At 68.5% G+C, this 57249-nt stretch carries 52 protein-coding genes, 1 tRNA gene and 1 pseudogene (2 of these 54 running past the window's edge); 12 read left to right on the top strand and 42 right to left on the bottom strand.

Annotated features, from left to right (window positions below; all coding sequences use genetic code 11):
* The 3 genes from PQI23_RS07155 to hflX all read right to left on the bottom strand — a co-directional run.
* Window positions 1-400: the 5' end (the start) of a hypothetical protein gene (locus PQI23_RS07155; RefSeq protein WP_339972964.1), read on the bottom strand. The gene continues 809 nt to the left of window position 1, outside the view; only the first 400 of its 1209 coding nucleotides appear in the window; its start codon is at window positions 398-400; its stop codon lies beyond the left edge, outside the window.
* Entirely contained in the window at window positions 397-2718 is a 2322-nt protein-coding gene (gene metE, locus PQI23_RS07150) for a 5-methyltetrahydropteroyltriglutamate--homocysteine S-methyltransferase (RefSeq protein ID WP_339972962.1), read from the bottom strand. Before metE ends, PQI23_RS07155 begins: the two co-directional genes overlap by 4 nt.
* Window positions 2719-2848: 130 nt before the next feature.
* Entirely contained in the window at window positions 2849-4387 is a 1539-nt protein-coding gene (gene hflX / locus PQI23_RS07145) for a GTPase HflX (RefSeq protein ID WP_445238414.1), read from the bottom strand.
* A gap of 134 nt (window positions 4388-4521) precedes the next feature.
* Between hflX and PQI23_RS07140 the strand changes: the two genes are divergently transcribed.
* The gene (locus PQI23_RS07140) at window positions 4522-5139 is read left to right on the top strand and encodes a class I SAM-dependent methyltransferase (RefSeq protein ID WP_339972958.1); all 618 of its coding nucleotides are present in this window, start codon (window positions 4522-4524) and stop codon (window positions 5137-5139) included.
* Window positions 5140-5157: 18 nt separating this feature from the next.
* On the opposite strand, the gene dapF is transcribed toward PQI23_RS07140, so the two are convergent.
* The 26 genes from dapF to PQI23_RS07010 all read right to left on the bottom strand — a co-directional run bounded on the left by dapF (window position 5158) and on the right by PQI23_RS07010 (window position 35077).
* Window positions 5158-6039 (bottom strand): diaminopimelate epimerase, encoded by an 882-nt coding sequence (dapF, locus tag PQI23_RS07135; RefSeq protein ID WP_339972956.1) that lies wholly within the window; start codon window positions 6037-6039, stop codon window positions 5158-5160.
* A 9-nt stretch (window positions 6040-6048) separates the two neighbouring features.
* Window positions 6049-6993: a tRNA (adenosine(37)-N6)-dimethylallyltransferase MiaA gene (miaA, locus tag PQI23_RS07130; protein WP_339972954.1), complete on the bottom strand. Its 945-nt coding sequence runs from the start codon at window positions 6991-6993 to the stop codon at window positions 6049-6051.
* Complete coding sequence (miaB, locus tag PQI23_RS07125; protein ID WP_339972953.1) at window positions 6990-8555, bottom strand: tRNA (N6-isopentenyl adenosine(37)-C2)-methylthiotransferase MiaB; 1566 nt, start codon at window positions 8553-8555, stop codon at window positions 6990-6992. Before miaB ends, miaA begins: the two co-directional genes overlap by 4 nt.
* Window positions 8556-8613: 58 nt before the next feature.
* The gene (locus tag PQI23_RS07120) at window positions 8614-9627 is read right to left on the bottom strand and encodes a regulatory protein RecX (RefSeq protein ID WP_339972951.1); all 1014 of its coding nucleotides are present in this window, start codon (window positions 9625-9627) and stop codon (window positions 8614-8616) included.
* Window position 9628: 1 nt separating this feature from the next.
* A complete protein-coding gene (gene recA, locus PQI23_RS07115) occupies window positions 9629-10747 on the bottom strand; it encodes a recombinase RecA (RefSeq protein ID WP_339972949.1) in 1119 nt (372 codons plus the stop codon).
* A 269-nt stretch (window positions 10748-11016) separates the two neighbouring features.
* Complete coding sequence (locus tag PQI23_RS07110) at window positions 11017-11238, bottom strand: DUF3046 domain-containing protein (protein ID WP_339972947.1); 222 nt, start codon at window positions 11236-11238, stop codon at window positions 11017-11019.
* A gap of 104 nt (window positions 11239-11342) precedes the next feature.
* Window positions 11343-11663 carry a helix-turn-helix domain-containing protein gene (locus tag PQI23_RS07105; protein WP_010156636.1) on the bottom strand — a complete coding sequence of 107 codons (321 nt, stop codon included), beginning with the start codon at window positions 11661-11663 and terminating at the stop codon, window positions 11343-11345.
* 207 nt (window positions 11664-11870) lie between these two features.
* Window positions 11871-12611: an amino acid ABC transporter ATP-binding protein gene (locus PQI23_RS07100; protein ID WP_339973140.1), complete on the bottom strand. Its 741-nt coding sequence runs from the start codon at window positions 12609-12611 to the stop codon at window positions 11871-11873.
* Between the two features lie 14 nt (window positions 12612-12625).
* Window positions 12626-14026, bottom strand: a complete 1401-nt coding sequence (locus PQI23_RS07095) for an amino acid ABC transporter substrate-binding protein/permease (protein ID WP_339973138.1) — start codon at window positions 14024-14026, stop codon at window positions 12626-12628.
* 130 nt (window positions 14027-14156) lie between these two features.
* The gene (locus PQI23_RS07090) at window positions 14157-14696 is read right to left on the bottom strand and encodes a CinA family protein (protein ID WP_339972944.1); all 540 of its coding nucleotides are present in this window, start codon (window positions 14694-14696) and stop codon (window positions 14157-14159) included.
* A complete protein-coding gene (gene pgsA / locus PQI23_RS07085; protein ID WP_339972942.1) occupies window positions 14693-15292 on the bottom strand; it encodes a CDP-diacylglycerol--glycerol-3-phosphate 3-phosphatidyltransferase in 600 nt (199 codons plus the stop codon). The genes PQI23_RS07090 and pgsA overlap by 4 nt, the downstream gene beginning before the upstream one ends.
* 34 nt (window positions 15293-15326) lie before the next feature.
* Window positions 15327-16367, bottom strand: a complete 1041-nt coding sequence (locus PQI23_RS07080) for a hypothetical protein (protein WP_339972941.1) — start codon at window positions 16365-16367, stop codon at window positions 15327-15329.
* Window positions 16368-16430: 63 nt separating this feature from the next.
* Window positions 16431-19364: an FtsK/SpoIIIE family DNA translocase gene (locus PQI23_RS07075; protein WP_339972939.1), complete on the bottom strand. Its 2934-nt coding sequence runs from the start codon at window positions 19362-19364 to the stop codon at window positions 16431-16433.
* Between the two features lie 114 nt (window positions 19365-19478).
* On the bottom strand, window positions 19479-20513 hold the full coding sequence (locus PQI23_RS07070; RefSeq protein WP_339972937.1) for a lipid II:glycine glycyltransferase FemX: 1035 nt from the start codon (window positions 20511-20513) through the stop codon (window positions 19479-19481).
* Window positions 20510-22129, bottom strand: coding sequence for a murein biosynthesis integral membrane protein MurJ (murJ, locus tag PQI23_RS07065; RefSeq protein ID WP_339972935.1), 1620 nt, complete (start codon window positions 22127-22129; stop codon window positions 20510-20512). Before murJ ends, PQI23_RS07070 begins: the two co-directional genes overlap by 4 nt.
* Entirely contained in the window at window positions 22129-23202 is a 1074-nt protein-coding gene (locus PQI23_RS07060; RefSeq protein ID WP_339972933.1) for a lipid II:glycine glycyltransferase FemX, read from the bottom strand. The genes murJ and PQI23_RS07060 overlap by 1 nt, the downstream gene beginning before the upstream one ends.
* 3 nt (window positions 23203-23205) lie before the next feature.
* Window positions 23206-24882: a ribonuclease J gene (locus PQI23_RS07055; RefSeq protein ID WP_339972931.1), complete on the bottom strand. Its 1677-nt coding sequence runs from the start codon at window positions 24880-24882 to the stop codon at window positions 23206-23208.
* A gap of 14 nt (window positions 24883-24896) precedes the next feature.
* Complete coding sequence (gene dapA, locus PQI23_RS07050) at window positions 24897-25874, bottom strand: 4-hydroxy-tetrahydrodipicolinate synthase (protein ID WP_339972929.1); 978 nt, start codon at window positions 25872-25874, stop codon at window positions 24897-24899.
* Window positions 25875-25883: 9 nt separating this feature from the next.
* A complete protein-coding gene (locus tag PQI23_RS07045; protein ID WP_339972927.1) occupies window positions 25884-26396 on the bottom strand; it encodes a dihydrofolate reductase in 513 nt (170 codons plus the stop codon).
* 13 nt (window positions 26397-26409) lie between these two features.
* The gene (locus tag PQI23_RS07040) at window positions 26410-27219 is read right to left on the bottom strand and encodes a thymidylate synthase (RefSeq protein WP_339972925.1); all 810 of its coding nucleotides are present in this window, start codon (window positions 27217-27219) and stop codon (window positions 26410-26412) included.
* Between the two features lie 10 nt (window positions 27220-27229).
* Entirely contained in the window at window positions 27230-28219 is a 990-nt protein-coding gene (locus PQI23_RS07035; protein ID WP_339972923.1) for a GGDEF domain-containing protein, read from the bottom strand.
* 86 nt (window positions 28220-28305) lie between these two features.
* Window positions 28306-29904, bottom strand: coding sequence for an APC family permease (locus tag PQI23_RS07030; protein WP_339972921.1), 1599 nt, complete (start codon window positions 29902-29904; stop codon window positions 28306-28308).
* A 108-nt stretch (window positions 29905-30012) separates the two neighbouring features.
* Window positions 30013-30474, bottom strand: a complete 462-nt coding sequence (locus PQI23_RS07025; RefSeq protein ID WP_339972919.1) for a tetratricopeptide repeat protein — start codon at window positions 30472-30474, stop codon at window positions 30013-30015.
* Entirely contained in the window at window positions 30471-31226 is a 756-nt protein-coding gene (gene dapB / locus PQI23_RS07020) for a 4-hydroxy-tetrahydrodipicolinate reductase (protein WP_339972917.1), read from the bottom strand. The genes PQI23_RS07025 and dapB overlap by 4 nt, the downstream gene beginning before the upstream one ends.
* Before the next feature lie 29 nt (window positions 31227-31255).
* The gene (locus tag PQI23_RS07015) at window positions 31256-32662 is read right to left on the bottom strand and encodes a M16 family metallopeptidase (protein WP_339972915.1); all 1407 of its coding nucleotides are present in this window, start codon (window positions 32660-32662) and stop codon (window positions 31256-31258) included.
* A 150-nt stretch (window positions 32663-32812) separates the two neighbouring features.
* The gene (locus tag PQI23_RS07010) at window positions 32813-35077 is read right to left on the bottom strand and encodes a polyribonucleotide nucleotidyltransferase (RefSeq protein ID WP_339972913.1); all 2265 of its coding nucleotides are present in this window, start codon (window positions 35075-35077) and stop codon (window positions 32813-32815) included.
* Between the two features lie 330 nt (window positions 35078-35407).
* Between PQI23_RS07010 and PQI23_RS07005 the strand changes: the two genes are divergently transcribed.
* Window positions 35408-36073, top strand: a complete 666-nt coding sequence (locus tag PQI23_RS07005) for a FadR/GntR family transcriptional regulator (protein WP_339972911.1) — start codon at window positions 35408-35410, stop codon at window positions 36071-36073.
* 105 nt (window positions 36074-36178) lie between these two features.
* Here the strand turns inward: PQI23_RS07005 and serA are convergent, their stop codons facing one another.
* The 3 genes from serA to PQI23_RS06990 all read right to left on the bottom strand — a co-directional run bounded on the left by serA (window position 36179) and on the right by PQI23_RS06990 (window position 38742).
* The gene (serA, locus tag PQI23_RS07000; protein ID WP_339972910.1) at window positions 36179-37771 is read right to left on the bottom strand and encodes a phosphoglycerate dehydrogenase; all 1593 of its coding nucleotides are present in this window, start codon (window positions 37769-37771) and stop codon (window positions 36179-36181) included.
* A gap of 89 nt (window positions 37772-37860) precedes the next feature.
* Window positions 37861-38181, bottom strand: a complete 321-nt coding sequence (locus PQI23_RS06995; protein WP_339972908.1) for a hypothetical protein — start codon at window positions 38179-38181, stop codon at window positions 37861-37863.
* A gap of 3 nt (window positions 38182-38184) precedes the next feature.
* Window positions 38185-38742 carry a hypothetical protein gene (locus tag PQI23_RS06990; protein ID WP_339972906.1) on the bottom strand — a complete coding sequence of 186 codons (558 nt, stop codon included), beginning with the start codon at window positions 38740-38742 and terminating at the stop codon, window positions 38185-38187.
* 111 nt (window positions 38743-38853) lie between these two features.
* Here PQI23_RS06990 and hrpB point away from each other — a divergent pair, with 111 nt between their 5' ends.
* Window positions 38854-41442 (top strand): ATP-dependent helicase HrpB, encoded by a 2589-nt coding sequence (hrpB, locus tag PQI23_RS06985; RefSeq protein ID WP_339972904.1) that lies wholly within the window; start codon window positions 38854-38856, stop codon window positions 41440-41442.
* 106 nt (window positions 41443-41548) lie between these two features.
* Here hrpB and ilvC read toward each other — a convergent pair.
* The 5 genes and pseudogenes from ilvC to PQI23_RS06960 all read right to left on the bottom strand — a co-directional run.
* Window positions 41549-42598 (bottom strand): annotated as a pseudogene (ilvC, locus tag PQI23_RS06980) (ketol-acid reductoisomerase); the annotation flags it as partial.
* A gap of 36 nt (window positions 42599-42634) precedes the next feature.
* Entirely contained in the window at window positions 42635-43144 is a 510-nt protein-coding gene (gene ilvN, locus PQI23_RS06975) for an acetolactate synthase small subunit (protein WP_339972902.1), read from the bottom strand.
* 2 nt (window positions 43145-43146) lie between these two features.
* Window positions 43147-44943, bottom strand: a complete 1797-nt coding sequence (locus PQI23_RS06970) for an acetolactate synthase large subunit (RefSeq protein WP_339972900.1) — start codon at window positions 44941-44943, stop codon at window positions 43147-43149.
* Between the two features lie 81 nt (window positions 44944-45024).
* The gene (gene ilvD / locus PQI23_RS06965; protein WP_339972898.1) at window positions 45025-46719 is read right to left on the bottom strand and encodes a dihydroxy-acid dehydratase; all 1695 of its coding nucleotides are present in this window, start codon (window positions 46717-46719) and stop codon (window positions 45025-45027) included.
* 135 nt (window positions 46720-46854) lie between these two features.
* A complete protein-coding gene (locus PQI23_RS06960; RefSeq protein WP_339972896.1) occupies window positions 46855-47094 on the bottom strand; it encodes a hypothetical protein in 240 nt (79 codons plus the stop codon).
* A 138-nt stretch (window positions 47095-47232) separates the two neighbouring features.
* On the opposite strand from PQI23_RS06960, the gene PQI23_RS06955 reads away from it, so the two are divergent.
* From PQI23_RS06955 to PQI23_RS06940, 4 genes are all read left to right on the top strand, one after another.
* A complete protein-coding gene (locus PQI23_RS06955) occupies window positions 47233-47448 on the top strand; it encodes a hypothetical protein (RefSeq protein ID WP_339972894.1) in 216 nt (71 codons plus the stop codon).
* 123 nt (window positions 47449-47571) lie between these two features.
* A tRNA-Lys gene (locus PQI23_RS06950) sits at window positions 47572-47644 on the top strand.
* Between the two features lie 78 nt (window positions 47645-47722).
* Entirely contained in the window at window positions 47723-48532 is an 810-nt protein-coding gene (locus PQI23_RS06945; RefSeq protein ID WP_339972892.1) for an inositol monophosphatase family protein, read from the top strand.
* Window positions 48529-48966, top strand: coding sequence for a DUF3054 domain-containing protein (locus PQI23_RS06940; RefSeq protein WP_339972890.1), 438 nt, complete (start codon window positions 48529-48531; stop codon window positions 48964-48966). Before PQI23_RS06945 ends, PQI23_RS06940 begins: the two co-directional genes overlap by 4 nt.
* A 61-nt stretch (window positions 48967-49027) precedes the next feature.
* Here PQI23_RS06940 and gap read toward each other — a convergent pair whose 3' ends face one another.
* From gap to PQI23_RS06925, 3 genes are all read right to left on the bottom strand, one after another.
* Complete coding sequence (gene gap, locus PQI23_RS06935) at window positions 49028-50026, bottom strand: type I glyceraldehyde-3-phosphate dehydrogenase (protein WP_339972888.1); 999 nt, start codon at window positions 50024-50026, stop codon at window positions 49028-49030.
* A 147-nt stretch (window positions 50027-50173) separates the two neighbouring features.
* On the bottom strand, window positions 50174-51115 hold the full coding sequence (locus tag PQI23_RS06930; RefSeq protein WP_339972886.1) for a GlxA family transcriptional regulator: 942 nt from the start codon (window positions 51113-51115) through the stop codon (window positions 50174-50176).
* A 13-nt stretch (window positions 51116-51128) separates the two neighbouring features.
* Window positions 51129-51617, bottom strand: coding sequence for a YbjN domain-containing protein (locus tag PQI23_RS06925; protein ID WP_339972884.1), 489 nt, complete (start codon window positions 51615-51617; stop codon window positions 51129-51131).
* Window positions 51618-51799: 182 nt separating this feature from the next.
* Between PQI23_RS06925 and PQI23_RS06920 the strand changes: the two genes are divergently transcribed.
* The 4 genes from PQI23_RS06920 (at window position 51800) to PQI23_RS06905 (ending at window position 55595) form a co-directional block, all read left to right on the top strand.
* A complete protein-coding gene (locus PQI23_RS06920) occupies window positions 51800-52204 on the top strand; it encodes a Fur family transcriptional regulator (RefSeq protein ID WP_339972882.1) in 405 nt (134 codons plus the stop codon).
* Window positions 52205-52371: 167 nt separating this feature from the next.
* Window positions 52372-53364, top strand: coding sequence for a permease (locus PQI23_RS06915; protein WP_339973136.1), 993 nt, complete (start codon window positions 52372-52374; stop codon window positions 53362-53364).
* On the top strand, window positions 53354-54139 hold the full coding sequence (locus PQI23_RS06910; RefSeq protein ID WP_339972880.1) for a TIGR03943 family putative permease subunit: 786 nt from the start codon (window positions 53354-53356) through the stop codon (window positions 54137-54139). The genes PQI23_RS06915 and PQI23_RS06910 overlap by 11 nt, the downstream gene beginning before the upstream one ends.
* Window positions 54129-55595, top strand: coding sequence for a hypothetical protein (locus tag PQI23_RS06905; RefSeq protein ID WP_339972878.1), 1467 nt, complete (start codon window positions 54129-54131; stop codon window positions 55593-55595). The genes PQI23_RS06910 and PQI23_RS06905 overlap by 11 nt, the downstream gene beginning before the upstream one ends.
* 11 nt (window positions 55596-55606) lie before the next feature.
* On the opposite strand, the gene ykgO is transcribed toward PQI23_RS06905, so the two are convergent.
* Complete coding sequence (gene ykgO, locus PQI23_RS06900) at window positions 55607-55729, bottom strand: type B 50S ribosomal protein L36 (RefSeq protein ID WP_339972876.1); 123 nt, start codon at window positions 55727-55729, stop codon at window positions 55607-55609.
* A gap of 80 nt (window positions 55730-55809) precedes the next feature.
* Between ykgO and PQI23_RS06895 the strand changes: the two genes are divergently transcribed.
* Window positions 55810-56820 (top strand): GTP-binding protein, encoded by a 1011-nt coding sequence (locus PQI23_RS06895; protein WP_339972874.1) that lies wholly within the window; start codon window positions 55810-55812, stop codon window positions 56818-56820.
* A gap of 2 nt (window positions 56821-56822) precedes the next feature.
* On the opposite strand, the gene PQI23_RS06890 is transcribed toward PQI23_RS06895, so the two are convergent.
* A protein-coding gene (locus tag PQI23_RS06890; RefSeq protein ID WP_339972872.1) for a copper resistance CopC family protein crosses the window boundary here: on the bottom strand, window positions 56823-57249 show its 3' portion. The gene runs 221 nt beyond the window's last position; the window shows 427 of its 648 coding nt (coding positions 222-648); its start codon lies beyond the right edge, outside the window; the stop codon is at window positions 56823-56825.

Here is a 57249-nt window from a genome sequence, read left to right as displayed (position 1 = left end):
GGAACCGGAAGGGGCCCCGCGCGAGGCTCGGGATCACGCGATGGTGCCCGTCGGCGAACACCGCGAACACCGGCCCCTCGCGCACGTCACCCGCGAAGGAGGTGCCGAGCGGGTAGCTGGAGAAGCTCTGCCGCCGCTGCTCGCCGTCGCTCACCAGGGGCGAACCGGTCTCCGCGAATCTTGCGAGGGTGTCGCGCACGGCGCGATCCTGCTCGCCGCGCAGCGTCTCCGCGTCGACCAGGCCGGCCTCTGCGTCGAGCACCGATCGCTGCAGACGGGCGGGGCGCGGCAGGCTGCCCACGGCCTCGGTCGGCAGCTCGCCGCCGCGCCACGCCCCGGCGTGCTCGGCGGGGAGGGCCGCTTCCTCCGCCCCCGCCTCACGACCGTCCGGCGCGCTCACGCGCCCGCGCGCACCGCACGGGCCGCGTGCACCAGGTTCGTGAGGCTCGCCACGGTCTCCTCGTACCCGCGCGTCTTCAGGCCGCAGTCGGGATTCACCCAGAGCTGCTCGCCGGGAATGCGCGCTGCCGCGATCCGGATGAGCTCCTGCTGCTCCTCGACGCTCGGCACGCGGGGCGAGTGGATGTCGTACACGCCCGGGCCGATGCCGCGCGCATACCCGTGCTCGCCCAGCGGCTCGACGACGTCCATCCGACTCCGGGCCGCCTCGATGCTCGTGACATCGGCGTCGAGCCCGTCGACGGCGTCGATGATCTCGCCGAACTCCGAGTAGCAGAGGTGCGTGTGGATCTGCACGCCGGGAGCCGCGCCGCTCGTCGCGAGGCGGAACGCGCCCACCGACCAACCGAGGTACGCCGCCTGCCGGTCGGCGTCGAGGGGCAGCAGCTCGCGGAGCGCCGGCTCGTCCACCTGCACGATGCGGATGCCGGCCTCGACGAGGTCGTCGATCTCGTCGCGCAGGGCGAGGGCGACCTGCGTCGCCGTATCGGCCAGCGGCTGGTCGTCGCGCACGAAGGACCAGGCGAGGATCGTCACGGGGCCCGTGAGCATCCCCTTCACCGGCCGGTCGGTGAGCGACTGCGCGTACGCGGACCAGGCGACCGTCATCGGGGCGGGGCGGGACACGTCGCCCCAGAGGATCGACGGTCGGGTCGCCCGTGTGCCGTACGACTGCACCCAGCCGTGCTCGGTGACCGCGAACCCGTCGAGCAGCTCCGCGAAGTACTGCACCATGTCGTTGCGCTCGGCTTCGCCGTGCACGAGCACGTCCAGGCCGATCTCCTCCTGCAGGCGGATCACCCGCTCGATCTCGGCGCGCAGGAACCCGTCGTACTCCTCCTGAGCGATATCACCCCTGCCGAACGCGGCTCGCGCTCGGCGGATCTCCGGAGTCTGCGGGAACGAGCCGATGGTCGTCGTCGCGAGCTCCGGGATGTCGAGCGCCTGCTGCGCGGCGCGGCGCTCCCCCTCGTCGGCGCGCTCGCGATCCTCACCCGAAACAGCATCGGCCCGCTCGCGCACCTCGTCCACTCGCACTCCAGAGGCCCCGGCACGAGCCGCGAGGATCGCGTCGACGGCTGCGAGTTCGGCCTCGATCGCTGCGGCGCCATTCGCAAGCCCGCGAGCGAGGATCACGACCTGCTCGATCTTCTGGTCGGCGAAGGCGAGCCATGATGCGAGTTCCGCGTCGAGCCGCGTCTCGTCCCGGACGTCGTGGGGGACGTGCTGCAGACTGTTCGACGTGGCGGCCACAGCCGAGATACCGGCGCGCTGCAAGCGCTCGATGTTCCCGAAAGCGGCACGCAGGTCCGTCTTCCAGATGTTGCGCCCGTCGACGACGCCCGCGAGGAGCTGGGTGCCTGCGAACGCGGCCGTGAGTTCACCCGACGCGAGCTCGGCCTCGGGCAGGCCGCCGCGCACCAGGTCGACCTGCACCGCCTCGACCGGCAGCGCGCCGAGCCGCGCCAGCGCCGCAGAGGCGTCGCCGTACGGCGCGGTCAAAAGGATGCGGGGCCGCTCGGAAGCCGCACCGATCGCCGCGTACGCACGCTCGACGAGAGCGAGCGTCTGCTCGCGGGGCACGGGGAGCGAATCCGACACGAGCGCGGGCTCGTCCAGCTGCACCCACTGCGCGCCCGCTCCCGCCAGCGCGGCGAGCAGTTCGCCGTACACGGCCACGACCTCGTCGAGTCGATCGATGGGTGCGAAGCCCTCGCCGGCATCGTCCGAGGCTTTCGCGAGGAGCAGGTAGGTGACCGGCCCGACGAGCACCGGGCGCGAGTCGATGCCCTGCTCCGCCGCCTCCGCGAGTTGCGCGACCAGCTGCGCGGGATTCGCCGCAAGCGGGGTGCGCTCGTCGATCTCGGGAACGCTGTAGTGGTAGTTCGTGTCGAACCACTTGGTCATCTCGAGCGGCTGGTGGTCGCGATCGCCGCGGGCGAGCGCGAAGTAGGTCACGAGGTCGCTGCCGGAGATATCGGCGAAGCGATGCGGGATCGCGCCGAGCGCGAGCGTGGCGTCGAGCACCTGATCGTAGAAGCTGAAGGTCTCGGGAACGGCTCCGCCCGCGGCGGGCAGACCGAGCTCGACGAGGCGCGCGCGAGTGGATGCGCGAAGGTCGCGGGCGGTCTGCTGCAGGGTGACCTCGTCGATCTGCCCCTTCCAGTAGGACTCGATCGCCCGCTTCAGCTCGCGGCGGCGCCCGAGTCGCGGGTAGCCGAGAATGGTCGCGGTGGGCAGATGCGTCGTTGCGGTCATGGCCGTCCTTTTCGTGGGAACTCAAGGATCGCAGCAGGCGCTGCTCCCCGTGGAACTCCCCCAAGGTATCCAGCCGACGCTCGTTCGCCGAGCGATGTTGCTCACTGTTACCCGGGTACCGAAGCCTGGGTTATAGGACGTATTGTTCGAGTTTCGACGCGGTCTCCGCGGTGACGTACGCACGGACCCGTGTGCCCGCCTCCACGTACTCCGTCTCGAGCACGCGGTTGCGCTCGTGCAGCTCGGCCACGAGCTCGCCGCGGTCGTACGGCACCACGACGGTGATCTCGCGATCCGGCACCGGGAGCGCGGCGTCGATGCGTCGCTTCAGCTCGTCGATGCCCTCGCCGGTGCGCGCCGAGACGAACACGGCGTCGGGCACGAGGCCGTGCAGCACCAGCCGCTGCGAATCGTCCAGCAGGTCGGCCTTGTTGAACGCCACCAGCTCCGTGATGTCCTGCGCCTCGACCTCGGCGATCACGTCGCGCACTGTGCGCAACTGCGCCTCGGGGTCGGGGTGCGAGCCGTCGACGACGTGCAGGATCACCGAGGCGTCGCCCACCTCCTCGAACGTGGAGCGGAACGCCTCGACCAGCTGATGCGGCAGGTTGCGCACGAACCCGACCGTGTCGGCGTAGGTGAAGCGGCGCCCGTCTTCGGTCTCGCCGTGCCTGATCGCCGTATCGAGCGTCGCGAACAGCTGGTTCTGCACGAGCTCCTGCGTGCCCGTGAGCCGGTTGAGCAGGCTCGACTTGCCGGCGTTCGTGTACCCGGCGATCGCCACCGAGGGCACCTCGCCGCGCTTGCGATTCGCGCGCTTCGCCTCGCGCGCTGGAGCGAACCCCGCGATCTGCTTGCGCAGCTTCGACATGCGGATGTGGATCTTGCGGCGGTCGAGCTCCATCTTCGTCTCACCGGGGCCGCGCGAGCCCATACCCGCGCCGGCCGATCCGACCTGACCGCCAGCCTGACGCGACATCGACTCGCCCCAGCCGCGCAGTCGAGGCAGGAGATACTGCAGCTGCGCGAGCTCGACCTGCGCCTTGCCCTCGCGGCTCTTGGCGTGCTGGCTGAAGATGTCGAGGATCACCGCCGTGCGGTCGATCACCTTCACCTTCACGACATCCTCGAGCGCACGGCGCTGGCTCGGTGCGAGCTCGGTGTCGGCGATCACGGTGTCGGCGCCCACTGCCGCGACCAACTCGGCGAGCTCCTGCGCTTTGCCCTTGCCCAGGTAGGTCGCCGGATCGGGATGCGCGCGCCGCTGCAGCAGGCCGTCGAGCACGCGGGCTCCCGCGGTCTCCGCGAGCGCGGAGAGTTCGCGCAGCGAGTTCTCGGCATCCTCGGCGCTGCGCTGGGAGTAGACGCCGATGAGCACGACGTTCTCCAGTCGCAGCTGCCGATACTCGACCTCGGTGACGTCTTCGAGCTCGGTGGAGAGCCCGACGACGCGCTTCAGCGAGGCGCGGTCCTCGCGCTCCATACGGATGGCATCGAGGTCGCCCTCGAGCCGATCATGATCTTCGTCTCCGAGAGCCTGTGCGCCGCTGGTGAGGTCGCGGATGACCGTGGCGGATCCCGTGCCCGCGGCGCGCGCGAGCACCCGGTCGAGTGCGTCTCCAGAAGCCGCGTGCGGGGTTGCCGGTGCCGGATCGAGGGCGTCTTCCATGACAGCGTCCTCGACTGCGATCATTGCATCGTCTGCGTTTCGTTTCTTCATCTGGCCCCAAGTGTACGCGGCCGCCGCCCGGGCGCGTCGGCCGTTCGCCCTGGGCGCAGCCGAGGGGCTGGGATACTGGATCGGTGACTCAGCACTACTTCTCCGAATCGCCCGGCGGCGAGCTCAGGCTCCGCGAGATCGAGGTGGAGCTCGCGGGCGAGCCGCGCACGGTCGTCACGGCCGGCGGCGTCTTCAGCCCAGACCAGCTCGATCGGGGCACCGCGATCCTGCTGCGCGAGCTGCCCAGCGCTCGAGAGCTCGGGGCCGCGGGCGAGGCCCCTCTTCTCGACGTGGGGTGCGGGTGGGGTGCGATCGCGCTCGACGCTGCGCTCGCGCAGCCCGAACGCGAGATCTGGGCGATCGACGTCAACGAGCGATCGCGAGAGCTGACCCGGCAGAACGCGGAGCGGCTCGGGCTCGCTCATCTGCGGGTCGCGGCTCCCGACGATGTTCCCGCCGCGCTGAGATTCGGGGAGATCCGCTCCAACCCGCCGATCAGGGTGGGCAAGGATGCACTGCACGCGATCCTGCACCAGTGGCTTCCCCGTTTGAACGACGATGGCATCGCGCACTTCGTGGTCGCGAAGCACCTGGGAGCCGACTCGCTGCAGCGCTGGATCGCGTCGGAGTTCGCCGAACTCGACGTCGACCGCGCAGGGCGCGACAAGGGCTTCCACATCATCCGCGCCCGCCGCGCGTAGTTCGCCCTCGGGGCCGATTCAGGCCGCGGGGAGCTCGATCTCACCCGAGTAGACGAGCTCGGCGGGTCCGTTGAGCGACACGTGCTCGCCTTCTTCCGTCGGGAACATGCGCACCGCGAGACGCCCGCCGGGCACGTCCACCCGCCAGTGATTCGGCATGCCCTCGCCGCCCCAGTGACGGAAGGCGAGCGCAGCGGCCACAGTACCCGTGCCGCACGACAGCGTTTCGCCGACGCCGCGCTCGTGCACGCGCATTCGGATGCGGGCCACGCCGTCCTTGATGAGCGGATCCTCCGGGACGACGAACTCGACATTCGCGCCGTGCTCGGCGACGGGTTCGAGGGCGGGCTCCCGGTGCAGGTCGAGGCCGTCGAGCTCTGCGGGATCCGCCAGCGCTGCGACGACGTGCGGATTGCCGAGATCGATGCCGAGACCGGGACGAGCGACATCGAGGCCCTGCGCGGCCACCAGGCGGTCCTCGGCGAGGCGCCAGCGTCCGAGATCGACGGTGTACCCGGAGACGCCCGCGAGAACATCCTTGACCCCGGCTCGCGTGCCGATCGGCAGTGTGTCGCGACGCTCCGGCGAGACGAGGCCCTCGGTGATCAGGTAGTGGGCGTACACCCGCACGCCGTTGCCGCACATCTCGGCCGGCGTGCCGTCCGAGTTCCAGTAGTCCATGAACCACTCGGCGTCGGGCTCCTCCGCGAGGCACGCGGCGCCCTCGGGGATGGAGCGCGATCGCACCGCACGGATCACGCCGTCCGCGCCGATGCCGAACCTGCGGTCGCACAGGAAGCGGATCTGCTCGGGGGTCAGCTCGCGCTCGCCATCGGGATCGGAGAAGAGCACGAAGTCGTTGCCCGTGCCGTGGCCCTTGGTGAACGCGAGGGTCGTCATGGCCCCAGTTTACGCGGGCAGTTCGCCGGCGCGCAGCCACTCGGCGTTCGGGTAGCGCTTGAACCAGCTGACCTGCCGGCGAGCGTACCGGCGCGTGAGCAGCTGCGTCTCAGCGATCGCGTCGGCCTGCGTCAGACGCCCATCGAGCTGCGCGAGCGCTTGGGCGTAGCCGATGGCTTGCGAGGCCGTGCGCCCCTCAGCGATCCCGCGCGGAATCAGCGCGCGCACTTCGTCGAGCAGTCCGGAGCTCCACATCTGCTCCACGCGCCGATCCAGCCGTTCGACGAGCTCCGCCCGTTCGACCTGCACCCCCAGGATGCGCGTGCCGCCGGCTGCAGCATCGTGCCACAATCTCGGTTCGGCGGGCAGGGTGACCTGCGCATCTCCCCCGAGCAGCGCGACCTCGAGCGCGCGCACGACGCGACGCGGGTTGCGCGCATCGACTGCTGCGGCAGTCGCCGGGTCTATAGCGCGCAACCGCTCGAGCAGGGCACCCGCACCATCGCGAACGGCCGCCTCCTCGAGCTCCGCGCGCAGCGCCGCATCGCGTGGCGGGAACTGGAAGTCGAAGAGCACGCTCGACACGTACAGACCCGACCCCCCGACGAGGATCGCGTCGGCGCCTCGTGCATGGATCTCGGCGACCGCGGCGCGCGCTTCCGCTTGGTACCACGCGACCGTCGCCTCCTCACCGGGTTCGAGCACGTCGAGAAGGTGATGCGCGATCCCCCTCCGCTCCGACTGCGACACCTTCGCCGTACCGATGTCCATTCCCCGATACACCTGCATCGCGTCGGCGTTCACAATCTCCGCGGCGCGACCGTTCTCGGCGAGCCGCTCGGCGAGGGTGAGCGAGAGCTCCGACTTCCCCGTCCCGGTGGCACCGACGACAGCCCAGAGCGCGGGGGACGTGCGGCGTGCTCGATCCGCGTCGAGCCTGCCACCCGTGATCATCGGGTGCGGATGGTCGGCAGTCCGAGATTGACGACGCGAGGGCCCGCCTCATCCGCGTTCGCCGGTGCCGGCACGCCGCAGCTCTCAGCCTGACGCCGGTCCCATGCATCTCCCGCGCGCGTGCGGCGCACTGCGAACCGACGAGAGCTCTCGAGCGGGTCGACCGCGGAGTCTGCGATGAGGAAGTGCGGGGCGGCGGCGGTGACCACTGCGGTCACCACATCTCCGGGGCGGGGTTCGTCGCTTCCCTCCGGTACCGCGAAGTGCACGAGCCGGTTGTCTTCGCTGCGGCCCGAGAAGCGACGCGTGGCCGCGTCCTTCTTCCCCTCGCCGGCGGAGACCAGCACGTCGACCGTGCGGCCGATCTGCGCCTGGTTCTCCTCCAGGGAGATGCGCTCCTGCAGGGCTTGGAGCCGCTCGTAGCGTTCCTGAACCACCGCCTTCGGCAGCTGGCCGTCCATGTCCGCGGCGGGAGTGCCCGGTCGGATCGAGTACTGGAACGTGAAGGCGCTCGCGAACCGCGAGGCTTCGACCACGCGCAGCGTGTCCTCGAAGTCGGCGTCGGTCTCGCCCGGGAACCCGACGATGATGTCGGTCGTGATCGCCGCGTGCGGGATGCGCTCGCGCACGGCGTCGAGGATTCCGAGGAACTTCTTCGAACGGTATGAGCGCCGCATCGCCTTGAGCACCGTGTCGGAGCCGGATTGCAACGGCATGTGCAGCACGGGCATCACGTTCGGCGTCTCGGCCATCGCCGCGATGACGTCTTCGGTGAACGCCGCCGGGTGCGGGCTGGTGAATCGGACGCGTTCGAGGCCGCCGATGTCGCCCATGGCGCGGAGCAGTTTGCCGAACGCCTGACGGTCGCCGAACTCGACGCCGTAGGTGTTGACGTTCTGACCGAGGAGTGTCACCTCGATGGCGCCGTCGTCGACGAGGGCCTGCACCTCGGCGAGGATGTCGCCCGGGCGGCGGTCCTTCTCCTTGCCCCGCAACGCCGGGACGATGCAGAACGTGCAGGTGTTGTTGCATCCCACAGAAATGGAGACCCAGCCGCTGGATGCCGAGTCGCGCTTCGTGGGCAACGTCGACGGGAACACCTCGAGTGACTCGAGGATCTCGACCTGGGCCTCGGCGTTGTGCCGCGCTCGTTCGAGCAGTGCGGGGAGCGACCCCATGTTGTGGGTTCCGAAGACGACGTCGACCCAAGGCGCCTTCTCGACGATGGCGCCCTGGTCCTTCTGCGCGAGACAGCCGCCGACTGCGATCTGCATCCCCTCGCGTTCCCGCTTCACGCCGGCGAGGTGGCCCAGATTGCCGTACAGCTTGTTCGCCGCATTCTCGCGCACCGCACACGTGTTGATCACGATGACGTCGGCCGACTCCGCGATTTCCGCGGGTACGTATCCCGCGGCTTCCAGCGAACCCGAAAGCCGCTCGGAGTCGTGCACGTTCATCTGGCACCCGAGCGTGCGCACGGAGTAGCTGCGGGGGGTGCCGTCGCGACGCACTGCCGCGGGCGACAGCTGGATCTCAGTGGGTTGGACAGCGGTGAGACTCATGGTCCCCAGTCTACCGGCGACGGCAGGCGCGACGACCGGGCCGCGGCCGGGGGCACCGCTACTCGAAGCGGACGCCCGAACCGCCGCGGCCTCCCCGCGAGCCTCGGCCCGACCCGTCGAGCGCGTCCCGCGCCGCCCGCATCGCGGGCTCGCCGGACCAGCCCCGCCGGGCGAGGAAGCCGAGCAACCGGCGCTCGGCGACCTGACGCTCGAGCCCGCCGAGCTTCGCCGCGCGATCGCGCGCGGTCTGCCGCAGCAGCTCGAACTCCTCATCGGAGTCGAGCTCGCCGATCGCGGTCTCGATGACATCGCCCGGAAGCTTGCGGGCCTGCAGCTTCACACGGATCTGCGATCGGCTCGCTCGCTTCGTATGGCGCAACTTCTCCGTGAGCGTGCGTGCGAGCCCGAGATCGTCGAGGTAGAGGCTGCGTGTGAACTCGTCGATCACCGTCTCGATCTCGTCGATCCCGTGGTCGAGGCGGGCGAGCTCCTCGCGGAGCTCGCCGCTCGACCGGGCGCGGCGCCCCAGAATGCGCACTCCGTCGTCATGGGCGGTGCGCTCGGGCCCAGCAGGCTCGTGGGCCGACGCCTCGCTCTCGGGGTCGAGCTCAGTCGCGAGCTCAGTCGCGAGCTCCAGCTCCTCCTCGACACTGTCGTGGCGGTCGTCACGGACCTCCGCCGACGCGGGCGAAAGCCCGCGTGAGAAATCGCCCTGCACCACCGGTCGCGCTCCCGCATCGATGATCGAAGCGACTCCCGAGTCGACGAGCTTGGCCAGCTCTTCGCGCGTCGCTCGACGCGGACTCTGCTCGTTCTGCACGCTTCCGGTGGCGCGCGGCTCGAACTCCGCGTCGGCATCCGCACCGGCACCGGCCTCAGCACCGGCACCGGCCTCCGCACCGGCACCGGCCTGAGCACCGGCCAATGCACCCGCAGGGTGCGCCGCACTCTCGTCACCCGTCGCCGAACCCCGACGATTCAACTGCGAGCGCAGCTCGATGACCTCGGCCAGGTCGCCCCGGTCCTCCGACCGCGATCCTTCGTCGGGTGGAGGGAGAAACCGGACGGCCATCTCAGGCGCTCGCGCGCTTCTCGGGAGCGGGGGGCGCCGTCTTTGCGGGAGCGGCCTTCGTCACCGGCGCATTCTTACCGCCCGGTGCAGCCTCGCTCGCCTCGTCGGCCCCTGCTTCCTTACGTCCGTTGACACCCAGCTTCGTGAGGATCTTCTCCTCGATCTCAAGCGCGACGTCGGGGTGATTGATCAAGAACCGGCGCGCGTTCTCCATACCCTGACCCAACTGATCTCCGTCGTAGGTGAACCAGGCTCCGCTCTTCTTGATCAGCCCCTGCTCCACGCCGTAGTCGATGAGCGATCCCTCGCGGGAGATGCCGATGCCGTAGAGGATGTCGAACTCCGCCTGCTTGAAGGGCGGCGCCATCTTGTTCTTGACCACCTTCACCCGAGTGCGGTTGCCCACCGCGTCAGCGCCGTCCTTCAGCGTCTGAATGCGACGAATATCGAGACGCACCGATGCGTAGAACTTCAGCGCCTTACCGCCGGCGGTCGTCTCCGGGCTTCCGAAGAAGACGCCGATCTTCTCACGCAACTGGTTGATGAAGATGGCCGTGGTCTTCGTGGAGTTCAGGCTGCCGGTGATCTTTCGCAGCGCCTGCGACATGAGTCGCGCCTGCAGACCGACATGGCTGTCGCCCATCTCGCCCTCGATCTCGGCCTTGGGCACGAGCGCTGCGACCGAGTCGATGACGACGAGGTCGACGGAGCCGGAGCGGATCAGCATGTCCGCGATCTCCAGCGCCTGCTCGCCCGTGTCGGGCTGAGCGACGAGCAGCGCGTCGATGTCGACGCCCAGTTTCTGGGCGTACTCGGGGTCGAGGGCGTGCTCGGCGTCGATGAACGCTGCGATGCCGCCTGCGCGCTGTGCGTTCGCAATCGCATGCAGGGTGAGCGTCGTCTTACCCGATGACTCCGGGCCGTAGATCTCGATGATGCGCCCGCGCGGGAGGCCTCCGATACCCAGCGCCACGTCCAGCGCGACAGAACCGGTCGGAATCACCTCGACGGGGGCGCGATCCTGACTCCCCATGCGCATGACCGCGCCTTTGCCGAAGTTTCGGTCGATCTGCGCGAGGGCCGCCTCGAGTGCCTTTTCGCGGTCTTTCGGTGCTGCCATGGTGTGCTCCTCTTCACGTGCGCGGCGTGCCGCTGGGTGTGCTGCCTGCATACTGTCTCGACCCCGGGCGGGGCAGACAAGGCATCGGTGGTCGTGCGCTTCTCACCCTAGAATCAGCCTCCGACATTCACGGCCGATCGTGCTGATCTGTGACTGGAAAGCGCTCTGCGCCACCTGTAGACGAAGATAACACCACTCGAACACAGTTTCGAATACCGAAGCGGCGTGTTGGTCGCCCGCCTCCCTCATCTCGACGACGGATCAGCCTCTCAGTCGCGGGGATCCGGCAGGCCTCGACCGTGGCGTCGCGGCACCGGCACCCCGAGATCGACGCAGAGCGCGTCCCACACCCGACGGGGCGAGACCCCTCTCTCGATGGCTTCGTTCGCGGTGCCATTCAGCGCAGCGAGCCAGTGATCGCGCAGCAGCACGGGCGCGTAATCCTCGCCGAACTCGGAGATGCACGCCCGCCGGAATTCACTCAACCGCATCTGTCACACTCACTTCGCATCATTCGCCGGAGAACGGCGAAGCGCCCGTGCCTGAATCGGACGGGCGCTTCGGCGCCGCTCATACGGCGCACATCGCAAGGCTCTTACGAGACCAGTTCGGGGGTGAACCCCGACACCAGCTCCGCGGGAACGGTGTCGGGCACCCGGTGGGCCATCGGGAGCGACAGGCCCTCCACCACGGAGAGTCGCTCACTCACCTCGCCCATGATCACGGAGAGCGGGGTATCCAGCGCATCGGCGACCGCCGCGAGGATCTCGCTCGACGCCTCCTTCTGCCCGCGCTCGACCTCGCTCAGGTATCCGAGCGCAACGCTCGCCTCGCCGGCCACCTGCCGCAGCGTACGACCCTTCTGCAGCCGGAAGTCACGCAGCACATCGCCGATCTCTTGACGCATGAGCACCATGTGAACCCTCCTTCACGTGCACAACCCGAGTCGTGCCTCCACCATACCCGCTCCACGACAGGCTGTCGCTGCGGGAACGCCGACCGTTGTCGAGTCGTCGTACTGGGAACAACTCAGAGCATAACCGTTCTATTCCTGAAATCTCACTGAAGTTGAGTCACAGCGACTCAGGTTCAGGAGAATTCCAGGATCGCGCGCCGGAATCGTTCACAGCACCTTCGAGAGGAACTCCTGCGTGCGCGGCTGCTGCGGAGCCTCGAAGACCTGCTCCGGCGCCCCCTGCTCGACCACCACTCCCTCGTCCATGAAGACGACGCGATCGCACACCTCGCGCGCGAAGCCCATCTCGTGCGTGACGAGCACCATCGTCATTCCCGATGCGGCGAGGTCGCGGATGACCTGAAGCACCTCTCCCACCATTTCGGGATCGAGTGCCGAGGTCGCCTCGTCGAACAGCATGATCTTCGGCTCCATGGCGAGCGCACGCGCGATCGCCACGCGCTGCTTCTGCCCCCCGGAGAGCGACGCGGGTCGCGCATCGGCCTTCTCCGAGAGACCGACCCGCTCCAGCAGCGCGAGAGCCGAGGTTCGGGCTTCGCTCTTCGACTTCTTCTTCAGATCGACGGGCGCGAGCATGATGTTCTCGAGCACGGTCATGTTCGGGAACAGATTGAAGTGCTGGAACACCATGCCGATGTTCTGCCGCACGACATTGATGTCCGCCTGCGTCGAGGTGAGTTCCATGCCGCCGACGACCACCGACCCTCCGGTCGGCTCCTCGAGGCGGTTCAAGCAGCGGAGCAGCGTCGATTTGCCCGATCCGGATGGCCCGATGACGGAGACGACTTCCCCCTCGCCCACCACGAGATCGATGCCGGTGAGCACCTCGTTGCTGCCGAACGATTTCCGCAGACCCACGACCTCGATCGCGGGAGTGCCCGTGCGCATTGCCGTGTTCTCGGTCACTTGTTCACCTTCTTATCAACGATGTTCGCGAGCCAGGTCAGCAGCGTGATGACGACGAAGTACATCACGCCGACGATGATCAGCATCTCCGTCGTGCGGAAGTTCGCGGCGTAGATCTGCTGCGCTTGGTAGAGGAGTTCGGCGAAGCCGATGGTCAGGAGCAGCGAGGAGTCTTTCAGCGTGATCACGAGCTGATTGATGATGGAGGGCATCGAGATCTTCGCGGCCTGGGGCACCACGACGCGCTGCATCGAACGCCCCCAGCCGAGACCGAGCGAGCGTGCGGCCTCCATCTGCCCCGGATCGACCGCCTGCAGTCCTCCTCGGACGATCTCGGTGAGGTACGCGCCCGCGTTCAGGGCGAGCGTCGCGACGCCCGCGAGGAACACATTGCCGGGAGCTCCCGTGAGCTGCGGGAGCCCGAAGTAGAACAGGAACGCCCAGACCAGGATCGGAGTGCCGCGGAATATCGACACGTACACCGTCGCGATCCCGCGCACGATGCGCGAGGACGAGATCTTCATGAAGCCGAAGACGAGGCCGAGCGCCAGCGCGATCACGAACGAGACGACGGTGATCGAGACGGTGTTCCACAGCCCCTTCGAGAGCGCGGGCCAGCTCTGGCCCACGAGCTCGAAGATGTTGCCCCCACCGCTCGAGGCCTCTGAGTCTCCGAGATAGGTGTCGAGGATCTCATCGTAGGTGCCGTCGGCCTGCAGCTTCGCGAGACCGTCGTTGAAGGCGGCGAGCAGCTCGGAGTTCTGCCCCTTCGCCACCGCGAATCCATACTCCCCGCCGGGAATCTTCTCGGTCACGACCTTTAGGCCGTTCCCCTGCTCGATGCCGTAGGCGAGCACCGGGTAATCGTCGAACACCGCGACCGCCGACTGGTTCTTCACGGATTCGTACATCGTCGCCGACTGGTCGAGCGCCTTGACCGTGAAGTCGTACTCCTCGGCAAGCTTCTCCGCCTCCGCGAGCCCTTCCGAGCCCGACTTCGCGACGACGGTCTCACCCGCGAGGTCCTCATAACTCTCGATGGAGTCGTCGTTCGCCGCGACCGCCATCTGCACGCCGGACTCGAAGTACGGCTCGGAGAAGTCGAAGATCTCCTTGCGCTCGTCGGTGATCGACATGCCCGCGATGACGCCGTCCGCCTGCCCCGATTGCACGGCGGAGAGCGCTGCCTGGAATCCGAGCGACCGGATGTCTACGCTGAACCCCTCCCGCTCCGCGATCGTATTCATCAGGTCCATGTCGATGCCGACCAGGTCGCCCGTGGAAGGATCGCGGAACTCGAACGGGGCGAACGTCGTGTCCGTCGCGATGACGTACGTCTCCCCTTCGGCCTGCGACGGCACGACCGCTGTCGCCGCTCCGGTCCCCAGCAGCAGCATCGGCGCGAACCCTGCCGCGAGACCAGCGCGCACGCGGGTCCAACGTCTGTTCTTCTGCACTCTCAATCCCCTTTTCGGAGTAGGATCGCCGCGATCTGCGATGATCGATTCGCCCCCCAGCGTACCGAGATCAGGGTGTCGTCGATGCACACTCGTCTTCGAGGCATGTCCGCAACAGCTCGATGGCGGCGTCGACGGCCGCGGCGCGAATGCTCGAACGGTCGCCCGGCAGGGAGAGCAGCTGCTGGCGCTCAAGACCTGCACAGCTCACCGCGATCCACACTGTTCCAGCGGGCTGACCGGTCTGCGGGTCGGGATCGGGCCCGGCCACGCCCGTCGTGGCGATTCCGATCGCCGTCGGCGCCGTGACATCGCCGTTCGGCACGGCGCAGGCCGTGCGCACGCCATCCGCCATCTGACGAGCGACTTCTCCGTCGACCGGACCTCGCTCGCGGAGCAGCTCGGCGTCCACACCCAGGAGCGAGTGCTTGAGCGCCGTGTGGTAGGCGACGACTCCCCCGGTGAGCGTCTTCGAAGCGCCGGGTATCGAGACGAGTGCGTCGGCGAGCAGCCCGCCGGTGAGGGATTCCGCCACCGCGATCGTGAATCCTCGCGAGGAAGCCGTCGCGATGACGCGTTCGGCGAGGTCTCGTCGATCCGGCGAGTTCACTGCGTCGTCCTCTTGGCACGCAGATACCCCACCACGTAGTCGAGTCCGCTGTACATCGTGAGTACGAACGCGATCGCCATCGTGACGATGTTCACCCACTCGATGACCGGCGCAGCGGGCCCCACGACGCTCGCGAGCGGGAGCAGCGCGAGTGTGATGGCCACCGACTGAGCCACGGTCTTCAGTTTGCCCGCCCACGCGGCGGCGAGGACCACGTCGTGGGCGACGAGCAGCCGATGCACCGTGATGCCCACTTCCCGAACCAGTATGAGCACGGTGACCCACCAGGGCAGCTCGGCCAGAATCGAAAGTCCCACCAGTGCCGCGCCGGTCAGGAACTTGTCGGCGATGGGGTCGAGCAGCTTGCCGAGATCGGTGATGAGCCCACGGGAGCGCGCGATGTGCCCGTCCCAGGCGTCGGTCGCGATCGCGAGCACGAAGAAGGCGGCGGACGCCCAGCGCCACGGCCCGTCGACTCCCCCATCGGCGAGAAGCATCCACAGGAAGAACGGGGTGGCGACGATGCGAGCGCCCGTGATGATGTTGGGGGCATTCCAATTGCTGGGTGCCACGGGGGCGGAGGCGTTGCCGGTCATGTCAGCAGCCTACTTGAGGGCCTGCATCGAGGTTCTAGTAGGGGTAGATCTCGACGTCGAGCCCATCGACCGTCGGCATCACCTCGACGTCCGCCGCCGATGCCCGAACCTCGACTTCTTCCGTCAGCGCGCGCCCATCCGCGTCGCGCCCCGAGTAGGTCGCTGCGAACGAGCCGCGCTCCTCGATCTGCATCCACATCGACGCCGCGTCGCTGCCGCTCACCATCGGTGGATCGGTCATCTCGATCGTGACCGTGACCGGTGCGATGCTGTCGAACTCCGCGCTCGGCTCGGGAGCATCGATGCCGCAGGATTGCAGCTCCCACACCTCTGCGAGGTCGGCGCACTCCTCATACGCCGATGCAACCGCGCGCTGCACTTCCTCCGCGTAACCGGTTCCCGGGACGAGCCAGTCGGAGGTGTAGAGCGCATCACCATCCGACGTGACTGTGAAGCGGGCCTCGTCCGCCGCCTCGAAGAAGGGGTTGTGCGAGACGAGGGAGTATTCGCTCGAGTACAGCGTGATGGACTGCGCATCCTCGGGAAGCGGGGCGTCCGCCCCCTGCAGTCCGAGCGCGCCGCCTCCGGTCGTGTCGAGCGGGACGTCGTGCCGGAGGCCCGCCGTCACGCGCCAGGCGTCGTCTTCCGTGCGCCGAAGCTCGATGCGTTCCGTGTACGGGTAGCCGTCGAGCGCATACGAGACGTCCCCCGACGCTCGGCCGGCGTCGAAGTCGACGCGGAAGCGCCCGAGCTCGGCGTCGACGATGTGCGACGCCTCGGCGAACGCGTCGGCATCGGGTACCGACTCCGTGCCCGGCGAGGTGCGACCGTCGAACAGACGTTCGGCTGCCTCCGCATCACCCGCGGCGACGGCGCCGATGTACTCCTCGGCAACGGCGCGAACATCCGCGCGATTGTTCGACTGGGCGTCGATGGCGACCACGGCGCCTGCGGCGCCGAGCACCACCACCGCGAGGGCCCCGGTCATGCCCCAGACCCACTTCTGGCGCTCCGGTCGCCCGGCCTCACGCTGGTCACTCGCCGGCTCGGCCGTGCTCGGTTCGGGATGCGACACCGTCATCTCCTCTGTCTGGCTGTTGCGTCTTCGAGTACTGCGCTGCCGCACGGCGGCACGAGGTCAGTCGCGACCGGTGAGCTGCCACGCGTCTTCATCATCATCGCCCTCGACCTCTTCGAGGTTCGCGTGATGCCGCGCAATCGGATCGTCGTATCGGGGATCGCCGTGACCGGCCGAGGCTTCGAGCGGATCGATGACGTCCGTCACCGCGTCTCCGCTCTCGCTCTCCGCTGGAGCCGAACCTGCGACGGCGGGTGGCGCAGCCGCTGCGGCCGCGGCGGCTCCGCTCGAAGTCTGCGACCGCGACGCTTCGATCGCGGGCGACGACGACGCCGGCGCGCCTGAGATGCGTGCGAGCACCTCCGGAAGCTGCTCCGGGCTCACCAGCACGTCGCGGGCCTTCGACCCCTCAGAAGGACCGACGATGTCGCGCGACTCCATCAAGTCCATCAAGCGGCCCGCTTTGGCGAATCCGACGCGCAGCTTGCGCTGTAGCATCGAAGTCGACCCGAACTGCGACGAGACGACCAGCTCGATCGCGGCGACGAGCACTTCGAGATCGTCGCCGATGTCTTCGTCGATCTCCTTCTTCTCGACCGCCTGCGCGACGTCGGCGCGGTACTCGGGCTGCGCCTGAGCCTTCACATGGGCGACGACCTGAGCGATCTCGGATTCCCCGACCCACGCGCCCTGCACGCGCACGGGCGACGACTCGCCGTTCAGGAGCAGCAGCCCGTCGCCCTGCCCGATGAGCCGCTCGGCGCCCACCTCGTCGAGGATGACGCGCGAGTCCGTGCCCGAGGCGACGGCGAACGCGTATCGACTCGGAACATTCGACTTGATGACGCCGGTGACGACATTGACCGAGGGGCGCTGCGTCGCGAGCACCAGGTGGATGCCCGCAGCGCGCGCCAACTGCGTGATGCGCTGAATCGAATCCTCGACGTCACGCGGGGCGACGAGCATGAGATCGGCGAGCTCGTCGACCACGACGAGCAGGTACGGGTACGGCTTGAGCACGCGCTGACTGCCTTCGGGAAGCACGATGCCACCGGATCGCACAGCCTCGTTGAAGTCGTCGATATGGCGGAAGCCGAAACTCGCCAGGTCGTCGTAGCGCATGTCCATCTCTTTCACAACCCACTGCAGCGCCTCCGCTGCCTTCTTCGGGTTCGTGATGATGGGCGTGATGAGGTGGGGCACACCCTGGTAGACCGTGAGCTCGACGCGCTTCGGGTCGACGAGCACCATGCGGACATCGGAGGGCGTCGCCCGCATCAGAATGCTGGTGATCATCGAATTGATGAAGCTCGATTTACCCGAGCCGGTCGCACCTGCGACGAGGAGATGGGGCATCTTCGCGAGGTTCGCGACGACGAAGCCGCCCTTGACGTCTTTACCGACGCCGATGGTCATCGGATGCACGCTGCGCTGCGCCTTGCTCGAGCGCAGCACATCGCCGAGCGCGACATTCTCGCGGTCCTGGTTGGGAATCTCGATGCCGATCGCGCTGCGCCCGGGAATCGGCGACAGGATGCGCACCTCGTTCGAGGCGACGGCGTACGAGAGGTTCTTCGACAGCGCCGTGACCTTCTCGACCTTCACACCTGGGCCGAGCTCGACCTCGTACTGCGTGACGGTCGGGCCTCGCGAGAATCCGGACACCCGGGCATCGACCTTGAACTCCTCGAAGACTCGAGCGATCGCAGCCGTGATCAGATCGTTCGCCTCGGTGTGCGTCTTCGGGGCGTCGCCCGCGGACAGGGCGTGCTGATCGGGAAGCTGGTACGCCGCCTGGCCTGCAGGGCTGTGCGGAGGTGCGACGACGAACGGTTCGGCCGATGCGGAAGAGGAAACGGCCGGCTCCTCGGCCGCGGTCTGCGGAGCGGGAGCCGCGAAGTCATCCCAGGAGTCGTCGCCGAGGCCGGATGCAGGAGTGGTGGCGGCGGCCTGCACGGCGGCCTCGGCCTGATCGAGTTCGTCGAACAGATCGGAGGGGAACACCCCGGTCGTCGGTTCGGGAGCGAGCGCCGACTCGAAGGCCCCGCCGCGCTCCGGTTCGGGGGCTGTCCCGGCCCCCGAACCGGAGTTGAGGGCGGAGTCGAGCGCCGAGTGATCCGCGGCGTACTCCGGATCCTCCTCGCGTCCGGAGGCGTTCCGACGCCACCACGGTACTGCGTCCCCTTCGCCCTCCTGCGCCTCGAGGTCGAACAGCGCCTGCTGCTCGGCGCGCTCTTGCTTGCGCGTGCGCTTCGGCGTCGGCGTCGGCTCCGCATCGGCTTCGGAGTCGGTGCTGACACCGAAGAGAAACGCATAGGCCTCTCGCACGCGTCTCGCAATACGCGACGGAGGCGTCTTCAGCACGATCAGCAGTGACATCAGGATCAGGAGCGAGAGCAGCGGAACCGCGACCCAGATCGTCAGGTACCCGAGTGCGCCGCCGACGAGCCACCCGAAGACACCGCCAGCTGCACTGAGCCGCTCCGGATTCTCCCAGGGATTGGGCATGCCCCCGTACAGATGGCAGAGCCCGGCGGCGGAGAGCACTGCGAGCGTCAGCCCCGTGGCGATGCGCCGGTTGTCGTGGACGCTCGAGGGATGATTGAACAGCCAGAGCGCGAACCCGGCCATGATGATCGGCAGGCCGAACGCCACGCGGCCGAACAGTCCGCCGAACGACCAGGCGTCGAGGGTGACGGCGAACGTCTGCCCGATGAAGAACCACTCGATCACCGCGCCGACGATCGCGAGCAGCACGAGCAGGAGCGGCACCCCGTCCCGACGGTCCTCCGGCGCGAGCGGTTCGACGCGGAACGCACGAGCAGCAGCTCCGACGGCGTGGGCCAGGCCGTTCCATGCGCGTACGACGACGCCATCCGTTGCTTCGGGCTCGGCGAGCACCTTCGTTTTCGCGGTCGCTCGGGTCTCCGCGGAACGGGAACCCCGACTCGCGGCCTTACCCGTGTGCTGGCGCGACGAAGCTTTACTGGCCATGGTACGAGGGTACGTTCGACCGCCGACATTGGCGAGTTGACGCTCCGCTCGGGAGCGAATCACTAGCACGACCACCCCGAAATGGCGGTCAGGCGTTACCTCTCCGCCGGCGTGTCACCGGCGGGTGAGTGCGCGCACCGCGCGTTTGGCGAGCGGAAGACCCTTCGTCCACAGCGCGTACCCCCGGCCCGGGCGATCCCAGCTCCCGACGAGCAGATTCTCATGGGAGGCGAAGCCCGTCTTGAACGTGGTCACGCCGTCGTTGATGAGGCCGCCGAAATCGTAGCGCTCGATCCCGATCGACTTCATGTGCCTGATGACGTGCCACTTGAGCGCGTAGTTGGCGCGCAAGCGCTGCCCGGTCTCGTCCATTCCGCCGTAGAGCTCGAACGCGGTGCGGCTCGACTTCGCCATGAACAGGAAGGCGACCGGGCGCCCGTCGACATACGCCGCCCACACGGGCGAGTCCTCGCCGAGCATGGTGAAGACATCGTGGTAGTACGAATCCTCGTGCAGGCCGAAATCGGCGCGCTCGCTCGTCTCGCGATAGACCTCGAGGCATGCGTCGAGTTCCGCGAGCGACTCGACGGGGCGGATCTGCAGCGCCTCCTCCCTTCCCGACTTCCGGATGTACTGCCGGTGCTTCTTCGCCATATCGGCCAGCAGTTCGTCCTCCGACCTCCGCAGGTCGAGAATCAACGTGCGCGCCGGGAGCACGGGTGTCTCGGCCGCACGCCAGCGAGGAGTGAGCGCGAACTCGCCCGCGTCCTCGTCGGGTTCGATGGAGAGCGCGACGGCCCGACGCGAGCCGTGCACGTAGTCGGCCACCGCATCCGCGATCGCCGCCGGGGCGGGCTCGGAGGACGGCCGCTCCGGCGCCGTCGAGTCGCGAGCGAGCACCGGGCCGCGGGGCGCGTAGACGAAATCGCCGAGCGGCCCCGGCAGGGTGCGCGTGAGGAGCTGACATGCCCCCACGACTGGAGCGTCGGCATCGGATCCGGCGCGCACGAGCACGCGCTCCGCCTTCCAGCGATGCGCGGATTTCACGTCGCCCCAGCCCCACAACTGCAGCGGATGCCCGCCGAGCTGTGCGACGGTGGCATCCCACTCTGCACGGTCGGTGCAGGGGGTCACGGTGAGGGAGGTCACGAACGACTCCTTCCAAGAGTTCGAGAGACGGTGCCGACGATGTCCGAGACCTCTGAGGATCTGAGGAGCCTGAGCACGAGGAGGTACACCACGCCCACGAGCACCGCCTCGCCCGCCGCGAATGGGAGCGCCTGCCAGACGCCGAAGTCGGGGGCGAGGAGTCGCCCGAAGTGCGTGGCGAGCATACCGACCGCGATCGCAGGCACCGCCGCGATGAGGTACTTGGTGAGGCTCTGAGCAATCCGGCGCCCGTCGATGGACCCGATCTTCCGACGCAGCAGCCAGGTCGCGATGACGGCTTCGACGACGGTCGCGAACGACCAGACCGCCGCGAACGAGACTCCGATGTGACGCGGGGCGACGAGCACGGGAAGCAGCAGCGAGAGCGCGATGACGAGCGCCATCTGGATCGTCGTGAACACGAAAGGCGTCCGCGTGTCGGAGAGCGCGTAGAACGCGCGCTGCACCACGAACAGGAAGCTGTAGGCCGCGAGGCTCGCCGCATAGGCGACGAGCGCCTCGGCGAACATGTCGACCTGCTCGGGCAGCGCACCGAAGTTGATGATGCGACCGATGAACGGTGCGGCGGTCACGAGGAGCACGGCTGCATAGACCATGACCAGGGCGATCTGCCGCAGCGACGCGGAGAGGTCGCTCCTGAACTCGGTCATGCGGCCCGACTGGCCCCACTCCGCGAGTCGGGTGAAGTACGCCGTCGCGAGCGAGACGGCGATCACGGAGTGCGGCATCATGAAGATGAGCCAGACGTTCTGCATGGCGCTCGTCGACGGGCCCTCGCCCGAGCCGATCGCGACGATGCGATTCGTCACGATCCCGCCGACCTGCATGACGACGACCATCGCGAGCGTCCACGTCGCCAGTCGCGCGGTGTGCCCGAGCCCGACCCCCCGCCACGCGAAATCGGGGCGGAAGCGGATGCCGGCGTTGCGCCACGAGACGAAGAGGATCAGAGCCTGTGCGACGATGCCGAGCGTCGCACTGCCGCCGAGCACCGCGATCATGTCGGGGCTCCACCCGGTCACCGCCAGGCGGCCCTCGGGGTCGGCGCCGAACATCGCGATGAAGACGAGGATTCCCGCGATCGCGATCAGGTTGTTGAGCACCGGCGCCCAGGTGAACGGACCGAACCGGCTTCGCGCGTTCAGCACCTCCCCCATCACGGTGTAGATGCCGTAGAAGACGACCTGCGGCATGCACCAGTAGGCGAACGCGGTGGCGAGCGCGAGCTGATCCTCCCCCCACCCCTCGACCGTCAGCCGCACGATCCACGGAGCCGCCGCCATCGCCAGGCCGGTGATCAGCACGAGCGCCGTGGTGACGAGGGTCAGGATCTTGTTGATGTACCCGGCGCCGCCGTCGCTGTTCTGCGCCGCCCTGACGATCTGCGGGACGAGCACGGCGTTCAGCACGCCGCCGATCAGGATCATGTAGACCGTGTTCGGCAGCAGATTTCCGTTTGCGAAGGCGTCCGCCGAGCGCGCCCCGACCGACCCGATCGCGTAGGCGAGCAGCATCGCCTTCGCGAGACCGAGTACGCGCGAGACGATGGTGCCCGAAGCCATCACGGCGCTCGCGCGGATGAGTCCGGCAGCCATCAGTAGTAGGGATCCTTCCGCACGGCGAGCGACACGCGACGCGCGATCCGGTCGCCGATCGCATTCCAGACGCGATACGCGAGCGGCTTCAGCGGAAGATCGAACGCCCCGGCGTAGTCGGTGATCTGCGGTGCGAACGATCGTTTGAACTGCCCGACGCCGAACAGCGGGTGCTCGCGGTCGTCTGCGCGGTCGGAGGGAGGGGCGCCGCACAGATCGTGCACCGTGGCTCCCCGTTCGTTCGCCCAGCGGATGACCTCCCACTGGAGGGCGTGCGATGCCCCGTATGCGGTCTTCGCCCGCACGGAGGCCCCATCCTTGTACGTCGTCTTATCGCCGAGCGCCATCGCGTACGCTCCGGCGACGAGCGCGCCGTCGCGGTGCGCGAGGAACATCTGGCCGACGCCGCCGCGCGAGAAGCGCTCCCAGAACTCGCGATAGTACTGCTCGGATCGCAGCACGAAGCGGCCCTCCGCGGTCTCCCGCAGCAGCTGGAAGAGCGCGGCCGAGTGCTCGGCCGTCGGTTCGACACGCGAGACGACGATGCCGTCGCGAGCCGCTCGGTTCACGGCGTTGCGCGCCTTCTTGCCGAGTCGCGCAAAGACCTCGTCCTCCGTTCCCGAGACGTCGACGAGAATGGTCGACGGATTCGGGATGATGCGCACCGCCTCGCGGTACCCGGCTGCGCGAATGTCGCGGATCGCGTCACGACCGATGCGCGGCTCGATCTTCAGCAGGAACGCGCCTGCCGATTTCGCGAGCTTCGCGACGGCCTCGGACGCCTCGAGCACCTCGGCTGCGCTCGCGCCCGCCGGGCCGGCCGGGGTGTGCCACCACCATCCGAGCAGCGGTACGCGCTTCGCGAGCACGCCGACCGCTATCGGCGCGCGAGCACCGCGATCCACGATCACCCGGAGGTCGCGGTATCCGTTCTGGTCGCGCTTGACGTCGAGGTACGCCTCGCCCGCCCACACTTCGCCCCCATCCGGGTTGGCGACGACGAGCGCATCCCACTCCGCGCGCTCCGCGTCCGAGGCGAACCGGGCGACGGACGAGGCCGAACCGGTCGTCACGAGTTACACCACGACCACGACGGGAACGATCATCGACTTGCGGCGCAGCTTCGTGCCGACCCACCGGCCGACGGTGCGGCGCGTGATCTGCTGCAGCGCATGCGGATCGGTCACGCCGTCCTTCATCGCTTGTTCGAGGGCGTCTGCGATCTGCGGCTTGATCTTGTCGAACACCCGGTCGTCCTCGGCCACGCCCTTCGCGTGCACCTCGGGGCCCGAGACGATCTGGCCGAGGCTCGTCTCGACGACCGTGATGACGGAGATGAACCCCTCCTCGGCGAGGGTGCGACGGTCGCGCAGATCCTCGTCGGTCACGCGGCCGACGCTCTTGCCGTCGACGTAGATGAAATCGATCTCGAGCTGCCCCACCTTGCGCGCCACGCCGTCGACCAGGTCGACGACCGTGCCGTTCTCCCCGATGATCGTGCGGTTCTGCGGCACGCCGGTCTGAATGGCCACGCCTGCGTTCGCGATGAGGTGGCGGTATTCGCCGTGGATCGGCATCACGTTCTTCGGGCGCACGATGTTGTAGCAGTACATCAGCTCGCCTGCCGAGGCGTGGCCCGAGACGTGCACCTTGGCATTGCCCTTGTGCACGACGTTCGCGCCGAGCTTCATGAGCCCGTTGATGATGCGGTAGACCGAGTTCTCGTTGCCGGGGATCAGGCTCGAGGCGAGGATCACCGTGTCGTTCGCGCCGATCTCGACCTGGTGCTCCTGGTTCACCATGCGGGCGAGCACCGCCATCGGCTCGCCCTGCGACCCGGTCGACATGTACACGATGCGATCGTCGGGGATGTCACCGCTCTTCTTGAGGTCGACGAGCACGCCCTCGGGCACGGTCAGGTACCCGAGGTCGGAGGCGATCTTCATGTTGCGCACCATCGAGCGGCCGAGCAGCACGACGCGGCGGCCGTTCTTCTCGGCGGCATCGAGCACCTGCTGCACGCGGTGCACGTGGCTCGAGAAGCTCGCGACCACCACCTTGCCCGGGGCCTTCTCGATGACGCGCTCGAGCACCGGCCCGATGTCCTTCTCGAGTGCGGTGAAGCCCGGCACCTCGGCGTTCGTCGAGTCGGTCATGAACAGGTCGACGCCCTCCTCACCCAGGCGGGCGAAGGCGCGCAGATCGGTGATGCGCCCGTCGAGCGGCAGCTGATCCATCTTGAAATCGCCTGTGCCGATGACGAGACCCGCGTCCGTTCGGATCGCCACGGCGAGCGCATCGGGGATCGAGTGGTTCACCGCGATGAACTCGAGGTCGAACGGCCCGGTCGTGATGCGATCGCCCTCGGCGACGACGCGCGTCTCCGGGCGGATGCGATGCTCCTTGAGCTTCGCCTCGACGAACGCCAGGGTCAGCTTCGAGCCGATGAGCGGAATGTTCTCCCGTCGCTTCAGCAGGTACGGCACCGCGCCGATGTGGTCTTCGTGGCCGTGCGTCAGCACCACCGCGACGATATCGCCGAGGCGGTGCTCGATCTTCGAGATGTCGGGCAGGATCAGATCGACGCCGGGCTGGTGCTCCTCGGGGAAGAGCACTCCGCAGTCGACGACGAGCAGCTTGCCGTCGATCTCGTAGACCGTCATGTTGCGGCCCACCTCGCCTAGGCCGCCGAGCGGCGTGATGCGGAGCGTGCCCGCTTCGAGAGCGGGCGGGGTGATTACGGGGTTGGGCACTGAGCCTCCTGTTATTAGCGGGTGGTGCCTGCGATCCGGGGCAGGGCACCGCCGGCAGCCGCATTGCGGTCCGGCCTGAAGTTCGAGAGATCGATGCCGGGGGCATCGGTGATGAGGGCGAGCTCGTCCTCGATGAGGGCGGCCTCCCACTCCTCCGGCCCCACGAGGGGCAGACGCACCCGCGGGCTGCCGATGCGGCCGAGGCCGTGCAGAATGTACTTGGCCGCGACCGTGCCGGGAACGTGCGTCATGACCGCGCGCACGAGCGGTTCGAGCTGCTGGTGCACATCGCGAGCGGTGTGGAGATCGCCTGCGTTCACCGCATCGATGATCGCGCGGTACGGCGCGGCGGCGATGTTGGCGGTGACCCCGATGAGCCCGGAGGCCCCGATCGACAGGTGAGGCAGCACGTTGGCGTCGTCGCCCGAGAAGTACAGCAGATCCGTCTGGTTCAGCACGCGGCTGACCTCGCTGAAGTCGCCCTTCGCATCCTTCACGGCGAGGATGTTCGGGTGCTTCGCGAGCCGCAGCAGGGTCTCGTACCTGATCGGCACGCCGGTGCGGCCGGGGATGTCGTAGAGGATGACGGGAAGGTCCGTCGCGTCGGCGACCATGCGGAAGTGCGTGAGCAGGCCCGCCTGGGTCGGCTTGTTGTAGTACGGCGTGACGATCATCACGCCGTCGGCGCCCGCCTTCTCGCTGGCGCGGTAGAGCTCGATCGCGTGCGCGGTCTCGTTCGACCCCCCGCCCGTGATGATCTTGGCACGGCCCCCGGAGACCGACTTCGCGACCTCGACGAGCTTCAGCTTCTCGGGGTCGGTCAGCGTGCTCGTCTCACCGGTCGTACCGGTGACCACGATGCCGTCCGCGCCGCTCGAGATGCAGTCGTCGATGTGCTTCTCGGTCGCAGCCCAATCGACTTCACCATCGGCGTGGAACGGCGTGATGAGAGCGACGAGGACCTGACCGAAAGGATTCTCTGGGTGTGCCACGAGACTAGGCTACCGGACGTTCTCCCTCGGAGCCCCCGTGCGCCACCGCTCGAAGCGGTACTCCAGGCCCGTGCGCGACGTCTCGAGCGTGCCCGGATCAACGAGCGTCCACTCCGGCCCGATCTCCGGAGCGAACGTGTCAGCGTCGGGAACATCGAGTCCGATCCTCGTCACGACGAGCTCCTCGGCGTACCGCATCGCCGCACGATAGAGCTGACCGCCGCCCATGATCCAGACGCGGTCCTCTGCTCCGGTCGCACCCTCGAGCGTCTCGAGGGCCGTTTCGAGGGACGGCATCACCGTGGCTCCGGGCGCGTCGTACTCCGGCGTGCGGGTCACGACGAAGTTCTCGCGACCGGGCAGTGGCCTGAACCGCGCGGGCAGCGACTCCCAGGTGCCTCGACCCATGATCACGGGCGCGCCGAGGGTCTGCTCCTTGAAGAATGCGGCATCCTCGGGCAGCCGCCACGGCATCTCGCCGTTCCGGCCGATGGCTCCTCCGCGGGCTTGGGCCCAGATCATGCCGAGGATCATGTCAGACCGCCACCGGGGCCTTGATGCCCGGGTGATGCCGATAGTCGACGATCGAGAAGTCCTCGAGCGAGTAATCGAAGATGGAGTCCGCCTTGCGGATCTCGATGCTCGGATACGGATACGGATCGCGGGCGAGCTGCCGTTCGACCTGTTCGACGTGATTGTCGTAGATGTGGCAGTCGCCGCCCGTCCAGATGAACTCTCCGGGTTCGAGGCCGGTCTGCTGCGCGACCATGAGGGTGAGCAGCGCATACGAGGCGATGTTGAACGGCACGCCGAGGAACATGTCGGCCGAGCGCTGGTACAGCTGGCACGAGAGCTTCCCGTCGGCGACGTAGAACTGGAAGAACGCATGGCAGGGCGCGAGTGCCATGTCTTCGAGGTCGGCGACGTTCCAGGCCGACACGATGATGCGCCGCGAATCCGGGTTCGCGCGCAGCTGATCGACGACGTTCGAGATCTGGTCGATGTGCTCGCCCGACGGCGTCGGCCACGAGCGCCACTGCACCCCGTACACGGGCCCGAGATCGCCGTTCTCGTCCGCCCACTCATCCCAGATCGTGACGTCGTGCTCCTTCAGGAACCCGGTGTTCCCCTCGCCGCGCAGGAACCACAGGAGCTCGACGGCGACGGATTTGAAGTGCACGCGCTTCGTGGTGATCAGCGGGAACGACTCGGAGAGATCGAAGCGGATCTGCCGCCCGAAGAGGCTCCGCGTTCCGGTTCCCGTGCGATCCGATTTCGCGGTGCCGTGCTCGTACACCTCTCGGAGCAGGTCTTCGTACGGGGTCGGGATCGCGTTCGCACTCACGAGCCCGAGTCTACCGCGGCTCGTACCCGGAACCGCCTGGCTCTCGGGTGCCGCCCTTCCGATTCCGCTTCGCCCCGAGCATCTCCAGATCAGCTCGGGAGATGAAGGTGTCCGCCGTCTCGCCGGGCCCCCACTCGGCGATGCCGTACGACCACCGAACCATGTCGACCTCGCCCATCAACCGCTCGGCGATCGAGCGCGCGAGCGACGCGTCGGCGTCGATGAGGAGCAGCGCGAACTCGTCACCGCCGAAGCGGGCGAAGACGTCCTGCGGCCGGCTGTGCTCGAGCATGCGTCGAGCGAACTCCTGCAGCACGCGGTCCCCCTCGAAGTGGCCGAGGCGATCATTCACCTGCTTGAAGTCGTCGAGATCCAGGTACAGCATCGTCAACGGCTTACCGCCTCGAAGCGACGCGGCGATCGCCCGATCGAGCAGCGTGCGGAATCCGCACGCGTTCCAGACCGCGCAGAGCGGATCCATCAGGGTGTTGCGCTCGAGGCGGCGCTTGAAGAGGCCGATCAGTTCACCGAGCACGAGCCCCGTCACGGTCAGGGTCACGAGGACCGAGAGCACCGACGGCCCGAACCTCAGCAGCACGAAGGCGTCGACGAGCACGATCCACGGATACCCGAGCAATCGGGCGAACCACATCGGCATGAACCAGACGAGGTAGAGGAAGAAGGGGAGGAACAGCAGCCCGGTGTTGATCGAGCGGATCGCATCCGGGGCGAGGAACACCGACGGCACCACCACGACGAATGCGAGCGTCATCAGCACGCCGGCGGCCCGGGTCGAGAACCGGTAGCCGGCGGCGAGGACGCAGATCGCAGCCAGCGCGCACGCGATCGCGACCGCACCGAGGTCGGGGCGCTCGTCGCCCGCCGGGAGGAAGATCGTCGCATTGCCGATCGCGAAGAGCATGCCCGCGATGCAGAACGCTGCAGTGGCGAGCGAGCGGTCGTTCTGCCGCTTCAGCACCGCCCCGAATATCGCACGCATCTCCACCCGATCTCAGCAGCATCGAGCCTACGTGATCATCCGCGGAACCGCACCAGTCGTTCGCGGTGCTCGCGCCTCCGCGCCGCTTACGAGCCGAGTCCGTCGTCGAACACCGGCATGGCCGAGGTGTCCTCCGACGCATCGACGCGCGCCAGCACGCGCCCCCGGAAGAACTCCGGCGAAGCCTTCGCCTGCAGCAGCATCAGGACGACGCCGATGCCGAGCACGCCCACGCCGATGAGGCCGACGAGGCCGACGCCCGCGATGTTGCTGCCCGATCCGGCGTCCGGGCTCATCGAGTCGATCGTCGTCTTCACGAACACGATCAGCAGCAGCACGCCGCCGAGCCCCGGGAGCACGATCTTGGAGAGGATCGAGCCGACGCCCTCACGAACCGCGGTTCTGCGGAAGTACCACGGGCTCGCGAGCGCGGTGATGCCGTAGTAGAAGCACACCATCATGCCGAGCGCGGTGATCGTGTCCCACAGCACGTCCTCGCTGATGAAGCGCATGACCGCGTAGAAGACCGAGGCGACGATCGAGGAGAGCATGAGCGCGACGTGCGGCGACTTGAACCTCGGGTGCACGCGCTTGATCGCCGCCGGCAGTGCGCGATAGTGCGCCATGGCGAGCAGAGTACGGGCGGGCGAGATGGCGGTCGAATTGATCGACGCCATGGCGCTCACGAGGATCGCGAGCGAGAGCAGGATCGCTGCGGGCCCCATCACCGGATGCGCGAGGGCCGCGAACACGTTCTCGACGATCGCCGAGTTGCCGAGGCCCGTCGGGCCGTCGCCGATCCCCGCGAACGCGACGGTCGCCGTAGCGGTGCCGACGTAGAGCACCACGAGAATCGCGACCAGGATCATGGCGGCCTTGCTCTCCGTCGAGAGCCGGCCCTTCGACGGCTTCGTCTCCTCGCCCATCGTGAGCACCGTGTCCCAGCCCCAGTAGACGAAGATCGATACCGCGATGCCGGCGGCGAACGCGCTGAAGCTGCTGACCTCGAAGGGGTTGAACCAGGACAGCTGAGGCGCCGTTCCCTCGGCGTTCGCCGGGTCTCCCGCCCCGACGAACATGGCGACGATGAACCAGACCATGACCCCCATCTGGAAGACCACGGTGATGTACTGGAAGACCTTCGTCGACGTCATGCCTCGGTAGGAGATCAGCGTCGCGAGGGCCATGAAGCCGAGGCAGACGGCGATGTTGATGAACTTGTTGTCCGCGATGTCGGCGATCGACGGGTCGTTCACCATGATGCTGATCGACTGGAACAGGAACTCGACGGCGATCCCGGCGAGATTCGACAGCACGAGCACCGTCGCGGCGATGAGGCCCCAGCCCGCCATCCACCCGATCCACGGGCCGAATGCGCGCGTCGCCCAGGTGAAGGAGGTGCCGGAATCGGGCATGGCCGAGTTGAGCGCACGGTATCCGAGGGCGACGAGCAGCATCGGGATGAAGCCCATGAGGAAGATCGCGGGGGTCTGGTAGCCGACCTCGCTCGCAGCCGGGCCCACCGCCGCGGTGAGGGTGTACGCCGGCGCGCAGACCGAGAGACCGATCACCAGGGCGCCGAGCACTCCGACCGTGCCGGACGGCAGTCCCTTCTTGCTGATGCCGCTGACCGAATCGAGCGTCCGCGTCGCGGGCTCGGGCGCGTTGAGGTCGTACTTCGCCATGTCACCTTTCCAGACTGGGTCGTCGATTGCATGATCCAGAAAGCTCCGGACGTGGCGGCCCGGGCATCGATTCTATGCACGTGGTGCGCAATTCACGAATCGCCCGGGCTACGACCGAAGATCCTGCCGTTCGAACGCGATCGCCCGTCGAATCGCGCTGCGCGCCCGCTTCCGATCTCCGCAGGCGTCGTAGACGATTCCGAGCCGCATCCAGGCGCGCCACGACTCCGGCTGCGCCTCGACGGCATCCCGGTACCTCGGGAAGGCGGCGTCGGCGTCAGCGCGATCCGGGCGCCCGGAGGGCAGCGCGGAGACCGGCTCCTCGGGCAGCGCATCCTCCGCCTCGAGCCGGTCCGCGAGTCGCGTCGCCTGGCTGCCGAAGATGATCTCCCGCACGAGCGCCCACGCCCCGATGAGCGGCAGCACGAGCATGGCGGCGCCCATGAGGATCGCGACCGCGTCGCCCGAGCCGAGCAACGCGATCGCGCGAATTCCCACGAACACGAAGTAGAGCACCAGCACGGCGCTCATGATCGCGACGCCGAGCACGGCGCGCCGGCGAGCGCTCACCTCGCTCCCCCGTCCCCGGCGATTCCGCCGAGGCCGAGCAGCGCATCGAGCCCGACGGTGAGGCCGCGCGCACTCACGACCGCCTCGAGCGCAGCGCGAACACCGGCGCGATACGCCTCGTTGGAGTGCGTGTCGTGCGTCACCGTGAGCACTTCGCCCGGGCCGCCGAAGCGCACCTCCTGCTTGGCGACCACTCCCGCGAGTCGCAGACTGTGCACCGGAATGCCCTCGATGAGCTCGCCGCGGGCGGGCTGCTCCGCGAACGGTGCGTCGACGGGCCGGCCGCCGCGGGCCTCGGCCATCAGCTCCGCAGTACGCACCGCCGTTCCGCTCGGCGAATCGACCTTGCCCGGGTGATGCGCTTCGATCACCTCGACGGCGTCGAAGTACGGCGCCGCGATACGCGCAAGGGCGGTGCCGAGCACGGATCCCAGCGAGAAGTTCGGGACGACGATGATGCCCCGCTCGGGCGTGCTCTCGAGCTTCGTCGCGAGCGCATCGAGCAGATGCGCCGACCACCCGCTGGTGCCGATGATCACCTGCTGGCCCCGCGAGAGCGCACGATCGACGATGCCCGGAGACGCGTCCGGGCGGCTGACATCGATCAGAATATCGGCGTCGGCGCCCTCGTCCGGATCCGACGTGCTGCGCAGGCGCGCGACCAGCTCGAAGTCGGGATGCTGCTCGACGACCTCGCACACGAGACGCCCGAGGCGCCCGGTCGACCCCGACACCGCTACACGATTCATCATGGTTCCAGGCTACCGTTCGGCCGAATCGGTCAACCGCGCGAATCGAGTGAGGATCGCGAGGCGTCGCCCACCGCGACCACGGTGAGCGGGCGCGCGGCGAGCGTTGCCGCCACCTCGTGGATGTGCTCCGGAGTTACGGCTGCGAAGCGCTCGAGGGAGGCGTCGAGATCGTAGAGCTCTCCGCTGCCGAGCTCCGCGCGGGCGAGACGGCCCATGCGCGTGTCCGAATCCTCGAGTGCGAGCGCGGTGGACCCCGCGATCTGGCCGAGCGCCCGGTCGAGCTCGTCGCCCGAGATCTCGGTGTCGGCGAGCCGCCGCAGCTCCACCCGGCTGAGTTCGATGACATCGGCGGCCTTCTCGGGTGCGGTGCCTGCGTACATCGCGAACACGCCGGAATCCGAGTAACTCGCGCCGAAGGAGTACGCCGTGTAGGCGAGGCCGCGCTTCTCGCGGATCTCCTGGAAGAGACGGCTCGACATGCCCCCGCCGAGGACCGAGTTCATGATGCCGTAGGCGAAGCGGCGCGGATCGTTCGCGCTGAACCCGATCGTGCCGATGAGCAGATTCAACTGCTCCGAGGGTCGCTCCGTGATGTGCACGCGCGGCTCCCGCGCGAGTGCGGAATCGAGGGTCGCGGACCCGAGAGCCGCCGCGCCCTCCGGTTCTGCGTCGACCACCTGCGCCCGCCGCACCGGCGCAGCACTTCCGTCGGTGTGCCAGCGCTGCTCCGGCGAGGCGTTCAAGGCGGCGAGGATCTGCGCGACGAGCCCGTCGTGGTCGACGGCGCCCGCGGCCGTCACCACGAGCGTCGAAGGGTCGTAGCGGTTGCGGTAGTGCCGGTCGACGTCGGCGCGACGCGCCTCCGTGATGGTCTCCGGCCACCCGCCGATCGGGCGCCCGAGCGGGTGCTCGCCCAGCACGGCCTCGAAGAAGCGCTCGTTCGCGACATCGGCGAGATCGTCCGCCGCCATCGCCAGCTCTTCGAGGATGACGCCGCGCTCCGTCTCGAACTCCTCCTCATCGAGCACCGAGTTCGCCACCATGTCGCTGAGCATCGTGACCGCGACCTCGAGGTCGACATCGCGCACCTTGGCGTGATAGCAGGTGTACTCCTTCGCCGTGAGCGCATTGTGCTCGGCGCCGATCCGGTCGAACTCCGTCGCGATGGAGAACGCGTCGCGCGTCGGCGTGCCCTTGAACAGGAGATGCTCGAGGAAGTGCGTCGATCCCAGGCTCCCGGGCGCATCGGGGCGCTCGGCCTGCTCGTCGCGGGAGCCCACGCCGACCCAGAACCCGATCGACGCGCTGCGCGCACCCGGCATGCGCTCGGTCAGGACGCGGAGCCCGCTCGGGTGCACCGTGCGCCGCACGAGACCGCCGCCGAGATCAGCGGTCAGTTCGGCTTGGTCGAGGGGCAGCTGAATCGGTTCGCGCATGCACTCAGCCTAGGGCCTGCGGCTCGGAGCCCGCGCTCGGCACGGCGCCCCGCCTGCCGGCGCCCGGCCTCACCGCGCAACGCACGACGCCCGCCGCCCCGCGCTGTGCGGGACGACGGGCGTCGGGTGCGGCGCACCCCTGCGCGCGGATTACTCCGTCGCGGAGGCCTCCGAAGCGCCCTCGGCCGGGGCTTCAGCCGCCTGCTCCTCGAGCACGGGCTCGAGGGAGAGCTTTCCGCGGTCGTCGGTCTTCGTGATCTTCACGAGGATCTTCTGTCCCACGGAGAGCACGTCGTCCACGCTCTCGATCCGCTTGCCGCCGGCGAGCTTGCGCACCTCGGAGATGTGCAGCAGGCCGTCCTTGCCGGGGAGCAGCGAGATGAACGCACCGAAGGCGGCGTTCTTCACGACGGTGCCCAGGTACTGCTCGCCGACCTCGGGGTTCTGCGGGTTCGCGATGGCGTTGACCTGCGCACGCGCGGCTTCCGCGGCCGGGCCGTCGGTCGCACCGATGTAGACGGTTCCGTCGTCATCGATCGAGATGTCGGCGCCGGTCTGATCCTGGATGCCGTTGATCGTCTTGCCCTTCGGGCCGATCAGCTCGCCGATCTTGTCGACCGGGATGCTGACGGTGAGCACGCGAGGAGCAGTGGGAGCCATCTCGTCGGGCACGTCGATCGCCTGGTTCAGCACGCCCAGGATCGTGAGGCGAGCTTCGTGAGCCTGCGTCAGCGCACCCTTCAGCACGGAGGCGGGGAGGCCGTCGAGCTTGGTGTCGAGCTGGATAGCGGTGATGAAGTCGGCGGTTCCGGCGACCTTGAAGTCCATATCGCCGAGCGCGTCCTCAGCACCCAGGATGTCGGTGAGGGCCGCGTACCGCGTCTCCCCGTCGACCTCATCGGAGACGAGCCCCATGGCGATGCCGGCGACGGGCGCGCGCAGCGGCACGCCGGCGTTCAGCAGCGACAGGGTCGACGCGCAGACCGACCCCATCGACGTGGAGCCGTTGGACCCGAGCGCCTCTGAGACCTGACGGATCGCGTACGGGAACTCCTCGCGGCTCGGCAGCACCGGCACGAGGGCGCGCTCCGCGAGGAAGCCGTGCCCGATCTCGCGTCGCTTCGGGGAGCCGACGCGGCCGGTCTCACCGGTCGAGTACGGCGGGAAGTTGTAGTGGTGCATGTACCGCTTGCTCGTCACCGGGGAGAGCGAGTCGATCTGCTGCTCCATCTTGAGCATGTTCAGCGTGGTGACGCCCATGATCTGCGTCTCGCCGCGCTGGAAGATCGCGGATCCGTGCACGCGCGGGATGACCTGCACCTCGGCATCGAGCGCGCGGATGTCGCTCGTTCCACGGCCGTCCATGCGGACGCCCTCGGTGAGCACGCGGGTGCGCACGATATCCTTCGTGACGGTCTTGTACGCTGCGGACACCTGCGCATTGGCGGACTCGGGAAGGGTTCCGGCTTCGACCTGCGCGGCGATGCCCTCCTTCACGCGTGCCTTGAGCGCGTCATCGGCGTTCTGGCGCTCCTGCTTGTCGGCGATCTGGTAGATCGGCGCGAGCTCGGTGCGTGCGAGCGCATCGACCGCTGCGAGCACCTCGTCGGTGTAGGGCAGGAAGACCGGGTAATCGGCGATCTCCTTGGCCGACTGGGCGGCGAGCTCGGACTGCGCCTTGCAGAGCTGCGCGATGAACGGCTTCGCAGCGTCGAGCCCCTCGGCGACGACGGCCTCGTTCGGCTTCTTCGCACCGCCGCGGATGAGATCCCAGCTGTGCTCGGTAGCCTCAGCCTCGACCATCATGATCGCGACGTCTTCGCCGCCGTTCGCGTCGGTCACCACGCGCCCCGCGACGACGAGGTCGAAGACCGCGTCCTTCAACTGCTCGGCGTTGGGGAACGCGACCCACTGGTCGCCGATGAGCGCGAGACGCACGCCCGCGATGGGGCCGGAGAACGGCAGACCCGAGATCTGCGTCGAGGCGGAGGCCGCGTTGATCGCGAGCGCGTCGTAGAACTCGCCCGGCGCGATCGAGAGAACGGTGATGACCACCTGCACTTCGTTCCGCAGGCCGCTCACGAAGGAGGGGCGGAGCGGACGGTCGATGAGACGGCAGACGAGGATCGCCTCCGTCGACGGGCGTCCTTCACGACGGAAGAAGGAGCCGGGGATCTTGCCCGCGGCGTACGAACGCTCTTCGACGTCGATGGTCAGCGGGAAGAAGTCGAAGTGATCCTTCGGCTGCTTCGACGCGCTGGTCGCCGAGAGGAGCATCGTCTCCTCGTCGAGGTACGCGGCGACGGCGCCCTGCGCCTGCTGCGCGAGACGACCGGTCTCGAATCGGATGGTGCGCTTGCCGAACGTGCCGTTATCGAGCACGGCCTCGGCGAACTTGATCTCAGGACCCTCCACAGGATCTCCTCACTCACGAGAGCACGCGATGGACAGTCCGGATCGCACCGGCATATGCTGCGGTCGACCGCGGATGCTGATGTTCAGTAGACGACCACCCTGCGCACCGCTCCGCGCGGAACCAGAGGGATCCACCACCGAAGACCAGCCCGCCGATCGGCGTGCTCGGTTCTTCGTTTGACACGGGCAGTCGCCCGCTCTCACAGAATAGCACCGGGGTGCGACAGATTACCCTTGCGCGGCGAAACTCAATATTCTGGTGCGAGTAGATCCGCGCCGACGCCGACACTCGACCTGCGAGCCCGCGTTGCGCTCCCGAAAGGTCCGTCAATGCACTCCCCCGTCACGCGCGTCAGCGCGACCGAGGCCGCTTTTCGTGCGATCCGAGATCTCATCGGCACGGAGTCCGTCGTTCCCGGCGACCGGCTGCCCGGAGAACTCACGCTCGCCAAGCAGTTCGGGGTGAGTCGATCCGTCGTCCGCGAGGCCCTGCACGCCTGCTCGACCCTCGGACTGACCGAGACGCGCAGCGGAAGCGGCACGTACGTCCTCTCGAAGACGCCGTCGGGAGTGTCGGAGTTCGGCGGATTCGACCCCGACCATCTCATGGAGGCGCGCATCCACGTCGAGGTGCCGACGGCGGGTCACGCCGCGGAGCGACGCACGGAGAACGAGCTCGATGCGATGCGGCGTCTGCTGAGCCGCATGCTCGACACGACCGAGCTGCACGACTGGGTGCGGCTCGACCGCGACTTCCACACCCTCATCGCGGAGGCGAGCCACAACTCCGTACTGCTCAGCATCACCGCATCGATGCGGCGATCGCTCGACCTCCAGTCGGAGTTCCTGAACATCACGCAGGCGAGGCAGCTCGACTCCGACCTCGAGCACGCGGCGATCTTCTCGGCCATCGAGGCGGGAGACCGGATCGCCGCAGAGCGTGCGGCGCTGCAGCACATCGAGGCGGTCGCCTCGGCGATCCGCGCGGGGCGGTAGCGGCGAACGCGCGCATCACCCATCACCCAGCGCCCCGCACACCGCGCGCAGTACGCACGAAGCCCCTCCCGCGGAGATCGCGGAAGGGGCTTCGTGGTTCAGCGCCTACAGCGCGTCGATGTCGATCGTGTGCATGTTCTCGGCGCCGATCGCGCCGCGCAGAGCCCCGATGAGCGCCTCCTCGACCGGCGCGTCCACCGAGAGCACCGACAGCGCGGTTCCCCGCTTCTCATCGCGAGCGATCTGCAGGCCGGCGATGTTCACGCCCGCCTCGCCGAGCACACCGCCGTACGTCGCGACGATGCCGGGACGGTCGACGTAGCTGAAGACGATGAGGTGCTCGGGGATCGGAAGCTCGACCTCGTAGCCGTTGATCTCGACGATCTTCTCCACCTGCTTCGGCCCGGTGAGGGTGCCCGAAACCGAGATGGGGGTGCCGTCGGTGAGCGCGCCTCGAATCGTGATCACGTTGCGGTAGCTCTCGGACTGGGCGTCGACCGTGAAGCGCACGTCGATGTTGCGCTGCTCCGCGAGCAGCGGCGCATTCACGTACGAGACCGGCTCGCTCACGACCTTCGAGAACAGGCCCTTGAGCCCGGCGAGGCGCAGCGCCTGCACGTTGTGATCGGCGAGCTCGCCGTGCACCTCGATGTCGATCGACGCGATGGCGCCGCCCGCGAGCCCCGCGAAGACCTGGCCGAGCTTCTCGGTCAGCGGCAGTCCGGGTCGCACGTACTCGTCGATCGCACCGCCCGCGACGTTCACCGCGTCGGGCACGAGGTCGCCGGCGAGCGCGAGGCGCACCGACTTCGCGACGGAGACGCCGGCCTTCTCCTGCGCCTCGTCGGTGGAGGCCCCGAGGTGCGGCGTGACGTTGACGTTCGGCAGCCCGGTGAGACGGGTGTCGGCCGGGGGCTCCTGCACGAAGACGTCGAGCGCCGCCCCGGCGATCTCGCCGGCTGCGAGCGCGTCGGCCAGCGCCTCCTCATCGATCAGCCCGCCGCGCGCGACGTTCACCACGTACGCGGTGGGCTTCATCGCGCGCAACTGCTCCGCGCCGATCATGCCGAGCGTCTCGGGCGTGCGCGGCATGTGAATCGTCAGGAAGTCGGCGCGCTCGACGAGTTCGTCGAGGGAGACGAGCTGCACGCCCAGCTGCTGGGCGCGAGCCGCCGTGATGTACGGATCGTAGGCGAAGAGCTCGACGCCGAAGCCGCGGAGGCGATCGGCGATGAGGGCGCCGATGCGCCCGAGGCCGATGATGCCGACGGTCTTCTCGAACAGTTCCGTGCCGGTGAAGGAGGAGCGCTTCCACTCCCCCGCGGCCAGTGAGGCGTGGGCGCGAGGCAGATGCCGGGCCAACCCGAGAATGTGGGCGACAGTCAGCTCCGCCGCGCTGATGATGTTGGAGGTCGGCGCATTGACCACCATGACGCCGGCCTGCGTCGCCGCCTTGATGTCGACGTTGTCGAGCCCGACGCCGGCCCGCGCGACGACCTTGAGCTTCGGCGCCCAGCCGAGCGCTTCCGCGTCGATCTGCGTGGCAGAGCGAACGAGCACCGCGTCTGCGGAGCCGAGCGCCGAGCGCAGCGCATCGCGGTCGGTGCCGTCGACATGCACCACCTCGAAGTCGGGGCCGAGAGCGGCGATGGTTGCGGGCGAGAGTTGTTCGGCGATCAGCACGACCGGCGCAGACATCAAGCAGATCCTTCGGGTTGAAAACGAGGACAATACGCGCAGCGCACGCAGGTCACCAGTCTAGCCATGCTCGGATCGGCTGATCTCGGCTAGGCGAAATATGACGACTCGGGGATGACGTGCATGAGGTCGATCTGCCACGCTGCGACCAGGGCGACGCCTGCGGCGAGCAGCAGGATCCTGCTCCCCGCGCCACGGCCTCGGCCGACGAGCAGTGCGACGACCAGAACGATGACGGGCATCGCGATGCCGATGATCAGCCAGAGCCGGCCGGTGCCCGAGAGCCCGGTGCCCAGCGCCTCGCTCAGCCCGACGAGGCCGACGAAATTGCCGATACCGGCGACCACCGCGTACAGGTAGAGCAGAGCGAGCAGCAACCCGACGATCCACGCTGAGATGAGCTTCACCATCTCCTACGCCCCTCTCGCGATGAGCATCGGCAGCGGCACGAGCACCACGGCGCCGATGAGCAGCAGGATGGCGAGCCGCTTCGTAAGACCGCCGCGGCTCAGCACCAGCGCCATGAAGAACCAGAGCGGCGCTGCGAGCGGCGCCGCCCAGAAGACGACCTGCTGCAGCACGCCGCCGATCAGGCCGCTTCCCGCCGCGGTCACGGCGTTGTTGCCCGAATAGGCTTGAGCGACGATGAACCAGCCCCAGGTGTAGAGCAGGTAGAGTCCACCGAACACGCCGAGCACCACGAGCGCGCCGTTCGACATCTGCGGTCGCGCGTCGAACTCGGCATCGTCGGCGTCATCGTCGACCGGCGCGTCGACTCCGGCGTCCGCTGCGGGGAGCATCGACGGCGTTCCCGGCGCACCCCGGACGGCACCGGAGGCCGAGTCCGGAGCTGCTTCGGTGTGCGCATCGACCGGTTCGGCGACGGCTGCTTGATCTCCTTCGACGGTCCATCCGCTCGCGAGCGAGCTCTCCCGCGGTTCCCGCGACGCGCGGCCCGGCTTCTGCTTCATCCCTCCAGGGTATCGCTCGACGACTTCGAGACCGCCGGGAGCACCGCGCGGTCGACGTGCGGATCGTCCGCGAGCCCCGACCGCGCAACGGTCGGCTTCTAGACTGGAGCGGTGCCGCACCGCTTCGACCTCGCCTCCATCGGCGCCGGTCTCATCGTCGGAGAGGCTCGCGATCCGCTCTCGAGCGCCGCGGAGACTGGCACCGCGGTCGTCACGGCGCCTCCTGGAACGGGAAAGACGACGTTCGTGCCGCCGCTCATCGCGAATATGCTGCTCTCGCGCGCGGCTGCAGGCGACGGCGACGATCGGGATGCTTCGACGGTGCTGCTGACGCAGCCCCGCCGGGTCGCGGTGCGCGCGGCCGCCGCACGCATCGCCCAGCTCGACGGTTCTCCCCTCGGGAGCGCGGTCGGGTTCACCGTGCGCGGCGAGCGGGTGCTCGATCCCGGACATCGCATCGAGGCGCTCACACCCGGGGTTCTGCTTCGCCGCCTCCTGCGCGAACCCGATCTGCCCGGTGTCGGCGCCGTGATCCTCGACGAAGTGCACGAGCGGTCGGTCGACGGCGATCTCCTGCTCGGGATGCTGGCGGAGGTGCGGGCGCTCCGCGACGATCTGATCGTGATCGCCATGTCGGCGACGCTCGACGCCCAGCGTGTCGCAGAGCTGCTCGGGTCGGACGATTCCCCCGCTCCCATCGTCGAGGTGCCGTCCGCGTTGCACCCGCTGCGAGTGGAGTACGCCGCGTACGACCTCCCCCGGCTCGACGAGCGCGGCGCGACTCGAGGGTTTCTCGCGCACCTCGCCGGTGTCGCGGCCCGAGAGCAGCAACGAGACGGGTGCGATGCGCTGGTGTTCGTGCCGGGCGTGCGCGAGGTCGACGCGCTCGTGAGTCTGCTCCGCGATCGCGCCCCCGCGAATGTAGACACTCCGGTGGACGTCCTGCCGTTGCACGGCCGCCTCGATGCCCGCGAGCAGGATCGCGCGGTGCGCGGGCGCACCCCGGGTGATCCGCCCCGCATCGTCGTGAGCACGTCGATCGCCGAGAGCTCGCTCACGGTTCCCGGAGTCCGCCTCGTCATCGACGCGGGTCTCTCCCGCGAGGTGCGGCGCGACCAGGCGCGGAGCATGACCGGGCTCGTCACCGTGAGCGCCTCCCGCGCGAGCGCGGTGCAGCGGGCCGGTCGCGCGGCGCGACTCGGCCCGGGACGCGCCGTGCGCGCCTACGCCGAGGCAGACTTCGCGCGCATGGCCGCCGAAGCGGCGCCGGAGATCACTGCGGCGGACCTCACCGATGCCGCCCTGCTGCTCGCCGCCTGGGGAACGCCGCGCGGCGAGGGACTGGCGCTCCTGACGCGGCCGCCCGACGCCGCGATGCACGAGGCGGAGGGGGTGCTGCGCTCGATCGAACTCGTCGACGGCACCGGCGGCATCACCGCCCTCGGCGCGCGCATCGCTCAACTTCCGGTCGGTGCGCGCGAGGCGCGAGCGCTCCTCGCCGGGAGCAGCGCGCTGGGCAGTGCACGTCGGGTCGCGGAGATCGTCGCCGCGATGTCCGGCGATCATCGGGATGCGGGCTCCGATCTGGAGCGCCTGCTGGCCGACCTCCGCGCCGGACGCGCCCCCGGGGCGGGTCGCTGGCGCAGGGAGGCTGAGCGACTGCGCAGGATCGCGGACCCCGCACCCGGCGCCTCCGACGACGCCGTCGACCCCGGTGCCGTGCTGGCGCTCGCCCGCCCCGAGTGGATCGCCCGGCGCGTCGGACGAGAGACGCGCGCCTATGCGCTGGCGAGCGGCACGCGCGCCGCACTCCCTGAGGGGAGCCCGCTGCTCGCCTCCGAGTGGATCGCCGTCCGCGAGGTCCAGCGAGCGACAGGTCGATCCGCCGATGGGACCGGAGCCGTGATCCGTCTCGCCGCAGCGCTCACGGAGGCGGACGCGCTGCACTTCGGTGCCGCCCTGCTGACGGAGCAGCGCGTGGCACGCGTTGCTCAGGGGCGCGTACAGGTGCGGCGGGATCGGCGACTGGGCGCGATCCTGCTCGCTTCGACCCCCGTTGCAGCGACGGCGGACGATACGGCACCCGCGATCGTCCGCCTGCTGAGCGAGGAGGGTCTCGGAGCGTTGACGTGGCCGGAATCGGCGACCGACCTGCGCGCGCGGCTCGCGCTGCTGCACGCCGAACTCGGTGATCCCTGGCCCGCCATGGAAGATGCCGCGCTCCTCGACGCGCTCGATCAGTGGCTCGGGCCCGACCTCGAGCGACTCTCGGGCAGCGGCGCGCTCCGTTCGCTGGACCTGACCGCCGCGCTGCGCCGGCTGCTGCCCTGGCCCGATGCGGCGCGCCTCGACGAGCTCGCCCCGGCGCGGCTCGACGTGCCGTCCGGTGGCAGCGCCCGCATCGCGTATCCGACTCCTGGAAGCAGCGCGGAACGACCGGTCGTCGCCGTGAAACTGCAGGAGGTATTCGGGTTGGCCCGATCCCCCCGGCTCGTCGACGGTCGCGTGCCCGTGCTCTTCCACCTGCTGTCCCCGGCCCGGAAGCCGCTCGCCGTCACCGACGACCTCGAGTCGTTCTGGAACGGCCCGTATCACCATGTGCGTAAGGAGATGCGCGGGCGGTACCCGAAGCACCCGTGGCCCGAAGACCCGTGGACGGCGCCGGCCACGGCCCGCACGAAACGAGCGTCCTCCTCGTAACCGCGGGAGTCCCGGCGACGCCGGCTCAGGACCACGCGAGGCAGCGGGCGCTGCACGGCAGAACGCCCGCCGGGAGCGATTCCCGGCGGGCGTTCAGTGCGTCGGATCAGCGAGCAGCCGAGCCGTCGACGTAGTCGGCGTCCTGCTGCTGCCATGCGAAGAGCTTGCGGAGCTCGCCACCGGTCTTCTCGATCGGGTGCGACTCCTCCTTCTTGCGCAGCTCCTGGAACTCGACGCCGCCGTTGTCCTGGTCCTCGATGAAGCGCTTCGCGAAGGCGCCCGACTGGATGTCGGCGAGCACCTCCTGCATGCGCTCCTTCACCTCGGGGCCGATGACGCGCGGGCCGGAGACGTAGTCGCCGAACTCGGCGGTGTCGGAGATCGACCAGCGCTGCTTGGCGATGCCGCCCTCCCACATGAGGTCGACGATCAGCTTCAGCTCGTGGAGCACCTCGAAGTAGGCGATCTCCGGCTGGTAGCCGGCCTCGGTGAGCACCTCGAAGCCGTACTGGACGAGGTGGCTCGTGCCGCCGCAGAGCACCGACTGCTCACCGAAGAGGTCGGTCTCCGTCTCCTCGGTGAAGGTGGTCTTGATGACGCCGGCGCGGGTGCCGCCGATCGCCTTCGCGTACGACTTGGCCGTCTCCCACGCGGTGCCCGAAGCATCGACCTCGACCGCGATGATGTCGGGGATGCCTCGGCCGGCCTCGAATTCACGGCGCACCGTGTGGCCCGGGGCCTTCGGCGCGACGAGGATCACGTCGACGCCGGCGGGAGCCTCGATGTAGCCGAAGCGGATGTTGAACCCGTGCGCGAACGCGAGCGTCTTGCCCTCGGTCAGCTGATCCTTGATCGACTCGGAGAAGATGGCGCGCTGGTGCTGATCGGGCGCGAGGATCATGATCAGGTCGGCCCACGCCGCGGCATCGGCCACGTTCTTGACCTCGAACCCGGCTTCCTCGGCCTTCTGGATCGACTTCGAGCCCTCCTTGAGGGCGATGACGACCTCGACGCCCGAATCGCGCAGGTTCATCGCGTGGGCGTGACCCTGCGAGCCGTAGCCGACGACGGCTACCTTCTTGCCCTGGATGATCGACAGATCGGCGTCGGCGTCGTAGTACATCTCTGCCACTTGGGACTCTCCTTCGTTGTGGTGGTTCGTTACAGCTCGTGCAGCGGAGCGGGTGCTCGGCTAGTTCTTGAAGACGCGCTCGGTGATCGACTTCGAGCCGCGCCCCATGGCGATCAGGCCGGATTGCGCGATCTCCTTGATGCCGTACGGCTCGAGCACCTTCAGGAAGGCGTCGATCTTGCCGCGGTCGCCCGTCACCTCGATCGTGAGGGCATCCGGCACCACGTCGACGACGCGCGCGCGGAACAGGGTGACCGCCTCGAGCACGTGGGATCGCGACTGGTTGTCGGCGCGCACCTTGATGAGCACGTGCTCGCGCTGCACCGACGTCGCGCTCTCCAGTTCGACGATCTTGATCACATTGACGAGCTTGTTGAGCTGCTTCGTGACCTGCTCCAGCAGCACATCGTCCTGGTCGACCACTACGGTGATGCGGGAGAGACCGCGCATCTCGGTCGGGCCGACCGCGAGTGATTCGATGTTGAAACTCCGACGGGCGAACAGCCCGGCGACTCGGGTCAGCAGACCCGGCTTGTCCTCGACGAGGAGGCTCAGCACGTGACGGCTCATGATTACTCCCCATCCCATTCGGGGCTGTGTTCGAGTGCGTATTGAATGTCGCTGTTCGAGGTGCCCTGCCGCACCATCGGCCACACCATCGCGTCCGCGCTCACGACGAAGTCGATGACCACGGGGCGATCGTTGGTCGCAAGGGCGAGCTGAATCGCCTCGTCGACCTGGTCCTCGCGCTCGACGCGAATGGCCAGGCACCCGTACGCCTCTCCGAGCTTGACGAAGTCGGGCACGCGCTGCGACCCGTGCCCCGTGTTCAGCTCGGTATTGGAGTACCGGCCGTCGTAGATCAGCGTCTGCCACTGCCGCACCATGCCCAGCGAGGAGTTGTTGATGACGGCGACCTTGATCGGAATGTTGTTCACGACGCAGGTCGCGAGCTCCTGGTTGGTCATCTGGAAGCAGCCGTCGCCGTCGATCGCCCACACGACGCGGTCGGGCTCCGCCACCTTCGCGCCCATCGCAGCCGGCACGGCGTACCCCATCGTGCCCGCGCCGCCCGAGTTCAACCACGACCCCGGGCGCTCGTACGTGATGAACTGCGCCGCCCACATCTGGTGCTGCCCGACGCCCGCGGCGTACACGCCCTCGGGCCCGGTGAGCTCTCCGATGCGCTGGATGACGTGCTGCGGGGAGAGCAGGCCGTCGCTCGTCGGCTGATGGCCGAGCGGGAACTTCTGCTGCAGCGCGCGCAACCGCTCCCACCAGGGGCTGATGTTCGCGCATTCGCGGCTGACCTGGGCCGTCGACATCGCGGCGATCAGGTCGGCGATCACCTCCGCGGCATCGCCGACGATCGGAACGTCGGCCGCGCGGATCTTCCCGATCTCCGCGGGATCGATATCGGCGTGGATCACCTTGGCGTGCGGGGCGAAGAGCGCCGCCTTGCCGGTGACCCGATCATCGAAGCGGGCTCCGAGCGTGATCAGCAGGTCGGCCTCCTGCAGAGCGAGCACGGCGGGCACGGTGCCGTGCATGCCGGGCATGCCGAGGTGCTGCTCGTGGGAGTCGGGGAAGACGCCCCTGGCCGTGAGCGTGGTCACGACGGGGGCGCCGACGAGCTCGACGAGCTGCCGGAGCTCCTCCGCGGCATCCGCGCGAACGACCCCGCCGCCGACGTAGAACACGGGCCGCTTCGCATCCGCGATGAGATCCGCGGCGGCCTGGATCTGCTTGCTGTTGGCCTTCGTGATCGGGCGGTAGCCGGCGAGATCGGCGCGCTCGCCCCAGACGAAGTCGAGCTCGCCCTCCTGCGCGTCCTTCGTGATGTCGACGAGCACCGGCCCGGGCCGGCCGGTCGACGCGAGGTAGTAGGCGGCGGCGATCGCCTCGGGAACGTCTTCCGCGCGCTTCACCAGGAACGAGTGCTTCGTGATCGGCATCGTGATCCCGACGATGTCCGCCTCTTGGAATGCGTCGGTGCCCATGAGATGCGAATACACCTGACCGGTGATGGCGAGCAGCGGCACGGAGTCCATGTACGCGTCCGCGATGGCGGTGACCAGGTTCGTCGCGCCGGGGCCGGAGGTGGCGATGCAGACGCCGACGCTGTTGCTCGCCGTGGCGAAGCCCTCGGCGGCGTGGCCGCCGCCCTGCTCATGCCGTACGAGGACGTGGCGGAGCTTCTCCGCGTCCATCAGGGCGTCGTAGAGCGGCAGCACCGCGCCACCGGGAAGCCCGAAGACGTCGGAGACGCCGAGAGCTTCCAGGCTGCGGACGACGGCCTGCGCGCCGGTCATCCGCTCGCCGCGCTGCGCCGCATGTGGTGATGGGAGTGCACTCGATTCCGAGTTCATGTCCAGCTTTCGTGATCGGAGGTGATGTCGCGGGACGCGGCCGTGTTCGGCCGACGACGTGCCGTGCGCGCGTCTTCCGGCTCAGCCGGTGACGGCGCCGTGGGACGCCGACTTAACGAGCTTCGCGTACTTCGCCAGCACGCCGCGCGTGTACCGCGGGGGAAGCGGGGCCCAGTTTTCTCGTCGGGCCTCGAGCTCAGAGGGGTCTACCAGCAGATCGAGCGTTCGTGCGGCGATATCGACCCGAATCAGGTCTCCGTCGCGGACCAGGGCGATCGGACCGCCGTCCGTCGCCTCCGGTGCAATGTGGCCGATGCACAGGCCGGTTGTGCCGCCTGAGAATCGTCCGTCAGTCAATAGTAGTACATCTTTGCCGAGCCCCGCGCCCTTGATGGCGGCGGTGATCGCGAGCATCTCCCGCATGCCGGGGCCGCCCTTCGGCCCCTCGTACCGGATCACGACGATGTCGCCCTTGCCGATGCGGCCCTCCGTGAGCGCATCCATCGCCGCACGCTCCCGGTCGAAGACGCGGGCCGGGCCCTCGAACAGCTCGGCGTCGAAGCCGGCCGTCTTCACGACGGCGCCCTCGGGCGCCAGCGTCCCGTGGAGGATCGACAGACCGCCGGTGGCGTGGATCGGATCGTCGAGGTGGTGGATCACCGTACCGTCGATGGGGTCGGGATCGAGCTCGGCGAGGTTCTCGGCCATCGTCTTCCCGGTCACCGTGAGCGCGTCGCCGTGCAGCAGCCCGGCGTCGAGCAGCGCCTTGAGCACGACGGGAACGCCGCCGTGACGGTCGATGTCCGCCATGACGAACTTGCCGAACGGCTTCATGTCGGCGAGGTGCGGAACCTTCGCACCGATCCGGTCGAAGTCCTCGAGCGTCAGGTCGACCTCCGCCTCGCGGGCGATCGCGAGCAGGTGGAGCACCGCGTTCGTCGAGCCGCCGTACGCCATGAGGAGCGTGATCGCGTTCTCGAACGCCGGCTTCGTCAGAATGTCGCGCGCGGTGATGCCGAGGCGCAGCATGTTGACCACGGCCTCGCCCGAGCGGTGCGCGAAGTAGTCGCGGCGGCGATCCGCGCTGGGCGGGGCTGCTGATCCCGGCAGGCTCATGCCGAGCGCCTCGGCGATGGAGGCCATCGTGTTCGCGGTGTACATGCCGCCGCACGCGCCCTCGCCGGGGGCGATCGCGCATTCGATGCGCTTCAGGTCCTCTTCGCTCATCGTTCCGGCCTTGCACGCGCCGACCGCTTCGAAGGCGTCGATGATCGTGACTTCCTTCTCCGTGCCGTCGGTGAGCTTCACCCAGCCCGGGGCGATCGATCCCGCGTAGAGGAACACGGATGCGAGGTCGAGGCGGGCCGCAGCCATCAGCATGCCGGGCAGCGACTTGTCGCAGCCGGCGAGCAGCACGGACCCGTCGAGGCGCTCCGCCATCATGACGGTCTCCACGGAGTCCGCGATGACCTCGCGGGAGACCAGCGAGAAGTGCATCCCCTCATGACCCATGGAGATGCCGTCGGAGACGGAGATCGTGCCGAACTGCAGCGGGTACCCGCCGCCCGAGTGGACGCCCTCCTTGGCGCCCTGAGCGAGACGATCGAGGCTCAGATTGCAGGGAGTGATCTCGTTCCACGAACTCGCGATGCCGATCTGGGGCTTGTCCCAATCCGCATCGCCCATGCCGACCGCGCGGAGCATGCCCCGGGCGGCGGCCTTCTCGATTCCATCGGTGACGTCGCGACTCCGCGGCTTCATGTCCATCTCTGCCATGACCGCCATTCTAGGGCCTGCCGCATACGGGAACCGGCGTGTCCGCGCGGGAGAAGCGGCACGACGCGGGCCCGGGAAACGCGGAAGCGGGGTCGGAGGAGCGTCTCCCCCGACCCCGCTTCTGCGATGCGCTCGTTACTTGCCGGTCAGCGGCAGCAGCGTGAACGGAAGCGCGAAGCCCAGCGTCGTCGCGGCGAGGCCGCCTGCGAAGGTCCAGACCTCGGCGGCACCGAGCTCGGGGTTCACGCCATAGCTCATGACGACGAACCCGCCGAGCACCAGCACGATCGAAACCAGGAACACGATCGCCGTCACGGCGCTGACCGCCCCCTGCGAGCTCTCCTCGAACAGCGCGCCCGTCTCCTGCTTCGCCATACCGGCTTCTCCTTCATCGCTCGTTCCACACCCCGCACGCGCGAAGCCTGTCGCTGCCAGGGTACCGCAACCCCCTTCCCTCCGCTGACGCTCCCATTAGGCTGAGATCGTCACCATCACCGACCGCAGGGAGGCACCGTGTCCATCGGCAAGTACGTCACCAATCCGGGAGTGATCGGCTCCGCGTTCGGCGCGATCGGCACCGCGCGGCGCACCAATTCCATGCACAAGGACTGGCGCCGCTACCTCATCTGGGCGGCATGGCTCGCCGGGCTCGTGCTCGCAATCGCCACGGTCTCCATGCAGGAGGAGGACCTGGAGGAGCAGGGTAAGCGAGGGCGCAGGAAGCGCTGATTCGTCAGCGGGCCCGATGGCTGCGACGCGCGCGGGCTCCACGCCCCGATTTGAAGGCGCTGTCTTGAACGTGCTAGAGTTTCATCCGTTGCTCAGCGAGGCAAGGTCTCGGAACAGCGATATGCGCCTTTAGCTCAGTTGGTAGAGCAGCTGACTCTTAATCAGCGGGTCCACGGTTCGAGCCCGTGAGGGCGCACAGTTCGAAAAGCCCGGTATCTCATACCGGGCTTTTCGCGTATCCGCCCGGTGGTTCCCGCTCATGGAAGGTGTGTCAATGACCCGAGCGCTCCCCTCTCCCGACCTCGCGCTGGCACTCGAACTCGCCGACCTGGCCGATTCGATCTCGCTCCCCCGCTTTCGAGCCGCGGACCTCGCGATCGACACGAAGCCGGATCGCACGTTCGTCACGGACGCGGATACCGCGGTCGAGCGAGCCCTCCGCGAGCGCATCGCGTCCGAGCGCCCGAGCGACGGGTTCCTCGGCGAGGAGTCGGGCCGCGAGGATCGAGGTGCGCGGCGCTGGATCATCGATCCCATCGACGGCACGTCGAACTTCCTGCGCGGCGTGCCGAACTGGGCGACCCTCATCGCACTGGAGGTCGACGGAAGCCCGTCGGTCGGCGTCGTCTCCGCTCCGGCGTTCGGTGCTCGCTGGTGGGCGGAGGCCGGCGCGGGAGCGTGGGGCCGGCAGGAGGGATCGGATCCTCGTCGACTGCGAGTCTCGGCCGTCGCGGACCTCGAGCACGCCTCGCTCAGCTTCCAGAGCATCGAGCAGTGGGATCTCGCTGGGCACCTGGACCCGTTGATCGCCCTCACGCGCGCGGTGTGGCGCGATCGCGCCTACGGCGACATGTGGTCGTACATGCTGCTCGCCGAGGGACTGGTCGACATCGTCGCCGAGTTCGACGTGAAGCCCTACGATCTCGCCGCGCTCGTCCCGATCGTGCGAGAGGCGGGCGGGCGGTTCACCGACATCGACGGCGCGGAGAGCGCCTGGAACGGCAGCTCGCTGGCGACGAACGGCCGCGTGCACGACGCGGTGCTCGATGTGATCCGGCACTCGCGGGCGGAGTCGACGCGGTGACGGCTTCGAGCGGCGAGCAGGATCGCCGGCCCGGTTCGGCAGCGCGCCGCACGGCAGCGCTCGCCTTCGGCGCAGACGCGCTGCTCGTGCTGCTGTTCGCCGGCATCGGTCGGAGCAGTCACGAGCGCGCGCCATCGATGCTCGGATTGCTGGAGACGGCCTGGCCGTTCGTCGTCGGGCTGGGAATCGCCTGGCTCGCAGCGCTCGCGTTCAGGCACCCCCTCTCCATCGTTCGCGCCGGGCTTCCCGTCTGGGCCGGGGCGGTCGCGCTCGGCATGCTGCTCCGCGCGGCGACCGGATCGGGCACGGCCCCATCGTTCATCATCGTCGCGACCATCACGCTCGGCGTATTCCTCCTCGGGTGGCGAGTGATCGCGGCGCTCGTGATCGCTCTGCGTTCGCGTCCAGCCCGCTCGGATTCGCCCGGGCGCTGAAACGCTCCCGGCCCCGCTCGAGTGGATCGAACGGGGCCGGGAGCGCGAATACGGTCGTGAACTACGCCGCGAGAGTAGCGAGCACCTGAGCAGCGCGGTTCGAGAAGCCCCACTCGTTGTCGTACCAGGCGGTGACCTTGACGTGCTTGCCGTCGACGAACGTGAGTTCGGAGTCGAAGATCGAGCTGTGCGGGTTGCCGACGATATCGGAGGAGACGAGCGGCTCCTCCGAGTATTCGAGCACTCCGGCCAGCGGGCCCTCTGCAGCGGAGCGGTAGGCCGCGAGCACCTCGTCGCGCGTCACGTCGCGCGACACCACAGCGGTGAGTTCGACGATCGATCCGACCGGCACCGGAACGCGGAGAGATCCGCCGACGAGCTTGCCGTCGAGCTGCGGGAGCACCAGGCCGATCGCGGTCGCCGCACCGGTCGACGTCGGCACGATGTTCAACGCCGCCGCTCGGGCGCGACGCAGATCGGAGTGCGGCGCGTCCTGCAGACGCTGGTCGGCCGTGTAGGCGTGCACCGTCATCATGGTGCCCCACTCGATGCCGGCGAAGTCGTCGAGCACCTTCGCGAGCGGAGCTAGTGCGTTGGTGGTGCACGAGGCGTTCGAGACGATGCGATGCTGCTCGGGGTCGTACAGATCATCGTTCACGCCGACCACGAGCGTCAGATCGGCGCCCTTCGCAGGAGCGCTCACGAGCACGCGCTTCGCTCCGGCCTCGATGTGCTTCCGAGCATCCTCCGCCTTCGTGAAGAAGCCGGTCGATTCGAGCACGACATCGACGCCGAGCTCTGCCCAGGGAAGCTGTGCGGGGTCGCGCTCACCCAGAATCTTGATGCGGCGATCGCCGACGACGAGCGTCGAGCCGTCGACCGAGACGGGCTGATCGAGCTTGCCGTAGAGCGAATCCCGGGAGAGCAGGTGCGCCAGCGTGGGCGCGTCGGTGAGGTCGTTGATCGCGACGACCTCGAGGTCGTTCTGCTGCTGCAGCAGGGCGCGCAGCACGCCCCGGCCGATTCGTCCGAATCCATTGATGGCTACCCGACGGGTCATGGGCTCTTCGATCTCCTTCGCAATGGTGTGCACAGTGGACTGATTCCAGACTGGTACGTGCTCGACGGGTGCGCCAGTGGCCGCATTGCCATCATTCGAACGCAAACTGCCATGATCCGACGACGCGGAACACCCGTGCGCGATCCGTCACTCGGATTGGGAGAACGTGCGCCGATAGGCGGTCGGAGCGGTGCCGAGCACCTGCCGGAAATGCCGACGCAGGTTCGTCGCCGACCCCAGCCCGACGGAGGCGGAGATGGCATCGATGCCGAGATCGGTCTCCTCGAGCAGCTCGCGCGCGCGATCCACCCGGGCGCGCATCACCCACTGCATCGGGGTGTACCCCGTCTCGTCGAGAAAGCGGCGCGAGAAGGTTCGACCCGACACGCGCGCGTGCTCCGCGAGGCGCGCGATCGTCAGCGGTTCGCCCAGGTGGCGCAGCGCCCATTCCCGTGTCTGCGTGAACCGCTCGCCGGTCGATTCGGGCACGCTGTGCGGGAGGTACTGCGCCTGACCACCGCTGCGATAGGGTGCAGCGACCAGGCGTCGGGCTGCATGATTGGCGACGGCCATTCCGGACTCGCGCCTCAGCAGATGGAGGCACAGGTCGATGCCCGAGGCCGCGCCCGCCGAGGTGAGCACCGAGCCCTCGTCGACGAACAGCACCCGATCGTCGACCCGCACGTTCGGGAACTGCTCCGCGAGGCGACGCGCGTAGTGCCAGTGCGTCGTCGCGCGTCTTCCGTCGAGCAGGCCGGTCGCGGCCAGCGCGAATGCGCCGGTCGAGATCGCGGCGAGAATGGCCCCGCGCTCGTGCGCCAGACCGAGTGCGTCGGTGAGCACCGCGGGCGCCGCCTCCCGGTCGGGGAACCGGTACCCCGGAACGAAGATCAGATCCGCATCATCGAGCGCATCGAGGCCGTGCTCCACGTGGTACGAGAGCCCGTCGCCTCCAGCGATCAGCCCCGGCCTGATGCCGCACACATCGACCGAGTACGGCATGCTCGCGCGGTGGGTGAAGACCTGAGCCGGGATGCCGACGTCCATCGGCTTCGCCCCCTCGAGCACGACCACCGCGACTCGCTTCATGCCGTCAGCCTAGTCAACGCTGGGCGCGATACCGCGCCGAGGCCTCCGGAAACGCGTCATCGGCCTCTGCGAAGAAGGCCATGCTCGTGCCGACGGCGCAGCGCACGTGCTGCGCGAGCTGCTCATCGGTGACCCCGGGTGCGTAATCGACGGTGTGCTCGGCGTTCAGCCGAATCGATCCGTCGTCGCCGCGGCCGACGAACGTCTTCGGCCAGAGCCGGTCCGCATTCCACAGGTTGCAGATCTCGAGGGCGCGGAGGTACTCGTCATCGACGAGCCGCCCGCGCCAGTATCCGCGCACGCAGAGCAGTTCGTCATCCTCGTCATCGATGAGGAAGAAGAAGGATCCGTGCTCCCAGGCCCCGCGGATGTCGCCCTCGTCGTCGACCGTGTAGTTCCAGCCGAGTGACGCGAGCACGCCCATCAGACGCCTCCGCGACAACGGCTCGAGCTCGGCGTCGCTCCCGGCTACTGAAGCGGCGCTGCCACTGGACGATCCCATTCGAGCACCCCTTTCCGGTTTCCGGTCATTCGTCCAGATTATCGGCAGCGGCGGGCTCCGGGAAGCGCAACACGGGCGCCGCCCCCCATCCCGTCGCGTCACCGGTGTTCGCTCGCGGATGAACCGCAGGTGACGTGCCGCTGCTAGCATCGGATGCGACCATCGATCTCTGGAGCCGCACTGTGACCACCACCCGCACTCGGCGTACCGCGCAGGGCGCAGCGGTGCGCACGGCCCTCGAGTCGATGGCCGGCTTCATCTCGGCGCAGGAGCTGCATCGGCGCCTGGCCGACGACGGCTCGAAGATCGGGATCGCGACGGTGTACCGCCAGTTGAACGCTCTGGTCGAGAACCAGGAGGCCGACGCGATCTCGACTCCCGAGGGGCAGCTGTATCGGGCGTGCGAGGATCCGCAGACGCATCACCACCACATGGTGTGCACGAGCTGCGGCACGACCATCGAGATCGAGCCGCCCGACGAGGCCTGGTTCACGTCGGTCGCGAGCACCCATGATTTCGACATCCACTCGCACACCCTCGAGGTGTTCGGCGTCTGCGCCGCATGCCGCAGCGCCGGCTCCCGATAAGCTCACGGGCGCCGCTTCGACACTCGACGGTTCCGCGGCTTCCGGTTCTCCATCGCTTCTATACTGAGAACGATTATCGGCGGTACTGAGCGCGTCGGCCCGGCCCGCGCCCCGCAGCGCCGGGCGGAGTGCACGCGGTTCGGATCGGAGGAAGCATGGCGGCGGTGATGCATCGTTCGCGCACCGTCGCCCTCGCCGGGGCCGGCGCGCTGGCGCTGATCGCCGCGATTGCACTGCGGGCCGTCACCGACGGAGCCGGGGAGGCGCTCGCGCTCCCCGAGGCACTGGCCGACTTCGTCGCGCTCTCGCTGAGCGTCTTCATCGAATCGCTGCCGTTCGTGTTCCTCGGCATACTGCTCTCCACCGCGGTGCAGGTCTGGGTGCCCCAGTCCATCATCGACCGGGTACTCCCCCGGAATGCCGTGCTGCGGCGGGCGGTGCTCTCGGTCACCGGGGTGCTGCTGCCCGTCTGCGAGTGCGGCAACGTGCCCCTCGCGCGCGGGCTCATGATGCGCGGTTTCACGGTCTCCGAGGCCGCGACGTTCCTGCTGGCCGCTCCGGTGCTCAACCCCGTGACCATCATCACGACCTATCACGCCTTCGGCTGGAGCGACGGGATCCTCGCCGCGCGCATCATCGGCGGCTTCGTGATCGCGAATCTCGCCGGCTGGCTCGTCAGCCGATCGGCCGATCAGTCGTCACTCCTCACGGCGGGCTTCCGTGCGCACTGCGAGCACTCCCACGACCACGCGCGCAGCGGCCGCGTGCAGCGCAGTCTCGTCGGCATGGCCGAGGAGACGAGCGCGATGATGCCGGCGCTCATCATCGGATCGGCGTTGGCCGGGGCGATCCAGGTCGGCGCCCCGCGGGACCTCCTGATCGCGCTGGGCGCCCATCCGCTCTGGTCCGTGATCGCGCTGATGCTCCTCGCATTCATTATCTCGATCTGTTCGAGCGTCGATGCGTTCTTCATCCTCTCCCTCAGCGCCACCTTCCTCCCCGGGAGCATCGTCGCATTCCTGCTCTTCGGAGCGATGATGGACATCAAGATGCTCGCGCTGCTGCGCACGACCTTCACCGCACGTGCGCTCGCGCTGCTCACCAGCCTCGTGGCGCTGTGCTGCCTGGTCGTCGGATGGGGGCTGAATCTTGTGGCGTGAACGATTCGACCGCTACTGGCGGGGGCTCGTGCTCAGCGGGTTCGGCATCGCGGCGATCGCCTGGCTCGCCGCGACGGGCCGTCTCGGGTGGTACGTGCACCCCCGGTACTTCTGGTTCACCGTCACCCTGTGCGGGATCGCCGCGATCGCACTCTGCGCGGCGGTGCCGGCGCTGCACCGCGCCGCGCGCGAAGCCGATGGAGATGCGAACGACCGCGACCACGACCGCGACTCACCGCCGTCGCGCACGCATCGCTCGCCGGTGGCCCGCGCGATTCCCGCAGCAGGCGCGGTGCTGCTCGTCGTCGCAACTGCCGCGGCTCTGCTCGTCGCTCCCCCGACCACGCTCTCGGTGGCGACCGCTCAGCAGCGGCAGGTGAACACCGGGACCGGGCCCTCGGACGGCGTCGCCCTCTCCGGAGAGGACGCGGATCGGGATGCCCGCGACTGGGCGATGCTGCTGCGACAGGGCGGAGGCGCGGAGGCCGAGGGACGCACGGCGAGTTTCATCGGCTTCGTACTCCCCGGCGCCGACGAGTCGGATGATGTCTTCTTCGCGGCGCGCTTCGTCGTCTCCTGCTGCGCCGTCGATGCCCAACCGCTCGGGGTGCCGGTGCTCTCACCGGATTGGCAACGCGATCATGCCGAGGGCTCCTGGGTCGATGTCGAGGGCGTCTTCGTCGCGAATCCCGACGTGACGAGCGATCAACCGGTCGTGCTGCGGCCGTTCAGCATCACCCCGATCGATGAACCGGACGACCCGTATGTCTACTGAGCACCGCGCTCGTCGGCGGACGCTCGCGTCGCGAATCGCGGTCTTCGCGATCCTCGGTGCGCTCGCCGCCGGCCTCGCCGGCGCGAACCTCGTGCAGCCTCCGCGACTCTCCGGGGTCGATGCGAACAGCTCCCTGCTCGTCTCGCGCACCGATCAGCGAGTTCAGCTGCACTTCAGTCAGCCGATCGAACCCGTCGACCCGGAGTCGGTGGTGGTCACTCCCGAAACGCCGATCGACATCACCTCCGAGGGCAGCGCGCTCACGATTCGTTTTCTCGAGATGCTGGACACCGGCACGGAGTACCGCATCGAGGCGCAGGTCCACGGTGCGGCCACGGGGAGCAGCGATGCCGTCACGGCGTCGGTGCGCACGCCGGACCCCGCGACGTACACGCTCAGCCGGTCGGCGGACGGCGATCGCCTGCTCGAGCACCGACTGCACGACGCGTCCTCCACCCGCACCGTGTTCTCCGCTCCGAGCATCGAGGAGTACTCGAGCACCAGCACCGGGCTGGCGGTCGTATCGCGCGACGACTCCGGACTCGCCGCGCTCGCGATCCACTCCGAGGCGACCGGAGGTGAAGGATCGGGAGGGTTCACCGACCCCGACCCGTTCCGCATCATGTCCGCGCCGCACCTCAGTCAGTTGCGCAGCGACGCGAACAGCGGGGTGCTCGGCGTCGTCGCGTCGGGGGCCGGCGACGACGGCACGGAGTACGATCGAACGCTCCTCGTGATCGACCCCGCGACGGTCATCGTCTCCACCGTCGCGGACGCGGACGGATCTGCGCTCCCCGTGCGCGACTGGCGCTTCATTCCGGGAACGACGTCGATCGTGTTCCAGAGCCCCGACGGCCGACTGCACGGCTGGGAGGCGGCGCCTGAGCCCCGCGTCTTCGAGCTCGGTGTGAGCGGAGAACTGCTCGGCTTCATTCCCGGAACGACCACGCTGGCGATCAGCGAGTCATCGGGCCCATCGCTCGTCGACCTCTCGGGAGCGGTGACGGGTACCCTCGACGGCTCGCCGCCGCGCGCACCGATCGCGTCGCCTGCCGGCGCCGACGGGCGCGCACTGCTCGCGCTCGCTCCGGACGCCGCGCTGGCCCGAACGGGGCTGGCGGTAGAAGCTTTCGCCTCCTCGGGCGGTGTCGACACTCGCGCTGCGGGATCACCGCTCGGCGACGGCTCGCTGGTCGTCGGCGGCGCCGTGCTCGTGCGGAACGGGGAGGAGACGCGCACGATCTTCACGCCGGCCGCGGAATCGACCCGGATCGGCCGGATCTGCCTCTCTCCCAACGCCGAGTTCGCGGCGATCGAGACCGTTTCGGCGGACGGCGAGTCGGATGGCGTCGAAGCCGCTCCGGGCTACTCGCAGACCACCACCAACTACGTGCGCGTCGACAGCGGCGAGACCGTCCGTTCCGCGATCGGCGGGCTCAGCGACTGGTGCGGCTGACCGCGCCCTCCTCAGCCCTGCCTGCCCTTGAACCGGGGATTGGCCTTGTTGATCACGTAGACCCTCCCTCGACGGCGTACGACCTGCGCCCCCGGCTGGCGCTTCAGCGACTTCAGCGATGCTCGAACCTTCATCGTGTCTCCTTCAACTTTATTGATAACAATTATCACTATAGTGGAGGTGCGATCGCCATCGATCGCCTGGGAAGGAAGCTATGCAACGCATCGAGATCACAGCCGTGCTGGGAGCATGCGCACCCGAGCGCCGAGCATTCGCGGAGCGGAGGAGCGCCCGAACCGGAGCAGCCATGATCTCCGCCGCGCGACTCGCGCAGGGGTCGGATCCGCTGCTCGAAGCCGTCGCTCTCGTTCCCTGGACCGGAGCGTCGGGGGCCGTCATCGAGCTCCCGGCGGAGACACGCGCAACCGAGGTGATCGGAGCGCTCGACGCCGAGTCCGAGCGCATGCGCCTGACGCACCTGGTGTGCGTCGTCGACGCGCTGCACGTGCTGACCGACGTGATGCGCGATGACTACGTCTCCCAGCGAGGCGGCTCGCTCTTCGTCGCGCGCGCCGAGCTGCTCATCACCCAGCTCGAGTACGCCTCGCAGATCGTCTTCGTCAACTGGGAATCGCTCGCAACCGCGGACCTGTCGGCGCTCATGGCACTTGCAAATCATCTGGCGCCGAAGGCGCGCCTGAGTCTGCACCAGGACGGATACGAGCCGATCACCGAGCCGCTGACCTTCTCCCGGCATCAGGACCGGCCCGGGTGGATCGCGCTCCTCAATGACGAGTTCGACCCGTACATGACCGATCCACGAGTCGCCGCAGCTCGCTACGTCCACGAGCGGCCGCTTCACCCGGGTCGCCTCCAGACGGTACTCGATGAGCGGATCGAGCCCGGCGAGTTCGGATTCGTCGTCCGATCGGCCGGGTTCTGCCGGCTGGCGACGAGACCGCGGAATATCGCGAGCTGGGATCACGTCGGCCGAGTCATCTCGTTCGAACCCGTCGGAGGCGATGCGGTCAGCGCCGAGGCCGAGCTCCTCGCGATCGGCCAGGATCTCGCCTTCATCGGCATCGATCTCGACACCGCCGCGCTCGCCGCCGCACTCGATGACGCCGCCCTCACGGATGAGGAGTTCGCGGCGGGGCCGAGTGCCTGGCTGCGACTCCTCGACCCCTTCCCCGAATGGCTCACCGCCGACGAGTCACACGGTTGACGTCACTCGCGCTGGCGAGGGCGGCGCAGGATGACGATTGCAGCGATGGCGACCGCGAGCACCGCGAATGCACCGACGCCGATGCCGATCCAGAGCCCGTTCACCGGACTCGACGTGCCCGCATTCCCGCTCTCGTTCTGCGAGGCGTCGGAATCGGCCGAGTTCGCACCTGCGGCAGCGTTCGCCGCCTCCGGCGCAGCATCGGCCTCGGTCTCCTGCGCCTCGCCGCAGAGCGGCGCCTCTGATCCGGCGCCGGCTTCGGCGTCGCCCGCGGGCTCGTACGTGAATGAGAAGTTCTCCGCGATGGGGTGTCCGTCGGACGACACGACGCGCCATTGCACCTCGTACACGCCCGCCTCGCCCAGCGCGACCGGCGTCGATACCATCGGACCGGAGAGCGAGGGGCACCCGGCCTCGTAGTAGCGCCCA

The organism is Leucobacter sp. USCH14, from assembly GCF_037619215.1.
GTDB lineage: Bacteria > Actinomycetota > Actinomycetes > Actinomycetales > Microbacteriaceae > Leucobacter.
Note: the sequence above shows the minus strand (reverse complement) of the source record. Positions and strands in the feature narration are given on the sequence as shown.

Bases quoted from the DNA above. Each gene is read 5' to 3' on its own strand.
- PQI23_RS06915 (WP_339973136.1), top strand. From the start codon at position 52,372: ATGCATCGTTCGCGCACCGTCGCCCTCGCCGGGGCCGGCGCGCTGGCG.
- PQI23_RS06960 (WP_339972896.1), bottom strand. From the start codon at position 47,094: ATGGCGAAGCAGGAGACGGGCGCGCTGTTCGAGGAGAGCTCGCAGGGG.
- miaB (WP_339972953.1), bottom strand. From the start codon at position 8,555: ATGAGTCTCACCGCTGTCCAACCCACTGAGATCCAGCTGTCGCCCGCG.
- recA (WP_339972949.1), bottom strand. From the start codon at position 10,747: ATGGCAGCACCGAAAGACCGCGAAAAGGCACTCGAGGCGGCCCTCGCG.
- dapF (WP_339972956.1), bottom strand. From the start codon at position 6,039: ATGACGACCCTCGCGTTCACCAAGGGCCACGGCACGGGCAACGACTTC.
- hflX (WP_445238414.1), bottom strand. From the start codon at position 4,387: ATGGAAGACGCCCTCGATCCGGCACCGGCAACCCCGCACGCGGCTTCT.
- miaA (WP_339972954.1), bottom strand. From the start codon at position 6,993: ATGATCACGGGTGGCAGGCTCGACGCGGATCGAGCACGCCGCACGTCC.
- PQI23_RS07100 (WP_339973140.1), bottom strand. From the start codon at position 12,611: ATGCGCACGGGCACTCCCGCGATCGAGGTCGTGGGTCTGCGGAAATCG.
- PQI23_RS07035 (WP_339972923.1), bottom strand. From the start codon at position 28,219: ATGCGTGCGATATTCGGGGCGGTGCTGAAGCGGCAGAACGACCGCTCG.
- gap (WP_339972888.1), bottom strand. From the start codon at position 50,026: ATGACCCGTCGGGTAGCCATCAATGGATTCGGACGAATCGGCCGGGGC.
- dapB (WP_339972917.1), bottom strand. From the start codon at position 31,226: ATGATGAATCGTGTAGCGGTGTCGGGGTCGACCGGGCGCCTCGGGCGT.
- PQI23_RS06925 (WP_339972884.1), bottom strand. From the start codon at position 51,617: ATGGGATCGTCCAGTGGCAGCGCCGCTTCAGTAGCCGGGAGCGACGCC.
- PQI23_RS07120 (WP_339972951.1), bottom strand. From the start codon at position 9,627: ATGGCCGTCCGGTTTCTCCCTCCACCCGACGAAGGATCGCGGTCGGAG.
- PQI23_RS06970 (WP_339972900.1), bottom strand. From the start codon at position 44,943: ATGAACTCGGAATCGAGTGCACTCCCATCACCACATGCGGCGCAGCGC.
- serA (WP_339972910.1), bottom strand. From the start codon at position 37,771: ATGTCTGCGCCGGTCGTGCTGATCGCCGAACAACTCTCGCCCGCAACC.
- PQI23_RS07075 (WP_339972939.1), bottom strand. From the start codon at position 19,364: ATGGCCAGTAAAGCTTCGTCGCGCCAGCACACGGGTAAGGCCGCGAGT.
- PQI23_RS07005 (WP_339972911.1), top strand. From the start codon at position 35,408: ATGCACTCCCCCGTCACGCGCGTCAGCGCGACCGAGGCCGCTTTTCGT.
- murJ (WP_339972935.1), bottom strand. From the start codon at position 22,129: ATGGCTGCCGGACTCATCCGCGCGAGCGCCGTGATGGCTTCGGGCACC.
- PQI23_RS06905 (WP_339972878.1), top strand. From the start codon at position 54,129: ATGTCTACTGAGCACCGCGCTCGTCGGCGGACGCTCGCGTCGCGAATC.
- PQI23_RS07045 (WP_339972927.1), bottom strand. From the start codon at position 26,396: ATGATCTGGGCCCAAGCCCGCGGAGGAGCCATCGGCCGGAACGGCGAG.
- PQI23_RS07110 (WP_339972947.1), bottom strand. From the start codon at position 11,238: ATGCGGTTGAGTGAATTCCGGCGGGCGTGCATCTCCGAGTTCGGCGAG.
- metE (WP_339972962.1), bottom strand. From the start codon at position 2,718: ATGACCGCAACGACGCATCTGCCCACCGCGACCATTCTCGGCTACCCG.
- PQI23_RS07030 (WP_339972921.1), bottom strand. From the start codon at position 29,904: ATGGCGAAGTACGACCTCAACGCGCCCGAGCCCGCGACGCGGACGCTC.
- ilvD (WP_339972898.1), bottom strand. From the start codon at position 46,719: ATGGCAGAGATGGACATGAAGCCGCGGAGTCGCGACGTCACCGATGGA.
- ilvN (WP_339972902.1), bottom strand. From the start codon at position 43,144: ATGAGCCGTCACGTGCTGAGCCTCCTCGTCGAGGACAAGCCGGGTCTG.
- PQI23_RS07015 (WP_339972915.1), bottom strand. From the start codon at position 32,662: ATGCGCGAACCGATTCAGCTGCCCCTCGACCAAGCCGAACTGACCGCT.
- ykgO (WP_339972876.1), bottom strand. From the start codon at position 55,729: ATGAAGGTTCGAGCATCGCTGAAGTCGCTGAAGCGCCAGCCGGGGGCG.
- PQI23_RS07105 (WP_010156636.1), bottom strand. From the start codon at position 11,663: ATGGTGCTCATGCGTCAAGAGATCGGCGATGTGCTGCGTGACTTCCGG.
- PQI23_RS06945 (WP_339972892.1), top strand. From the start codon at position 47,723: ATGACCCGAGCGCTCCCCTCTCCCGACCTCGCGCTGGCACTCGAACTC.
- PQI23_RS06895 (WP_339972874.1), top strand. From the start codon at position 55,810: ATGCAACGCATCGAGATCACAGCCGTGCTGGGAGCATGCGCACCCGAG.
- PQI23_RS07095 (WP_339973138.1), bottom strand. From the start codon at position 14,026: ATGCTGCTGCTGGGGACCGGAGCGGCGACAGCGGTCGTGCCGTCGCAG.
- PQI23_RS06930 (WP_339972886.1), bottom strand. From the start codon at position 51,115: ATGAAGCGAGTCGCGGTGGTCGTGCTCGAGGGGGCGAAGCCGATGGAC.
- PQI23_RS06995 (WP_339972908.1), bottom strand. From the start codon at position 38,181: ATGGTGAAGCTCATCTCAGCGTGGATCGTCGGGTTGCTGCTCGCTCTG.
- pgsA (WP_339972942.1), bottom strand. From the start codon at position 15,292: ATGACCGGCAACGCCTCCGCCCCCGTGGCACCCAGCAATTGGAATGCC.
- PQI23_RS06990 (WP_339972906.1), bottom strand. From the start codon at position 38,742: ATGAAGCAGAAGCCGGGCCGCGCGTCGCGGGAACCGCGGGAGAGCTCG.